Genomic DNA, 57,671 nt, shown 5'->3' with positions numbered 1-57,671 from the left:
GGATGTGTATCTGGAACCGGAGATAGAAGAAAATTCCGATGAGAGAGTGACAGTTTACAATATAGAACCGGATCAGAGGAGTGATACATCAGATAAAAAAGAACTGCCGCGGAGAATGCGCTTTTATCATGCAAAGATTGCTGTAAAGAGTCTGGGTGCTGGGGCAGATTATGAGAAACTGAAAAATGTTGTCATTATCATGATTATGCCCTATGATCCATTTGGTCTGAACCGAATGGCATATACCATAAAAAGCAGGTGTGTGGAAGTACCGGAAATGCCTTACGAAGACGGCGCCGGCACATTGTTTTTATATACGAGAGGGACTGAGGGCGTACCAAATGAAACTTTGAAGCAGCTTCTGCATTATATGGAGCACACCACGGACGAGAATGCGATAAACGCGGAGCTGCGGGAGATTCAGGAAATGGTCAGGACGGTAAAGAAAGATCCGGAGGTGACGGCAGGATATATGCTTAGATATTTGAGGATGATGGAGGAACTGAACAGAATCCGGAAGGAAGGCTGGGCCGAGGGAAAAGCGGCGGGAATGGCCGAGGGAATAGCTGAGGGAAAAGCGGCGGGAAAAGCTGAGGGAATGGTTGTGGGAATGGCTGCAGGAAAGGCAGAAGGCAGAACGGAAGGTGAACTTTATAATAAGATATCTTTGATATGCAAAAAGCTGAGAAAAGGCAAAGCGTTGGACGAAATTGCCGAAGAGCTGGAGGAAGAGTGTTCTATTATCGAGCCAATATATAATAAAGCAAAAGAGTGTGCACCGAATTATGATCCCGAGGCGGTTTTTGAAAAGATGAACAGAGATGCCTGACATGACTTAAATATAACTGAAAACTGCGGGATGGGAAGGGTGCCTGAACGGTTACCCTTTCCTCAAAGCTGACAGATATTCGCAGACAAAAATGGATTGACATACATCATGGCTTTTCGTACAATAAAAGCAGCTTCTTATGGTTGAAGGAGGGACATTTATATGAAAAGGCTGATGAAGTATCTTAAAGACTATAAAAAAGAGTCTGTTCTGGCGCCGCTTTTTAAGTTGCTGGAGGCTTTTTTTGAGCTGATGGTGCCGCTGGTCATGGCCAATATCATTGACAGGGGAATTGCGGAAGCGGATATGGGGTATATTGCCCGAATGGGACTGTGGCTGCTGACGCTGGCGGTGGTGGGACTGGTTTCTTCCATCACGGCCCAGTATTTTGCGGCCAAGGCGGCGGTGGGATTTTCCACTGGGCTGCGGCAGGCGCTTTTTGACCACATTCAGGGTCTGAATTTTACCAATATAGACAAAGCGGGCACATCCACCATGATTACCCGTATGACCAGCGATATCAATCAGGTGCAGTCCGGTGTGAATATGGTGCTGCGTCTGTTCCTGCGTTCTCCCATCATTGTATTCGGCGCCATGATTATGGCGTTCACCATCGACGTGAAAAGTGCGCTGGTGTTTGTGGTGGCAATTCCCCTTCTGGCGGTGGTGGTGTTCGGTATTATGATGTGGACCATGCCTCTGTATAAGAAGGTGCAGGCCAATCTGGATAAGGTGCTGGGTGTGACCAGAGAGAACCTGACAGGTGTCCGCGTTATCCGTGCATTCCACCAGGAGGAAGAGGAGGAGACCAGGTTCCGCGGATTTACGAAGGCTCTGGCGGACAGTCAGATTTTTGTGGGGAAAATCAGCGCGGTGATGAACCCGGTGACTTATGTGGTGGTAAACGGCGCCATCATTTTCCTGATTTATATCGGTGCTATCCAGGTAAACGTGGGGAATCTGACTCAGGGCGAAGTGGTGGCCATTATCAATTACATGTCTCAGATTCTGGTAGAGCTGGTGAAGCTGGCGAATCTGATTATAACCATCACAAAAGCGCTGGCCTGTGCGGACCGTGTGGCAGGGGTGTTCGAGATACAGAATGAGAACTGGCAGACAGCGGCGGAGAGGTACATTTCCGGCAGTGATTGCGGGGAAATTACCGAGACCCCGTTTCTGGCGTTTGAGCAGGTATCCTTTGCCTATGCGGGAGCAGGGGCGGAAACGCTTCATGGTATTGACTTTACTGTGAAAAAGGGAGAGACTGTGGGTGCTATCGGCGGTACGGGTTCCGGCAAATCTTCGCTGGTGAATCTGATTCCCGGGTTCTACCCGGTAACGGAAGGGTGTATCCGCCTGGAAGGTCGTGATATCCGACAGATGCCGGAGGAGGAGCTGCGCAGACTTGTGGGGGTGGTGCCCCAGAAAGCGGTGCTGTTCAAGGGAACCATCCGCAGTAATCTGCAGTGGGGTAAGCCGGATGCCACAGAGGAAGAAATGTGGCAGGCTGTGGATACGGCCCAGGCCAGAGAAGTGGTGGAAGGAAAAGCGGGCGGACTGGACGCGGAGATCGCCCAGAACGGCAAGAATCTCTCCGGCGGCCAGAGACAGCGCCTGACCATTGCCAGAGCACTGGTGCGCAGGCCCCGGATACTGATTCTGGATGACAGTGCCTCCGCGCTGGATTATGCTACTGACGCGAAACTTCGTACGGCGTTGCGGGGACTTTCCGGCGACATCACCACATTTATTGTCTCCCAGCGGGCTTCTTCCATCCGCCATGCGGATAAAATTATTGTGCTGGACGACGGGGAAATGGCGGGCATCGGAACTCATGACGAACTGCTGGAGAACTGTGAGGTATACAGAGAGATCTACTTCTCTCAGTATCCGGAAGAACGGCCGAAGGCGGCAGGGGTATCATAAGTAAGGCAGCAGGAAACTGGAAACAGCAGTGGCGGTACATCTGGAGAAAGGTGTACCTGTAAGGCCACAGCGGAACTGGAAACAGCAGTGGCGATACAGGTGCACAGATGCAGTTACGGACGCATGAATATGCGGCCGAAAGTGCATCTGGAGAAAGGTGCACCTGTAAGGCCACAGCGGAACTGGAATAGGAAACAAAAATGGCAGATAAGAAACAAAATAAAAGCGGAAGCCAGATGGCAACGCTGAGACAGGTTTTGAATTATATACGCAGATATTGGCTGATGGTGGGATTTTCACTTTTTCTGGCGGCAGTGACGGTAGTTCTGACTTTGTATGTGCCCATACTCACCGGAGACGCGGTGGATTTACTGCTGGGGAAAGATGCGGTGGATTTTGCCGGCGTTTTCTCCATCATGAAGAAAATCGGGATAGCCATGGCAGTCACTGCTGTAGCTCAGTGGGTGATGAATACCTGCAACAATCATATCACCTACCATGTGGTGAGAGATATCAGAGAGGATGCATTTCACAGGCTGGAACAGCTTCCCCTGAAGTATCTGGACGCCCGGTCTTACGGGGATATCGTAAGCCGGGTGGTGGCGGATGTGGATACCTTTGCAGATGGTTTGCTCATGGGCTTTACGCAGCTTTTTACCGGTGTGCTGACGATTCTGGGTACCCTTGTGTTCATGCTTGTCACCAATGTGCCCATTGCACTGGTGGTAATCTGTATCACGCCGGTCTCTTTCCTGGTAGCCCGGTTTATTGCCACCAGAACCTTTTCTATGTTCAAGCTGCAGTCGGAGACCAGGGGAGAACAGACTTCCCTGATTGAGGAAATGATCGGCAACCAGAAGATCGTGAAGACCTTTTCCAGAGAGGAGGCAGTAAAGGAACAGTTTGGGGAGATCAACGACAGACTGCAGGCCTGTTCTCTGAAGGCGATTTTCTTTTCTTCCATCACCAATCCGGCCACCCGTTTCGTGAACAGTCTGGTCTATGCCGGGGTGGGCATTTTCGGCGCATTTGTTGCGATTCGAGGCGGCATCAGCGTGGGGCGGCTTTCCTGCTTTTTAAGCTATGCCAACCAATATACGAAACCTTTTAACGAGATCTCCGGTGTGGTGACGGAACTGCAGAACGCGCTGGCCTGCGCCGCCAGAATATTCGAGCTGATTGACGAGGAACCGCAGATTCCGGACGCTGAGAATGCGAAGGTTCTGACAGATGCGGAAGGGAATGTGGCATTGGAGAAGGTGCATTTCAGCTATGTGCCGGACAGGAAGCTGATTGAGAACTTTAATCTGAGTGTGAAGCCCGGTCAGCGTGTGGCGATTGTAGGACCTACCGGCTGCGGGAAGACCACGGTGATCAATCTGCTGATGCGTTTCTATGATGTGGACAGCGGGCGGATAAAAGTGGATGGCACAGACATCCGGGAGATTACCAGGGGAAGCCTCAGAACCAGTTACGGCATGGTGCTTCAGGAGACCTGGCTGCGGACGGGAACCATCAGGGATAATATCCGCATGGGGAAACCGGACGCCACGGAGGAGGAAGTGCTGGAAGCAGCGAAAGCGGCTCATGCCCACAGCTTTATCAAGCGCCTGCCTCAGGGGTATGACACAATGATTAACGAGGACGGAGGCAGCCTGTCTCAGGGGCAGAAACAGCTCCTGTGCATCGCCAGAGTCATGTTGTGTCTGCCACCCATGCTGATATTGGATGAAGCTACTTCTTCCATTGACACCCGCACGGAAATTCGGATCCAGAAAGCATTTGCCAGGATGATGGAGGGCAGGACCAGCTTTATTGTGGCCCACAGACTTTCCACCATTCAGGAGGCGGATATCATTCTGGTCATGAAGGATGGCAATATTATCGAGCAGGGAAATCACGAGACACTGCTGGCCGGAAAGGGTTTTTACTCCACATTGTATCATTCGCAGTTTGAAGGGTGAAAGATTCATTTTGCTTTCTTCATTTTGAAAATAACAGGCGCATGGCTATGCAGAATTTCTGTTCCATGCGCCTGTTGTGTTGTCGATAATGTCTGTTTTCCGATGGTATGATGGTTAAGAAAACGGCGGATTTGACCGATATAATGTAAAATATAAGAAACTTCAGGAATCACTGCCGTATGAACTGCAGGTTCGAGAAGCGGTTCCTGCAAGATAAATTATCGCACGGATGCGAAGTATGAGGAGGGAGCCCGAATGAAATTACAGAATAGCATTACTGTTTTCGCAGGAGATACCCAGAGCAGGGTACAGACCGGGCAGGCGGAAAGAGCAGAAAATCCGACACAGAAAGAAGGGAAGAATAAAACATTCTATGCCGGAAATTTTCTGGTGGAATTTCCTTTGAAGGACAGAATTGAGCAGCGGAAAGCGCAGGCCCAGGAGCGGGCAATGAAGATTGTAAATGACGCCTGGGAGGGAGACCGGAAGCTGGATAAAGAGATAGAAGAGAGAAGAGCGCATATAGAGGAACTGCGGGAGGAAAACAGAGAGGCAATAGAGCTCTTCGGCCCGGGCGGAGGCGGGACTGTGGCTCAGAATGCGAAGATGATCAGTGAGGAGAACAGGATTATCAAAGGCATCCGCAGCGAGAGACTGAAGCACCACAATATGACAGACGCGCAGGAACAGGCGGAGGATGTGGTGGAAGCGTCCCGGGACGACGTCATCGGCATGGTGATGGAAGAGGCGAAGGAGCATGTGGACGAAGAGCAGGAGAAGCGGGAAGAACAGGCCGAAGCCATTCAGGAGAAAAAGGAAGAGCAGGAAGAAATCCTGGAGAAGAGAGAGGAAAAGGAAGAGGAACTGGAACAGCTGATAGAGGAAATGCCCACGGAAGGGACTATGGATATCAGTCAGACCATGGCAGAGGTAAAACGGCAGGTTCAGAAGGTTCTGGATGAAGTGAATCTGATGGAGGAAGATATTAAGGGTTCCAAAGTGGATATAGAGGTATAGAGGTATATCAGATAAGGAAATTGAATTGTTGTGCAGCGGAAAGGAAGTTCACAGGCCAGGAGGAGCAGAAGATGACCATTCAGAACAATATAACGATTTTTACAGGAGATACACAGAATAACGTTCAGACAGAGAGCGCCAGGGCGAATAAGGCGGATAATGGATCCGGAGATCAGAAGAGCAGGACATTTTACGCAGGAAATCTGCTGAAGGAATTCCCTCTGCGGGACAGGATTCAGCAGAGGAGAGCGCAGGCTCAGGAGCGGGCCATGAAGATTGTGGGTGAAGCCTGGAACGGAGACAGACAGATTGACGAGGAGATCGCCAGAAGTAAAGAGCGCTTGAAAAAGCTGCAGGAAGAGATTGGGGAGACGCAGGGCAATGTAAAGTATCTGACGGAAAAGCAGGATGAGCTGACGGCAGGTTATGATATAGATGCGGACAGCCAGGAGAAACAGGATCTGGACCTGCTTGCGAAGGCGCAGGCATCAAAGCACATTTCGTCCGGTGTAGGGGAACTGTCAGCCGAGGAGCAGGAACGCCTGGAAGAGATATCGAAGGGAGAGCGCACAGAATATCAGAAACGCTGGCTGGAGCTGAATGAGCAGATCTGGACTTTGCGGGACAGCAGCTTCAGGGACAGACAGAAGGTGGAGGTGGAAAACGCTGTTATTCGGGGAATCCGGGAGGAGAAGCGCAAGACTCACGAAATGGTGAATGCTCAGGGGCAGGCGGAGGATGTTATGGAGGCCGCACGTGACGAAATCATCGGTATGGTGACGGATGCAGCCAAGGATCATATCGACGAGGAACAGGAGAAAAAAGAGGAAGAAGCCGAGGCCATCAGGGAGAAGAAGGAAGAGCAGGAAGAAATCCTGGAGGAGCGGAAGGAGAAGACAGAAGAGCTGGAAGAGCTGATGGAGGATATGCCTGTGGATGAGGCAATAAATCTGGACAGTATCCAGGAGGAAATCCAAAAGGAAATCCAGGATGTGGTAAATAAAATGAATCTGGTGGCGGAAGATATCAAGGGTGCCAGGGTGGACCTGGGGGTGTAGTAGAGCAGATCGGAGGAATATGGATTTTTGGCCGGCCCAAAGGGGAGAGAGCGGGCGGAGTCCGGGAGGAGCAGGAAGAGATTCTGGAAGAACGGAAGGAAATCCAGGATATTGTAAACAGGATGAACCTGGTTGTGGAAGATATCAAGGGCACACAGGTGGATGAGATGCTGTAATAATGCCGGGCTGTCCTGTAAACTGTATGGAAGATTAAATTAGTATGGCAGGACTGTGACAGGTCCTGCTTTTTTGACTGACCATTTTGGGAAGTATCAATTGTCCGCCTGTATTCTTCGAACTGAAAGAGCCGCCCTTGCACCTGTCCTGAAAGTATGGTATACTTTCTTCGATTTCACAGGAAATCTCCATGTTCCGGCCGTGCTGGCATGCAGGGAAAATAAAGCGGCAGGAGTAATTGTTGCGGGATTCCTGTGGAGGATGTACTTACAGGAGCGACAGGTTTTAAAAATTTTTATAAAATAAAAAGAGACAGATACAAAAGGGAGAGCGTATGGGAGTATTATATCACAGCACAAGAAGCAAAAGTGAGCCTGTGACGGCGTCACAGGCGATTTTAAAGGGACTTTCGGAGGACGGGGGTCTGTTTGTGCCGGATCATATTCCGGCTCTGGACAGGAGTCTGAGAGAACTGTCTGAGATGGACTACCGGCAGACGGCATATGAGGTGATGAAGCTTTTTCTCACGGATTTTACAGAAGAGGAGCTGAAAAGCTGTATTGAGCGGGCCTATGATTCCAAATTTGACACAGATGTGATTGCACCTCTTGCGGAAGCCGGCGGAGCATACTATCTGGAGTTGTTTCACGGTGCCACCATTGCTTTCAAGGATATGGCTTTATCCATCCTGCCGCATCTCATGATTACCGCGGCGAAGAAGAATCAGGCAGACAATGAGATTGTCATTCTCACGGCTACCTCCGGCGACACGGGAAAGGCAGCGCTGGCGGGATTTGCCGATGTGGAGGGGACCAAAATCATTGTTTTCTACCCGAAGGACGGGGTGAGTCCCGTGCAGGAGAAGCAGATGGTGACCCAGAAGGGGGCCAATACGCTGGTGGTGGGAATTCATGGCAATTTTGACGATGCCCAGACAGGGGTGAAGAAGCTTTTCGCGGACAGAGAGCTGGCGGCGGAGCTGGCGGAGAAAGGATATCAGTTCTCCTCGGCCAACTCCATCAATATAGGCCGTCTGGTGCCCCAGATCTGCTATTATGTATATGCTTATGCCGCACTTTTGCGGGAGGGCAGAATCCAGGATGGTGAGCAGATAAATGTGGTGGTGCCCACCGGCAATTTCGGCAACATTCTGGCGGCATTCTATGCGAAGAACATGGGACTGCCTGTCGGAAAGCTGATATGTGCCTCCAATGAGAATAAGGTGCTTTATGACTTTTTCCGCACAGGGACCTATGACAGGAACAGGGAATTTGTTCTGACGGCCTCTCCGTCCATGGACATATTGATTTCCAGCAATCTGGAACGGCTGATTTACCGGATTGCCGGAAATGATGCGGACAGAAACGGGGAGCTGATGGCGGCTCTCACCGGGAATGGAAAATATGAGATTTCGGCGCAGATGCGGTCTGAACTGGAAGATTTTTACGGTAATTATGCTTCGGAGGAGGAGACTGCTGCGGAAATTGAACGTCTGTACCGGGAATGCGGCTATGTGATTGACACGCATACTGCCGTGGCCTCCGTCGTCTATGGAAAGTACAGGCAGGAGACGGAGGACGATGCGAAAACGGTGATTGCGTCTACCGCCAGTCCTTTTAAGTTCGCCAGAAGTGTCATGAAGGCCATTGACGAAAAATATGACGCCAAAACGGACTTTGAGCTGATTGATGAGCTTTCTTCGCTGGCAGGCGTGAAAGTGCCGAAGGCGGTGGAGGAAATCCGCACCGCTCCTGTACTGCATAACAGACAGTGCCAGGTGGGAGAGATGAAGGATACGGTCAGAGAATTCTTGAATCTCTGATTCGGATTCCAGGGAGAGGAGGCCGGAATGGGGAAAAAGGTTTTCTGTTTCCGGTGTTGTCTGAGTCTGACCGCATTGCTGCTTTTTCAGCCGGTGTCCGCGAAGTCGCCGCTTACCAAAAGTACCAGGCCCAGGGAGAAGAGAGAGGTGGAAAACCTGATCAGGGATTATTATGAAGCCTGTTCCCGGGAAGACCGGGAGCGGATACACGAACTGCTGGAGATGGGAGATCAGGCGCTGGCAGAACTGCGGGGGCAGTGGGCGCGGGAGTGCGGGCTGGAGGGATACGAAGTGATCAGGACGGAGGCACAGCCGATGAAAGAGGACGGCATGTGGTTCGTCTATGCGGAATATGAAGTGTCGGCAAAAGGCTTTGAGGTGACCATTCCGGGAGCAAGCTGTCATGTGCTGCAGAAGACGGAGGATAGATGGAGAGATGTATCCGATTCCGCCTCCCGGGAGCTTTCTGAGGAAGTGCAGGAGATTGTTCACGATTACGTGGACGAAATGGGGGAGGTGAACCGGCGGTATAACGATGTGGTCGCTGAGAATCCGGAGGTTTGGGAATGGCTGAATACTGTTGCTCAGGTCATGCAGGAGAAAACGTATGCGGAGCTGGGGAAGGAAGAGGAGAACCGGCAGGAAAATCAGCAGCAGGAAAACAGGCAGGGAGATTCGGAGCAGGGGACACAGGAGGACATTTATATCGTGCTTCCGGGCGACTGCCTGTGGCATATCGCGGAGCTCAGGCTGGGAGACGGAAGAAAATGGACGGAGCTTTATGAATGGAACAGAGAGGCTATCGGAGAGAATCCTGACCTGATTCTGACCGGGACAGAACTTCGATTATCTGATTTGGATAAAAAATAAACGCAAAACAGATCGGAAGACGCACGCTGCAGGATCAATATAAAACGGACGACGGAAGAAAATAACATATAACAGTGTAAAAAGCAGATACAGGAGAAAGAATCATATGACAGTAAAAGAAATGCTTCAGAAAGTAGATCACACTCTGCTGAAACCCTTTGCCACCTGGGAAGATATCAAAAAGCTCTGCGACGAAGCCATAGAGTACCAGACCGCCAGTGTCTGTGTGCCGGCTTCCTATGTGCGGCGGATTTACGATACATATGGGGAAAAGCTGAATATCTGCACCGTTGTGGGATTTCCGCTGGGATACAGCACCACTGTGGCAAAAGTGGTGGAGGCCAGAGAGGCCATTGAGTACGGATGCAGTGAAATCGACATGGTGGTGAACATCGGCGATGTGAAGAACGGGGATTTCGGGAAGGTGGAAAAGGAAATCCGAATGTTGAAGGATACCTGCGGAGAGCATATTCTGAAGGTAATTGTGGAGACCTGCTATCTGACGGAGGCAGAGAAAATCGCCCTGTGTCAGGCAGTGACAAATGCGGGGGCGGACTATATCAAGACTTCCACAGGCTTCGGCACCGGAGGCGCAACAAAAGAGGATGTGGAGTTGTTCAAAAAGCACATCGGTCCCGGGGTAAAAATCAAGGCTGCGGGAGGTATCTCCACTCTGGAGGAGCTGGAGCAGTTTATCAGCCTGGGATGCGACCGTGTGGGAACCTCAAAAGCGGTGGGACTGTACAGGGACAGCGTGAAATAAGAGAGAAAGAAGGCATGAAATCAAAATGGAAAACAAAGTAATCCAGGAAAGACTTGCGGACTTAAGGACGCGAATGAAAGAGGAGGGAATTGATTATTACATGATTCCCACGGCGGATTTTCACAGCTCGGAGTATGTGAACGACTATTTTAAGGTGCGGGAGTACTTCTGTAATTTCAGCGGTTCCAACGGTACTCTGGTGGTGTGGCAGGAGGGAGCCGGACTGTGGACGGACGGACGTTATTTTATCCAGGCCCAGAAGGAGCTGGAGGGGACCACCGTCACGCTGTTCCGCATGCAGGATGAAGGGGTTCCCACAATTACGGAATTCCTGCAGAAGAATATGGAACAGGGACAGACGCTGGGCTTCGACGGCAGAGTGATTCCGGCCGGCGAGGGAAAAGGCTTTGAGAAAAAGCTGGCCGAAAAGGAGATTCGGTTTGCGTATCTGAAGGATCTGTCCGCGGAAATCTGGACGGACAGACCGGCTTTTCCGGCAGGAGCGGTGAAGGTGCTGGACGAGGAAATTGCGGGGAAAAGCTTTGAAGAAAAACGCAGTCAGGTTATGGAGAAAGTGGAAAAGGAGGGCGCGGATCGTTTTCTTCTGACAAAGCTGGATGACCTGATGTGGCTGTTCAATCTTCGGGGCTGTGACGTGGAGTGCAATCCCGTGGCCATGTCCTACGGGTACTTTACGAAGGAAGAGTCTGTGCTGTTTATCCAGAAGAAGGTTTTGGACGATACTGTGACCGCTTACCTGGAGAGGAAGGGGATCCGGGTGGAGGAGTACGACAGAATCATGGATTTCCTGGGAAAGCTCCCCGGGGAAGGGAAGATTCTGGTGGACGACCGTTATTGCAGCTACTGTCTGTACAAGATTCTCGGGGAGAAGCAGACTCTGGTGGAGAAGAAGAGTCCCACCGAGCTTTTAAAGGCAATCAAGAATCCCGTGGAGCTTGCCAATATGGAGAAGCTGTATCTGCAGGACAGCGTGGCTCTGACCAGATTTATCTACTGGCTGAAGACTAACATCGGGAAGATGGAGATTACGGAGATCACCGCTGCGGACCGTCTGGAGCAATTCCGCCGGGAGATTCCGGAGTGCATCGGCCTGTCCTTCCCCACCATCGGGGGGTATAAAGCCAATGCGGCCATGATGCACTATGAGGCCACACCGGAAAACCATGCGGTGTTGGAGCCGGAAGGGCTGTTCCTGGTGGATTCCGGGGGACAGTACATGGGAGCTACCACCGATGTGACCAGAACCATTGTGCTGGGGCCGATTTCCGATGAGGTGAAAATGCACTATACCGCCGTGGCTGCGGGAATGCTGCAGATGACCAATGCCAGATGGCTTTACGGCTGCACCGGCAGGAACCTTGACATTCTGGCCCGTCAGCCGGTGTGGAACATGGGGCTGGATTATAAATGCGGCACCGGACACGGAGTGGGATACATTCTGAATGTGCACGAGGGACCTCAGAACCTGTCATGGCGCTATATTGACGGCAGGCAGGAGGTCGTCATTGAGGCGGGAATGGACATTACCAACGAGCCGGGTATCTATATAGAGGGAAGTCACGGCATCCGCATCGAGAATGTGATGGTGGCAGAGAACGACGTGAAGAACGAGTACGGCCAGTTCATGCATTTTAAGACCCTGACCTGGGTGCCCATCGATATGGAAGCCATAGATGAAAACTATCTGACAGAGACGCAGAAAATGTTCCTGTATGGCTATCAGAGGGAAGTATATGAGAAAGTATCGCCCTTCCTGAACGAAGAGGAGAGAGAATGGCTGCGCAGGGAGACTGGGGCGGACAGTACCATTGTTCTGAAAAATGGCAGGGCTTAGCTTTGGCATCAGCCGGAACCGGAAATATGAAATCGTTATAAAATCTACAATTGATTTCTTGACTTTTGAATGTAGTTTTGAGATAATAAAGGGCAATAGGGTTCGGACTGTTTTGATGCGGGATGAACCGTAGAGATACCGACGCTCATCCGTTTTTGCCCGGAGAGCAGGAAAGACAATATTTAAGGAGGACGTTACCAATGTCAACAAAAGCGTATTACCCGATTTCGGAAATCGGCGCAGGAAAGCCCGGTTTCAGCAAGACACGTTCTATCATTGAGGGCGCTTTCTACGGCAACAATGTAGTAAAGGTGAATACCCTGAAAGAGGCATATGAGCTCGCAAAGAATTCTCCCGGAACCATTGTTACCGACATGCCGGTTCACCGTGCGGAGGAGATCGGTCTGGAGAAGGATGCAAAAGTACTGCTGTTCAATGACGGTGCTGTTACCGGCCGTTATGCACAGGCACGTCGTATTAAGGGAGAGCCCGGTGTAGATGCCGCCAAGCTTGACAAGGTAGTTATGGATGCCATTTACAAGACCCGCTGGCAGACTCTGTATCATGTAGAGTGCTACATCGGCCTGGATCCTGAATTCATGGCAAAAGCACATCTGCTGATTCCCGAAGGGGAAGAGAATATCATGTACAACTGGATGCTGAACTTCCAGTATATGTCTGATACTTATATAAAGATGTATAAAGAGTCTCAGCCTATCGGCGGAGGCAAGGAGCCGGATATCTATATCTTCTCCAATCCGCAGTGGGCGCCTACTCCCAGCCCTGACGTTGACTACAGCTGCCTGAGTGACGATCTGACTCTGTGCTATTTTGACACGGATCAGAACTGTGCCGCTATTCTGGGCATGAAATATTTCGGTGAGCACAAGAAGGGTACTCTTACCATGGCATGGGCTATGGCCAACAGAAACGGCTATGCTTCCTGCCACGGCGGACAGAAGGAATATCTGCTTGCAGACGGCAGCAAGTTTGTTGCCTCCGTTTACGGCCTGTCCGGCTCCGGAAAGTCCACACTGACTCATGCAAAGCACAACGGCAAGTATGAGATCAAGGTGCTTCATGATGATGCTTTCATCATCAATACTGATACCTGTGCATCTGTGGCTCTGGAACCCACTTATTTTGACAAGACAGCTGACTATCCCACAGGCTGCCCTGACAACACATTCCTGCTTACCGCACAGAACTGTTCTGCCACCCTGGATGAGGACGGAAAGGTTCAGCTGGTTACCGAGGATATCAGGAACGGCAACGGCCGTGCCATCAAGTCCAAACTGTGGAGCCCTAACCGCGTGGACAAGATTGACGCTCCCGTAAATGCCATCTTCTGGATCATGAAGGATCCCACCATTCCGCCTGTAGTGAAGCTGAAAGGTGCTGCCCTGGCATCTGTTATGGGCGCTACTCTGGCTACCAAGACTTCCACCGCAGAGCGTGTGGCAGCAGGCACCGATATGAACGCGCTTCGTATCGTTCCTTACGCTAACCCGTTCAGAACCTATCCTCTGGTAAATGACTATGAGAAGTTCAAGAAACTGGTGGATGAGAAGAACGTTGACTGCTACATTATCAACACAGGTGATTTCATGGGCAAGAAGGTGAAACCTGCAGATACTCTGGGCATCCTGGAGACCATTGTGGAGAAGAGAGCAAGCTTCAAGCAGTGGGGACCTTTTGAGGATATCGAGATCATGGATTGGGAAGGCTTTACACCGAACCTGGGCGACGCAGAGTATGTAAAGGCTCTTCAGGGCGCCATGCAGAACCGTGTGGATGCAGTGGAAGGCTTCGCTACCAAGAAGGAAGGCTATGACAAGCTGCCCGACGAGGCTCTTGCAGCGTTGAAGAAGATCGTGGATGAAGCTGCCAGCCTGTAAGAAGATTCATAAGACAAAATAAATCACGGCCCGCTTTGCAGAAAATGTGAAGCGGGTCGTGTTTTTTTGCTTCAATTATGATGCCGATGCCATTCGCCTCGATATTCACAGGGGAATTCGGATTCTAAAAAAGTGTAGTTTTTGAGAATGTAGAAATGGTATTAAAACTTTGACTATTGTAATATAAAGCAGGTAAAAAATCAAGGGATATTCGTTTATTTTTCCCAATAATTTTACCCCCTTTTTACTGTCTCAAAAACTACGCTTTTTGGTAAAAATTTGAGAAACGAAAGAGAAGGAGGAGAAGACATGGGCCTGTTTGATACAAAACCGATGCAGACAGACAATATTTCACCGGAGGTGGCAGACTGTGACAGACAGCTGGCGGCTTTGAACCAGAGAAGGGAGGAGGTCATCCGCCGGATAGGGCTGCTCTATGTGGAAAGCAATGATGCGAAAGCGGCGGCCGGCACTCCTTATGAGGAGTTTCTGAAGGAGATAGAGAAACTGGCACTGGAGACCGTGACACTGGAGAAGAGAAAGCTGGCGGTACAGGGACTTCGCAAGTGTGAAAAATGCGGGAATGTACTGGTGCTTGACAGCGCTTTCTGTAATAAATGCGGTCAGAAGCTGGAACCGCTGTTTACACCGACTGCGGACAATCCCCGGATCTGTGCAAAATGCGGGACCGCTTATGCGGAGGGAGCCGTATTCTGCATCGGCTGCGGAAATAAGCTGGAGCAGGAGCCTGTTTAAAGTATTTCCGGAAAACAAATGGATATGAGGAGGAACGAAAAGTGAGTGCATTGGGTAATATAATATGGTTTATATTTGGAGGCTGGTGGAATTTTCTGCTGTATGGATTTCTGGGGCTTCTGTTCAGTATAACAATTATCGGTATACCAATAGGAAAGGCTCTGTTTCAGTATGCGAAGCTGATGGTATTTCCCTTCGGAAAAGTCATCATTAAGGAGACGGAGCTTAAGGGAAAGGAAAACGTGGCGGGAATACGCCGTGTGGGCGGCGTGATTGCCAATCTGCTCTGGCTTCCTGTGGGTATCGCTCTGTTCATCGGGAATATTCTCCTGGCAGTGGGTACGGCTCTTACAATTATCGGGATACCGGTGGCCATAGTGCTTGTCAGAAGCGCTACGTTTCTGATCTGGCCTGTGGGGGCAAAGGTGATTACCAAGGAACAGGCAGAGATACTTCGAATGGAAAAGTCCATGATGAAGGTAGCGGGTACAGCCATGGCAGTGAATCAGATGATGTCGCAGCAGACAGTTCAGGCGCAGCCGGGATACAGCGTCCATTCTGCAGGGCAGATTCCGCAGTATGCAGGAAATCCTGAGTCGTTTGGCTCACAGACGGCAGATATTCCCGGGAGCGCCGCACAGTCCGGGGCCGCTTCCGGAACGGGATACACACTGGAGAGCATTGTGGAGAAGAGCGAACGGGCTGTAAATGGTCTGAGAGAAAAGGTTCTGCAGAATGATACCATGGCAAATCTGATGCCCTATCTGGATTATGCGGCTCTGGGGCTTCTTGCTCTGAATGTGATAGGCGGACTCTTTTTTGGAGCGATGAGGTGGGGGATTGTCGCATTTGTTCTGGGGTTGCTGCTGCTTGCTGTAACGGGTCTGGAAATCATTAAGGGGAACCGGCTGATGGTGTTGATTCTTCTGGGGGTCATGATTGTGCCCAGGCTGCTCCGGCTGATTGGAGTCGGAGGGATGGTCCAGAGGGTGGTGTATTCCGGCGGTACCTTTTTCATGTTGGCTCTCAGCTTTATCTTCACCTTGTTTTTGATTGCAGTTCTTGTCTGGTACATAATTGTCTTCGTAAGAGGGAAGGAACCAGTGGTTGTATTTACGACGAATTCCAACGCGCAGCAGCCCTCTGCCGGAGGAAGTTCAGTCAATTCTTCTGCTGCCCGGGGAACCGGGACTATGAAGGCTGCGGCCGGAGCCGGAAGCTCTGCTGCAGATGCCGGGATAGCTGCCGGAATGCAGACAAATGCAGTGAGCATACGTTTCTGCAGTCAATGCGGCACAGAATATTCTGTGGGAGCGCGGTTCTGTCCCAAGTGCGGTGCAAGGATACCGGAATAGAAGGAGGCCGTATATGTACTGTAAAAAATGCGGCACAAATCTCCCGGAGGGCGCGGCTTTCTGCATGAAATGCGGGGAGGCCGTGACCGGCATTCCTCATAGTGAAAGCGGTAAGACCCACAAAACGGCAGCGCGCGGCAAAGGGATTCTGATGATTGGTACAGGTGTGGCCGCGCTGGGAGTTCTCGCCGTGTCGGTGCTTTTTCTGATAAAAGGAAAAGACAGCGACAGCGGAAAGATTCCCGGGGAGGAAACAGGAATACAGAGTGTGGCATCTTCTCAGGAAGATGCCTCTTTGCGGTCAGATTTAGGTGGGTCAAATGGGGAGCCTTCGGAAGGATATGCTTCGGAGGAAGAAGTCCCGGAGGTACATGTCAGGGATATTGCCGCCGATTTGGCTGAGGAGCGGGAACGGCAGATAGAGTCTCTGTATGAGCAGAAGATTCTGCTGAGAGAGGCAGTGCGCTCTGCGGTGGCGGATTTCATGGAGGGTACCTCCTTCGTGGCTGTGGCGCCCAGGGAGCAGTTCTCCGTCCAGGAGGTTCTGATCGATGAGGTTACGGGGAATCCCATTCTGTCAGAAGGCGTCAAAACCATGATTCAATCTGCTTCCCAGGGGAAATCTGTGGAAGATATCTGCCGGGATACTCTCGAAAGTGCCGGGGAGCAGATTCCGGATTACCTTTCCGGGATGGCGGAAGGGACCCTGCAGGATATGGTGACGGATGTCATCGGGGTGAATCTGTTCTCTGCGGTGGACTTTGTAAATCAATGGAAGAATGCGGACGATACGCCCACAGTGCTTCTGCAGAGCATTGTGGACAGGCAGAGGCGGGATGTGTACAGGCTGGGCCTCTTTCTCCAGCAGGAGGAAATGAATACGGCGGAAATCTATAAAATAGCACAGATTGTCTATTCTGTATCCATGCGGGAGATGGAGATCGGAGATATCGCTGGTCAGGGAAGCCGGGGGGCGGGTACCACCCATACGACACTGCGCTCGCTGGCAGGGCAGTATGCGGCTGTGGAAGCCCAGCTTCTCTTCTATACCCAGGTCCGGCTGCCGGAGCAGATACAGGAGCGGGAGGCCGACGGGGCAGATTCGGGTGCCGGAGGCCGGAAAATGCAGGGAATTCTGCAGGAATATGAGCCCCTGGCGCAGACGGAAGGGGGAAATATCTCTACCTGTTATGATGTGGAAGGATTTCAGGTGGCCCAGAAGAATACTTCTCAATCCGGTATGCTCAGCGAGGCCGTGTTCGGGAAATGGCTGGGGGGGAGTTTCAAGGAAAGCGGGCAGTTGGTAGAGGACCAGGTACAGGAGGAACGCAGCGCGCTCTGCAATCTGCTGACGGATTATCTGGAGGAAGCCTGGGCAGCTGTCTCCGTGGCCCGGGGACAGTTTATGGAGAAATATATGCTTTTGAGCAGCATGGCAGATCAGTCGGGCGACGGACTTTACTTTGTGGATTTATATCTGGAGGATGTTTCCCGGGAGGAAGAGCTGCGGGAAGCGGCGGAAGCGTATCTGGATGCCTACACAAAATATGCCTTTGATCTGGAATGTGCATATACATTATATGATTGCTTTCTCTCGAATGCCCAGGCCGGCTTTCTGGCGGAACTGGCGACGGAGCGGGAGCAGACGGCCTCTGTTCTGGGAGCCTTTGAGGAAAGAGAGGGCTATAGCCAGGAGGAGAGGGCACAGCGGTGGAATCTGTATGTAAGCAGCTATGCAAAGGCTGTGGATTACATTGAAGAAAGAGGGGCGTCTCTGGGGACGACTCCGGCCTTCCACAGCAACGGCAGTATGACGGTGTACGGGGAGGGGACTCTTCTGAACTATACGAAAGAATATACCGCGGAATCAGAGACCATTCTGATTGTGGAGAGAGGAATCGGATACCCGCATAATGGTCTGTCGGATCAGAGATATTATTATGATACCCGGGGAAACCTGATGTTTATCAGGATAGGAGAGAATACCGTGACCTGCCTGGATGGGGAGATCGTGACTTACAATTATGAGGGGGGCCTGAACAATGCCCAGGTGTGGGTGAACTGGGCAGAAAAGGCGTATAAGCGATTTCATACGGCTGCTCAGCCATAATTGTTATCATATAGGAAAGTTTGCCCTATATGATAAAACCCGCCGGGAGGATGCGCACGCAAACGCAGGGGTAGTTTGTTGCTTACGCGACGCGTTTGCGGCGCAGAATCCCGTGAACGGGATTCTTATTTAAAGTATGCGTGGCTGAATATATGGAGGAGGAGAGAGGATGTATTGTGAAAAATGCGGAACGGAAATAAAAGAGGGATCGGCCTTCTGTCCCAAATGCGGCACAAGGCAGAGAATGCCCCAGGGGACGGCGCCGGGTGTACAGGCCGGTCCTCCGGTGAAAAAATCCGGGCCCTCCGGAGGGATGATAGCAGGGATTGTGGCCGCAGTGGTGGCGGTGATTGCCGTCATAGTGGCTGTGGTACTGTTTTTCGTCCTGGGAAGGGAAGAGCTTCCCGCACAGCAGAGCGGGGATTCGACACAGGAAGCATCCCGGGGTACTGATGACACGGAAGCGCAGGATACGGAAGAGCAGACGGAAGAAGCAGTGGAAGTCCCTTTATATGCAATAGAAGATGTGCCCTCTGTTGATCTCAGTGTGACAAATTATACGCCGGGGACGAAACAGGCCGGCATGGAATGGGATAACTCTCTCTTCTATTGGCTGGAGGACGCGGATACCCTCTCTCCGGAGGATGGGAATATCGCGCGCTGCAGGCTGACCAAAACGTTGCTTCGGGATGCCCGGACCGGAGAGCTGATTCAATATGAGATTTACAGCGATCCGGACAGTGGGGCTGTGTATAAGATCGTTTCAGTGGAAGGAACAGAAGGAGGGTTAAAGCTGACCGACTGGTATTATCTGGATGGGCAGCCCAACTTTGTGTTCCAGAGGGAGGATTCCGTCTATACGCCTACATATGCTACCATCGACAAGGTGGGGGAACGGTACTATTTCAACAATGATGTGATGGTGAAATGGCGTATGATCCGGGTGCCGAAGGAAGTAGGAGAGTATACGCTGGCTCCCAGTGACACCTGGTATTCTCAGGGGGATTATTATGCGGAAAGCGACGAGCTCAGACAGGTATACGATGAGACGGAGATGCGGATGCTCAACGAGGCTCGCAATACCTATGATGCCGTCCTGAGCGGAGGAAATATCGGCAGGGTGCAGGGATATGTCAGGGATACCACGGGCAGCGGGCTTGCCGGCAGGAAGATAAAAATATATCGTTCTGAGGATAACGTTCTGCTGTACGAGACGATTACGGATGACAGCGGATTATTTTCTGTGTTCGTGTATCTGGATGACACCGACTGCTATCTGAAAACAGAGGCGGACGGGCAGTATAAGGAAATGGTGATACAGGGAGTCAGACTGATTCCTGCCTCACTTACCTATGCATGCGATATGACCTTACATAAGGAAGGCGGGGACGAATATCCTGTGACCCTTCGGGTATATCCAGCGGCGGATATCCGGGACGACGGAGAAGGAAATGCGACAGGGGACCTGTTGCAGACAGCCAGCGCCGTGATAAGGGAAGGTGCCGGGAACTACAAAGGAGACATTCTCCGCACCGTGGAGACACAGAACGGAGAGCTGACCACAAATCTGCCCTCGGGAGTCTATACCATACAGGTACAGACAGATGGATATCCGGATGCCTATAGGGAAATTGAGGTATGGGAGGAAGCGGCAGCCTGTGATGTCTATGTGATGCCCGGTCTGGCGGAAGGACAGACAGGAATTCTCCTGACCTGGGAGGGCGAGGCGGATCTGGACCTGACTCTGTTCACCCCCTGGCAGGCGGCGGAAGGCGATATGGCCCATATCGGCGGCAACGTCAGTGGGGACGACCATGGAAATCTTCTGGTGGCTGACAATAAGCGCAGATGCGAGGTAATGTATGTCAATACCGCAGAAGTCGGAAGCTACAAGCTGTATGTGAACAACTATACCGACAGCCTGGCGGGGAATTATGCCTCCGACCTGCTGTCCGGGCTCCATGTCCGCATTTATCTCTACGACAGCGACGGCTTTGTGGCGGAATACACCATTCCCCTGGGACAGAAGGGCGTTGTCTGGGAGGTGGCGGAAATCAACGGGAAGAATGTCACTCCGGCCCAGAGAGTCTATGCGGAGATCACAGGGAAGAAGTGGTGGACGGAGGACAAGGAGAAAGCGGTGGTGCGGACGAAGATGACTGTGCACGAAGATGGAGGCGGCTCCTGCGAATATTCGGAGTATGACGAGAAAGGGAAGATTGTCCTCAGTGAATATTATCAGGGGACGACGGAGCGAAGCGGAGAGCCGGAGCGGGCATATACCTACGTATACGAGTATGATGAGTATGGAAATGTAAAGAGCAGGATAACGTATAAGGAGGATGGAACGCCTTTTGACAAAAGAGAATATGAGTATAACTATGTAAATGGCAGAATATCTGAATGTGATGAATTCTATTATCCTTGGTGGGAAGAAGGAAGCCAGTGGGGTGTTTCGACATCCGGTGTTTTTAAGGAATATGATGAAACAGGGAGAATTATTTTAGAAAGTGCTCATATGAGTATGTCTGGGACATTGTATTTCTACGGTGAGACAGAGGAGTATATCAGCAGGAAAATTTCAGAGGAGATGAATGTATTCTCTGATGTGAAGATTTGTGACAAAAGTGGCAGACTGCTTCGTGTGGAGGCCGTTGATGAAAACAGAAACAGAACACTTTCAGAACGATATACTTACGATGATGCCGGCAGAGTAATCAAGTATGAGAGTTATCGGGGTGATACCTATATTTGGGAATATGTTTATAACGCAGACGGACAGCTGGAGAGAACTTACCAGAGACTAGGAGAAGGGGAAGAATTGTATTCCCAAAGGGCCTACTATTATGATGAACATGGTTACCTTGTCAGGGAAGCGTATGCAGATCAGCATGGATCATATGATGTTATTGAGTACCACTATGATGAGAGAGGACGGTGTATCAGAGAAGAGACCCTTGCTCTTGACTGGCTGCACGAAAATCCTTCAGAATGGCAGGACAGGTTCTGGAATAAACCTGACATATTTGACATACTTGCCCAGGATACGGGAGGATTTCTTGAGTATCTGCCAGACACAAAGAGGGTCGAATATACCTATTATTGAGCACAGTTTTGTAAAAAGGCAACGCAGCTTCATCACAGCATAATATCTTTCAGTACAAAGGAGGAACAGGAGAATGTTTTGTCCGAAATGCGGAAATAAGATAGGAGAAGGCGCACGATTCTGTGGCAAATGTGGGAATCCGGTACCGGAGAGTCCAGGAGGGCAGACGGGTGCCGGAGAGACGATACGGCAGGAGAAAAAGTCAGGCGGAAAGACGCTGCAGCCGGGAAAGAAGCAGCCGGTGACAGCGGGGATTGCCGTGGCGGTCATTGTGACCGCTGTGGTTCTCCTGCTGGTGTTCACCGGCGTCCTGGGCGGTCCTTCCATAAGGGAGCAGTGGGGCGCGGATTATCCTGAACTGGTGAAGCTGCTGGAGGACCAGGGAATCACCAGGATGAATGAAGTCAAAAACGTAAAGGAATTGAATCTGGAAAACGATATTTTGGGTAATGATTTGAGCATTCTGGCAGAGTTTCAGAATCTGGAGAAGGTGAATCTGAGCAGCAGTTCTGCGGGAGACTTCAGTGTCCTTCTGACACTGCCCAAACTGCGGGATCTGGACATTCGTTATTGCGGGGGAATAAGTGATGAAGTTCTGTATGAGATGACACAGCTGGAAGGGCTTGGAATTTCGACAGAGTGCGAAGACTTAAATGACCTGGCACTGGTATTTGAACTGCCGAATCTGAAGAAACTTCGCCTGGGTGGGTATCGAATGACGGATATCAGCGCACTCGTCCGGCTGCCGGAATTGGAAGAATTTGCACTTGAAGGCGGTTCGGTCAGGGATATCAGTGTTCTCAGTAGCCTGAAGAATCTGAAAGATCTTCAGTTAAGGCGATGCGGGGAGATAGAGAATCTGAGGATAGTATCCGAAATCGAAAGTCTGGAGAAGCTTGATATCAGTTATACACAGATAACAGATATACGGTTTCTTGCATCACTTGAGAATCTGGAGTCTCTCTGTCTGGAAGGATGTTGGAATATCGAAAATATTGATGTGTTATCGGAATTGGAGAATCTGAAGGAACTGTCATTTCAAGCTGGGGAGGTGAGAAGCCTGCAGCCCCTGGAGGATTTGAAAAAGATGGAGATTCTGACCATCGAAGATATTGCCGACCTGAGCAATCTGCGTATATTGGCTCAAATGAAGAACCTGAGCAGTCTCACTTTGGGAACCAGCGATGAGCTTAACAATGGAGAAAAAATAGAGATTGATTGGGCAGTGCTGTCTGAATTGAAAAATATAACGAAATTGCATCTCGACTTTAACGGCGGAACAGTTGAAACTTTTGAAGGATTATCCGGGCTGTCCGGGCTGGAACATCTTGCGCTGGGGCATGGTTATTTAGGGGATATGGGCTGTATTGCAGGATTGAAGAATCTGAAGTCTTTTAGAGTGCAGGATGCTATTGTGAAGTCTTTCAGTGACTGTTCCGGCCTGCCGGATCTGAGAGAAATATATCTGAACACATATGAGCTGAATGACTTTAGTGAACTGACCAGACTGAATAATCTGGAGGTTCTTACAATAAAGGATGACGATATGACGGATCTGAGTTTTCTGTTCGGATTACGGAAGCTGCGTGAACTCAACCTGGAGAGTGACGGTGTAAAGGACCTGACGCCGTTGTCAAAGCTGCAGGAGCTGGAAGTGCTGAGGCTGTCCGGAGAAGAACTCGATGATCTGAATCCATTGTCCGGGCTGTCGAATCTGCGGAAACTTACTCTGACAGGAAACGGGATAGTAAATCTGGAGCCTCTGGCAGAAATAAAAAGCCTGAAAGAACTTACGCTGTATTTTTGTGCGGAAGTCGAGGAACTGGGATCACTGTCGGAACTTGAAAATTTAAGGGAACTTGAATTGCGTTACTGCGATAACATCAGTGACCTGGAGCCGCTGGCGGGACTGACGGATTTAAAAGTACTTATACTGTATCAGTCCAGGGGAGTTCATGATCTGAATCCTCTGTCCGGACTCAAGAATCTGGAGATACTGGATTTGGGAGGATGTTCTGTTGAGGATCTGCGTCCGTTATCCGGGCTGAAAAATCTGAAGTGGATTGCTGTGCCGAATGACAATATGGATACCGGTGTTCTTCCTAAAGGAGTAGACATTCAATGGTATTGATGGTATTTTGCTGAAAAAGCAGTGAATTTGCTTGACATTCGCTTTAAAGTATACTATAGTTATCTGAAAAAGAGGCCTTTTGTGAGTGAGAATGACGATGGGTTGGGTTCTGTTATATTCAGTCAAGGATGAGCTTTTCTTTCCCGCTGACCTCCACCAGATCTTATGAGGGCAGGTTGCCTGAGACTGCGGTGGTCTGTAGTGTTTTAAGGAGGTGCGGGAAAAAGCTTAAATTTTTTATTATCATCATTAACGTTAATGGGTCATGAAACGGTGCACAAACGCACGGAAAAGATGCTTATACAAAAAGGAGGATGTGCGATGAGGAAAATAACATTTATCGGAGCAGGAAGTTTTGGCTTCACAAGAAGCCTGGTCAGGGATGTCCTGACCTTTGACGCGTTTCGCGATGTGGAGATCCGGCTGATGGACATTGACAGTACCCGTCTGGCCTACAGCGAGCGGGCTGTCAGAAAGATCATCGAAAAGGGGAACTATCCTGCGACGGTGAAGGCAACTTTAAACCGCGCGGAAGCGCTGGAGGGCGCGGACGGCGTCGTGATCACCATTCTGTCGGGCGGTCCGGATATTTTCCGAAATGACATTGAGATACCGAAAAAGTATGGAGTCGATATCTGTGTGGGGGACACCCGCGGGCCGTCCGGAATCTTTCGGTTTCTGCGTACTGCGCCGGCTATGCTGGAGATCTGCCGGGATATTGAGAAGTACTGTCCGGATGCGGTAGTTCTCAATTATACCAATCCTATGGCCATGCTCTGCAGGTATATCCAGTCAGAGACAAAGGTTCATATGACCGGTCTCTGCCACAGTGTGCAGGGCACGGCGCAGATGCTGGCGCAGTGGATCGGCGCGCCGATGGAGGAAGTTACCTATACCTGCGCGGGCATCAATCATCAGGCGTTTTATCTGGAGTATAAATGGAACGGCAGGGATGCTTATCCGCTTATTCGGGAAGCGGTGAAGCAGCCCGAGATATACAATAAGGAGCAGGTGCGCAATGAGATGTTTCTGGGACTTGACTATTATGTGACCGAGTCCTCAGGCCATAATTCCGAATACAACGCCTGGTTCCGGAAACGTCCGGATCTGCTTGAGAAGTACTGTACCCATGGCACCAACTGGAATCCCGGGAAACATGCGTTTATTCTGAACGAATATTTTGAGCGGGAAGCGGATGGCAAATGGATGAAGGATATCGAAGAATGGCTGGAAAAGGACGATTTCGATCTTGCCCGGGGCGGAGAATATGCGGCATGTATTTTCAACGCGGTGTTCGGGGATCATACACCTTATGAGTTTAACGCGAATCTGCGTAACTTCGGCCTGATTGACAATCTGCCGCAGGGATGCTGTGTGGAGGTGCCTGCGCTTGCTTCCAGGGCAGGAGTCCGTCCGTTCCGCGTCGGCAGTCTGCCCGACCAGCTGGCGGTATTGATCAATACCAGCGCGCGCTGCGAGGAGCTGGCTGTGGAGGGCTGTATGGAAGGGGACAGGAGGAAGATTTTCCACGCCGTTCTGTTCGACCCGCTGACGTCCGCGGTACTTTCCATTGCAGAGACGAAGCAGATGGTGGATGAAATGTTTGAAGCGGGAAAGGACTATCTGGCATATTTTAAATAAGTGGAAAGATGTTCCGCACAGGCGGGGCATCCGGCGTTTCGGCCTGAAGGCTGAGGAAGAGTAAAGATGGTGGATGAGATGGAGAAAGACTGTTTATTCCCGCAGGCGGGAGGTTTCCTGCACGGCGGAGATTATAATCCGGACCAGTGGCTGGACCGGCCGGATATTCTGAAAGAAGATATCCGGCTGATGAAGCTGGCCGGCGTTAACTGTGTGACCCTGGGAGTCTTTTCCTGGGTGATGTATGAACCGGTGGAAGGAGAGTTCTCCTTCCGCTGGCTGGAAGAGATTATGGACCGGCTGTATGCGGAGGGAATCTATGTGATCCTGTCTACACCTTCGGCGGCACATCCCGCATGGCTGGACGCAGCCTATCCGACGGTGAGGATGGTAAGGGCTGACGGCGAACGCAACCGCCACGGAGGACGGGGCAACAGTTGCTGGTCCTCTCCCATATACCGGGAAAAAGTCGGGATCATTGACCGAAAGCTGGCGAGCCGCTTCGGTTCCCATCCCGGTCTGCTGCTCTGGCATATTTCCAACGAGGTAGGAGGCGAATGCTTCTGTCCTCTGTGCGGGAAAAGGTTCCGGGAATATCTGTCGAGACGGTTCGACCATGACATTAAGAAGCTGAATCAGGCGTGGTGGACTCCCTTCTGGGGGCACTGTTACAGTGATTTTACGCAGGTTGAGCCGCCCTTTTCCAACGGGGAGACCAGCATTCCCGGCCTGCTTGTGGAATGGAAACGTTTCACCACGTGGAATATCATGGATTTCCTCAAAACGGAGATCCGGATTTTTAAGGAGCTGACACCGCAGATTCCGGTTACCATGAACTTTATGTCCTTCTCCCAGAAGCTGGATTACAGGCAGGCGGCGAAAGAACTGTCCATGGTTTCCTGGGACAGCTATCCTGCCTTTCATAATGACTGGGAGACGCTGTATGACACCATGGGGAAGAATGCCTTCTATCATGCGCTGATCCGTTCTCTGAAGCCGGAGAAGCCTTATCTGCTGATGGAATGTACGCCCAGTGTGGTGCATGGGATGCCGTATAACAAGCAGAAGCGTCCGGGGGTCCACCGTCTGGCCTGCCTGCAGGCCATTGCCTGCGGCTCTGACTCGGTTCTGTATTTCCAGTGGAGGAAGAACCGGGGAGGCTGTGAGCAGCATCACGGCGCGGTGGTGGATCATCTGGGGACAGACGACACGCGGACATTCCGGGAAGTGAGCGAAGTGGGCTCGATGCTGCACCGCATTTCGGCAGCCACCGGAAGCATGACGGGCGCCGAAGTCGCGCTGCTTTTGGACTGGGATAACCGCTGGGCGCTGAATGAAGGGCAGCTGGCGAGCCGGCAGACGAAGAATTATGAGAAGACCTGTATGACAATCTGGAAGGAGTTCTTCCGGCACGGCGTAGAGATGAACGTGGTGTCCACGGAAGCCGACCTGTCCGGATACCGGGTGGTGGTGGCGCCGATGATGTACATGCTGCGGCCGGGGACGGCTGCCAATCTGAAAGAGTTTGTGGAGAATGGCGGTCTGCTGCTTGCCACTTATCTGACCGGTTACGTGGATGAACATCAGCTTTGCTATATGGGCGGATTCCCGGGAGACGGTCTGTCTGAGCTTTTTGGTGTGATCAGCGAGGAACTGGACACGCTGTATCCGTCAGACCACAACCGCATCCGTTTTGCGGACGGAACCGAATGGGCGGTTTCCGATTACGCGGAGGTCCTGCGTGTGGGAAGTGCGGAGGTGTTGGGCGTATACGCGGAGGATTACTATCAGGACGGCGCTGCCGTCACCTGCAATCCGTACGGTAAAGGAAAGGCCTGGTATGTGGCGGCCAGGGTGGCGCCCGCGCAGATGTGGACATTGTTTGAGAAGATGCTGGAAGAGGCGGGATTGCCGGTGAAGAGCCTGCCGGAGGGCGTGGAATACCATCAGAGGCGCGGGGAAAAGGAGACTTACGACTTCTATCTGAACTGGACCACGCAGACCCGGGATGTGCCGGCGGCGGAAGGCGAGGATCTCCTGACGGGACGGCCGGTGCCGGAGAATACGCTCAGGCTGGAACCCTATGGTGCGGCTGTGATACGCAGGGCCGTGCCGGAAGGATAAATCCGGCGGGAGACTCTGCCGATGACCACCCGGAGGACGATTTCAGAAAATTACATTTTATGGCAATCGGCGGCAGCAGAAAACTGCCGCCGATTGCTGTGTGAATGATATAACCGGGACGTTACAGTCTGGACGGAGGCTGTCCCATGGGAGAAAAGTGCATTTATCACGGGAAAATGCCACAGGAAAATCCGCGGAAATGATTGACAAAAGCTTCGCTATCCCGTATATTTATTTCATTATGTCAGTGCTCGAAAAGTGTCGTATTCTGGCAGCTGTGCGGCACCTTGCAAAGGAGATTCCACTTTTGAAAAATACCATCATTTCCTTACAAAATATTACAGTATCTTATGACGGAGAACAGGTTCTGGGAGGATTTAACCTGGAGATACATGACGGGGAATTTGTCACGCTGTTGGGGCCCTCCGGGTGCGGCAAAACTACCGTGCTCCGCACCATTGCCGGCTTTATTAAGCCGGATGCCGGCGATGTGTTTTTTAATGACAGGAACATTACCGGCCTTCCTCCTCACAGGAGGGAGGTCAATACAATTTTCCAGAAGTACGCGCTGTTTCCGCATCTGAATGTATATGAGAATATTGCTTTCGGCATGCGCTTAAAAGGCCGCAGTGAGAAGGAGATCAAACAGACCGTTCACGAGATGCTGGCCATGGTCAATCTGACCGGTTACGCCCACAGAGGCATCGGTCAGCTTTCCGGCGGGCAGCAGCAGAGGGTAGCCATTGCCAGAGCTCTGGCCAACGAGCCGAAGGTTCTGCTGCTGGACGAGCCTCTGGGGGCGCTGGATTTGAAGCTGCGCAAGGACATGCAGGCTGAGCTGAAGAAAATACAGCAGCAGACGGGCATCACTTTTGTATTTGTCACCCATGACCAGGAGGAGGCGCTGTCCATGTCAGATACCGTGGTGGTCATGGACGGCGGTGTGATTCAGCAGATCGGCTCACCCACGGACATTTACAATGAACCGAAGAACGCCTTTGTGGCGGATTTCATCGGGGAGTCCAATATATTGGACGGCGTGATGCTGGAGGATTACGCAGTGCGGTTTGCCGGGCATACTTTCAGCTGCCTGGATGGCGGTTTCGGCAGAAATACTCCTGTGGACGTGGTAATTCGCCCGGAGGATATCAAAGTGGTCAAGCCGGATGCCACGCTGATCATCGGGGATGTCACTGCCGTCACCTTCAAGGGAGTACATTATGAAATTATTGTGGATGTGGCGGGCTTTAAGTGGATGATACAGTCCACGGAATGCCGGCAGGTAGGGGACCATATCGGACTGGCTCTGACTCCCGATGATATTCATGTCATGGAGAAATCCGAATACTCCGGCGTGTTTGGAGATTACAGTACTTTCAGCGATGAGATGGAAGAAGATATGAATGCTTCGGAGGAAGCAAAGGCTTCAGACGAAGAGGATGAGTTGACAGAAGCACAGGCGGAAAGGGAGGAGAAGGACGATGAAATCTAATTCCAGGCTTCTCTCCGCGCCTTACACTGTCTGGATGACAGTTTTTATTGTAGTGCCCATGCTGCTGGTGGGATATTTTGCCTTTACGGATAAGGCAGGCAGTTTTACCCTGGAAAACATTCTGAGTGTGGGGCAGTACTCCAATGTGTTTCTGCGCTCTATCTGGCTGGGGGCTGTGGCCACGGTGATTTCGCTGGGGCTGGGATATCCCTTTGCCCTGATTATCGCCAGAATGAATGCAAAGCGGCAGAATGTCATGGTGATGCTGGTGATGCTGCCCATGTGGATGAACTTCCTGCTGCGCACCTATGCCTGGATGACGCTTCTGGAGGACAATGGTCTCATCAATTCCGCGCTGGCTGCCGTAGGCCTGCCGCGGGTCCATATGATCAACACAGCGGGAGCGGTGGTTCTGGGGATGGTCTACAACTATATTCCTTATATGATTCTGCCCCTGTATTCGGTTCTGACCAAGATGGATCAGAGCGTGATTGAGGCCGCTCAGGACCTGGGCGCAAACGACAGGCAGGTTTTTCTGAAAGTGGTGGTTCCTCTGAGCATGCCCGGGGTTATCTCCGGTGTGACCATGGTGTTCGTGCCGGCGGTGAGTACCTTCATTATCTCGAAAATGTTGGGCGGAGGCGGCAATCTGCTGATCGGCGACCTGATTGACATGCAGTTTCTGGGCAGTGCCTACAATCCGAATCTGGGCTCTGCAGTCTCTCTGGTGCTGATGGTGATCATTCTCATCTGTATGGGGATTATGAATCAGTTTGATGACGGTGAAGCCAACGAAAAAGGGGGTATGCTGCTGTGAAAAAGATAAGCGGGCGCATTTACACCTTTCTCATATTCCTCTTTTTATATGCGCCGATACTGGTGCTCATTGTGTTTTCTTTCAATGACACAGATACCGGAAGCCGTGTGGTCTGGGGCGGGTTTTCCCTGCGCTGGTATCAGAAGCTGTTTGAAGATCGGCTGATATTGGAGGCTCTGCGCAATACACTGCTGATTGCGGTGGTGTCTGCAGTGATTTCCACAGTGCTGGGTACTGCGGCTGCCATCGGTATCAACAGTATGAAGCGGCTGCCCAGACGTATTATGATGAATATTACGAATTTTCCCATGGTGAATCCTGAGATTGTCACAGGCGTGTCGCTGATGCTTCTGTTCGTGTCCGCGGTGCGGCTGTTCGGAGGGCGCAGTCTGGGAATGGGGTCATTATTTGCCGCCCATATTACTTTCTGCCTGCCCTATGTGATTCTGTCTGTTCTGCCGAAGCTGCGTCAGATGGACCCTAACCTTTACGAGGCGGCTCAGGACCTGGGCTGTCCGCCGCTGAAAGCCTTTTTCAAGGTGGTGCTGCCGGAGATTATGCCTGGAATTGTGACAGGACTGATCATGGCGTTCACCCTCTCCATTGACGATTTTGTCATCAGCTATTTCACCAGCGGCACCACACAGACTCTGCCGATTTATATCTATTCCATGACCCGCAAGCGCATCAGCCCGGAGATCAATGCTCTGTCTACCGTGATGTTCGGGGCGGTGATGGTGCTGCTGATTATTATCAATGTCCGCAACGGGAAGGACCGGGACACGCCGGAGAGACAGGATGTCTGAGAGATATCCACGGCAGGTTCAGAACAGTCTTGAAATGGAATTATATCCGCAGGAGGTGTGAAGGGGATGAAGGGAAGAGAGAATTTCCATGGAAAGGTGTCGATTCATGGGAAGAGGAAGTTTCGCGGAAAAAGGCGAAGGGGCAGGTTCGGCGGCATTTTCTCCGGTCTGATGCTTCTTCTGGCATTGATGCCGGTGCAGAGAATTCAGGCACAGGAAGCTGCGGCTCCCGATCGGGGCGTAACCATAAATGTGTATAACTGGGGAGAATATATAGCCAACGGCACCGATGATTCTCTGGATGTAAATGCCGAATTTACCAGGCGCACAGGTATTCGGGTCAACTATACCACCTTCGACAGCAATGAATCGCTTTATTCCAAGCTGGTGGGCGGCGGTGCGGATTATGATGTGATTATTCCTTCCGATTACATGGTATCGAAGCTCATCCATGAGAATATGCTTGCCGAGCTGGACTTTTCCAATATACCGAATTACCAGTATATTGACGGGAGCTTTCGAAATCCGGATTATGATCCGGAAAATCGTTATTCCGTACCCTATACATGGGGAGTGGTGGGGCTGTTTTACAATACGGATTATATCGAGGAAGAGATTACCAGCTGGTCTGCCCTGTGGGATGACCGTTATGCGGGGAAGATTCTGATGTTCGACAATCCCAGGGACTCATTTGCCATTGCTCAGATTCTGCTGGGACAATCGCTGAATACCACGGACGAAAACGACTGGCTGGAAGCTGTCGCCCTTTTAAAGCAGCAGAAGCCTCTGGTACAGGCTTATGTGATGGACCGCATTTTTGATAAGATGGAAAGCGAAGAAGCGTGGATTGCGCCTTATTATTCCGGGGACGCCGCTATTCTGGTAGACAACAGTGAGAACATTCGGTTTGTGGTGCCGGAGGAGGGGACCAACTATTTTGTGGATGCCATGTGCATCCCGGCCACTTCCGTGCATAAGGCGGAGGCGGAGGCCTATATCAATTTCCTGTGTGATCCGGAGATTGCCGGCGAAAATATGAATTATGTGGGCTATTCTACTCCTGAGACAGCCGCCAAGGCGTATATGGACCAGGAAATGGTGGCGAGTCCGGTCCACTATCCGGACGAGGAAATTCTGGCCCGCACACAGGTATTTGTGAATCTGCCGGAAGATACCGGCAAACTGATAGACAGGCTCTGGGCCGAGGCGAAAATGGGAGGGCCGGGAGAGTCTGCGGTGCTGGTGGCTATCATACTGGGATTCCTGGCTGTGTACATTGCCATTATTGTAGGCAAACGGCGCAGACGAAAAAGGGAGCTGGCATAAACGTATGCCAGCTCCTTTTTCTATGCGCAGAAAAGCTGATTGCTCTGTTACAAAAAAATGCACCTGGACTGCAGAATACAACAGAAAAAATGTTTTAAATACAGGAAAAAACAGGGGGAGCTTCTACTTTTACTGTTGGTTTCGGCTACAGAGAGAAAAAATTACGAGAAAGTGAACTGTCAAAAGTGAATACAAATATAGACAAGATAAAAGCAGAATGCAACGTAATTTGTAGACAAGATGTATAGAGAAGTATAAGACAAGGCGAAATAAATAAAAAGTGCACAGAAAAGATACTTGTAATTTGTAGAATGCATACAGACAAAAAATATGTTTTAAATGTTGACGAGGTATCTCTGAAGTGCTATAATTTAGAACAGAAATTATGTTATAAATAAATGAAAAGACAATTGAATAAGGAAAAATGAGCTGTACTGAGTACGAACAAAGAGAGAATGGGGGTTGAGGATGAAGGACAGGCGAAATAATCTGCAAAAAAACAAACTGGCAAAGAACGATAAAAATATGCGTCCCCGGAAGGGTGTATTATCTTATATGCGTAGGCACTGGATATTTTATGCGATGCTGGCGCTGCCGATACTGTATTACTATCTGTTTTCCTACAGAGCCATGCCCGGAGTTGTAATCGCTTTTAAGAACTTTAACATGTTTAAGGGAATATGGGAGAGCCCCTGGGTGGGACTGGAATATTTTGAACGTGTGGCGCAGTCAAAAACCTTCTGGCTGTCCGTGCGCAATATGATGACGCTGAATATCCTGGGGTTGGTGCTGGGATTTCCGCTGCCCATTATCCTGGCACTGTTCCTGAATGAAATCAGCCGTGCCACATTTAAGAAGACAATACAGACAGTTATCTATCTGCCGCACTTTATTTCCTGGTCTGTGGTAGGCGGTATGATGTACCAGATTTTTGCTTCCTCCGGTCTGGTCAATACGATTATCAAAGGTATGGGAGGGCAGGCGGTTCCTTTTCTCTCCAGTAATGGATGGTGGATTTTTACTTATTTCATTGTAGGTGTCTGGAAGAGTATCGGATGGAACACCATCATCTATCTCTCGGCCATGACGGGAATCGATCAGGAAATCTACGAGGCGGCCCGGGTGGATGGATGTTCCCGGTTTCGGATGATGACGGCCATCACTGTTCCCTGTATCAAGGATACAGTTGCAATTATGCTGATTCTGGCGGTGGGCGGTCTGGCCAGCATCGGATTTGAACAGCCGTTTGTCATGCAGAACAGCACAGTAATGGAAGTGGCGGATGTGGTGAGTACCTTTGTATACCGTGTGGGCCTGGAACAGGGGAAATTCAGCATTGGTACGGCGGTAGGTCTTGCACAGTCAGTTATCAACTTTGCCCTGGTACTCAGCGCCAATGCAATCAGCAAGCGTGTATCCGGCAATGGTATCTGGTAGAGGAGGGAAAGCATGAAGGATAAGGTGTTTAAAGTATTTACAGTGCTTATAGTGGTTTTCGTCGGATTGTGCTGTCTGATTCCCTTTCTGCACATTGTGGCAATGTCCTTTTCCAATAAGACGGCTGTCATGCGGGGGGATGTGTTCCTCTGGCCGATAGGCTGGGATTTGTCTGCCTACAAGGCGGTGTTTAACAATAAGGGACTGATGGATTCCATGTGGTTCACCCTGTTTCTGACTCTGGTGCACACTTTAATCTGTCTGGTGATGACGATTCTGTGTGCGTATCCCCTGTCGCGGCCGGGGCTGAAATTCAAGTCAGTTCTGCTGATTTACATCCTTTTTACCATGTATTTCAGCGGCGGCATGATTCCGGGATACCTGAATATCAAGTCGCTGGGACTGCTCAACAATTTCTGGGTATTGATTCTGCCGGGTATGTTGTCTACCTACAACATGATTCTGATGAAAAGCTTTTTCCAGTCCATGCCCAGAGAACTGGAAGAGTCGGCCTATGTGGACGGCGCCAATGATCTGGTGGTATTGATAAGGATTGTGCTTCCTCTGGCAAAAGCCATGCTGGCTACCATCGCTCTGTTCTATGCGGTGGGACGATGGAACGGCTTTATGGATGCAATTCTGTACATCAATGATGAGAGTCTGTATACCATTCAGGTGCGGCTGCGCCAGCTGATACAGGCCAGCCAGGTGAGTACGATGCTGGAGGATATTCCGGAGATGAAGGCGGACCTCATTGCGGAGACGGTGAAGGCTTCCTGTCTGGTGTTCAGTATGATTCCGGTCATGGTGATCTATCCCTGGCTTCAGAAATATTTTGTCAAGGGCGTCATGATTGGCTCTGTGAAAGGGTAGAAGGGTTATTCTGCCGATAATCGGCAAATACATAAAAATAAAATTCAATTTAAGGAGGTACTGTTTTATGAGGAAGTTTTTATCTATGACGCTGGCGGCGGCACTGGTACTTGGTCTCACGGCCTGCGGAGATTCCGGCGAAGCATCGGGAAGCGCCAGCGGTTCCGGTGCCGGAAATCAGACCGGGGGGGGTAGAAGCAGGTGAGGGAAATCAGGAGACACCTGCGGAGGCCACAACGCTTTCCGTTATGATGTATGACCGCGGCAATACCACGGAAACCTATGGTTCCGCCACAGATAACTACTGGACGCACTGGGTACAGAAAGAGTTCGGAGATCCCAACAATATCACCGTGACTTTTGTCCCTGTGCCCCGCTCTCAGGATGCGGAGAAAGTGAATACCCTGATGGCAGGCGACGAAGCCCCTGACATTATCTTCAGCTATGACAGCAATATGATCATGCAGTTCGGTAAGGATGGCGGTCTGGTGGAGCTGAGTGATCTGATTCAGCAGTATGGACCCAATCTCCAGGAGAATCTGGAGGAGACAATGTCCTATGGACAGTCAGAGGGAAATCAGTGGGCAATCGTAGCGAGACGGCCTAATGTGGGCTGGCACAGTATGTATATCCGCAAGGACTGGCTGGATGGAATAGGCTATACCCTGCAGACGGATGCAGATGGAATTTATCATATGAGTATAGAGGATTTCACAGATCTGCTTCATCAGTTTAAGGATCTGGATCCCTCAGGCCAGGGAAGCGAGATGTTCCCTCTGGGTCTGATCGGCGCATGGAGCGCAGGTCTGGCTGACACTATCATCAAGGCCTTCATAGACACGCCGAATCTGACGGATGAAATGCATGCCTGCTACAATGATATGTTCTGGCCCGGATATAAGGAAGGGGTACGCTACCTGAACCAGCTGTATAATGAGGGGCTGGCAGACCCGGATTTCATGGTAGATACCGATACTTCTTACACATCCTTTAATGGTCTGCTCAGCAACGGCCGTATCCTGGCTTTCGGTCATGACGCGGCGGAGGTTACCGGTGTGAAGGCTCTGTATGAGACGGATTCCGACGCAGAAGTAGTTCCTTTCTATCTGGACAATGTAAACGGCGAACAGTTCAACAGAGTATATGCCCCCACCGGTATGTACATCGCAGTTCCCGCTACCTGCAAGAATCCTGAAAATGCCATCAAATATCTGGATTGGCTTTCTGTGTGGGACGTTGCGAAAGTGTTCCACTATGGATTTGAAGGAGTGCATTACAATCTGGAGGGAGATACCATCGTAACCATTCCCTATACAGATGAGGAAAAGGCTGCATCCGAATATGACTTTGAACGCATTACCGTAGGTGATTTCATGCTTGTCTATAACGGCAAACCTTATGGATATAAAGAATCTACAGAAGGAATGGACGAAGTGACGGCCAAGATGAAGAAGCTGGCTTATGACGCCTTCATTGCCGCGGAGGTCGGCGGGCAGGCAGACTATTACTTCCAGGGAATCAAGACAGAAGCCGACGAGAAGTATGCAGGCCTTCTGCCCGGTCTGACAAGCGAGCTGCCCACCCTGATTACCTGTAAACCGGAAGAATTCGATTCCACCTATGACAAGATACTGAATGATTATCTGCAAGCCGGTGGACAGGAAGTCATCGATCAGAAGATTGACCTTTACAAAGAGCTGGAAGCAGCAAAATAATTCCCATACATTACAGAGAAACGCAGGTATGCATTCGGTGCGGCTTGCGTTTTCTGTGCCCTGGAGAGAATAAAACAGTCACTGCCCGCGTTCTGGGTACAATACGGGCAGTGACGGAACTGGAATGGAGGCAAATACATATGCTGAATACATATTTTAATCAAAAGCTGGTTCCGGGCAAGCCCATCCGTCCCTTTATGGTGGCGGGAGTCCTGGAAAAGGACTATCGTGGAGAGCGCACGGGTCAGGCCATGCGGGCCTGTGTGGAGGAGGCGCTGGTACAGGCTCAGGAGGATTTCGCGCAGAAAGCATTCCGGGAATTTGATTCCTTTACGCTCTGTGGGATGGAGGGAAAATGGACCGTATGCGACGCCCAGTCCCCCAGATATGCGGACGGACACTATTATATCATGGAGAAACTGGCGCTGATGCCCATTTACCTGGAGCTGGAGAGCGAATGCGACCAGGAGATCACAGTGAGGATACAGGAGTGCAGACTTATCATGCTTCTGAACGGCAGCACTGTATACAATAATACGGATATTCATGCAAGGAAACGTCCCCGCCGCTATGTGTTTGAACATGTGGTGAATCCCAACTGCGAGATGGTGACATTGAAACTGCGGGCAGGCAGGAATACCCTGATTGCCGTCACGGGAAAGGTGGACCGTGGAACCGGGATCAGCTTCAGTATGGAGCTGGTTTTCTGCAGTGCTGCCGTGAGCGCCGGGGTACCGCTCAATATGGCGGAGGAAGTGCGGGGAGAGATCTTCCGCAGTCAGCTGGAAACCCATCTGGAAGACGACAGCTATGTGCTGGGGGAAACGCCGAAGGTACATGTGGGCGGATATCCTCTCTCTCACTGTCTGGTGGAACTGCAGGTTTCGTCTGCGCAGGAGAAGGATTTGTTCTCGGCTGTCATCGGAATCGGAGATAATGAGGAGAACGGGGCGGACAGAGAGGGAAATGTCGCCCTGGAGGGAGTTGGTGAGACGGGTGAGTATTCGGTGCATATGGCCTGGAAGCTGCCTGACGGCACCTTGTTGACAGAGAAGACGCTGAGCTTTTCCCTGATGCAGACTATGGAGCCCTTCCCCGGCTGGGAGCATTTTGAAGAGAGAAGACAACAGACCCTGGAGCGTCTGGCAGAGCGGGGGAATGCCCTGGGACTGTATCGTCTGGGCCGTGCCGGAGAGATCGATCAGGATAAAATCAAAGCCATGTGCCATAAGATCGAGACCAGAGCGGACTGTGCCGATTTTGATCTTCTGCCCTTACTGTGGCTGATGTGGGAGGACAGAGGCGCAGGGCTGCTGGACAGAGAGATTGTACAGATGGTGAAGGAGGCGGCTCTGGGATTCCGGTACTGGGTGGATGAGCCGGGAACTTCTTCCATGTTCTATTGCTCGGAGAATCACCGTATCGGCTTTCATGTGTGTGAGTATCTGGCGGGACTTCTGTATCCGGAAGATATCTTCACCAACTGCGGCCAGAATGGCATGTATCACTCCCTGAAGGGACGCATGCATCTGGTGGAATGGCTGAATCAGCGCTGCCGCGCAGGTTTTGATGAACCGCATTCGGACTCTTATCTGCCGGTGACACTGTCTGCGCTTCTGGTGCTGCGGGAAGTGCTTCCCATGGAAGAATATCCCCTGCGCAATATGGTGAATGTGCTTCTGGACTTTATGACCTTTATCTTTGCGGTAAGCAATTTTGACGGTGTGATGGCCACGCCCAGAGGACGCAGCTACAATAAACCGCTGAGGAGCAGACTTTCCAGCGGGATCAACGGACTGTTCTGGCTCTATTTCGGCAATGCGCCTGCAAATGTGGATTTTGCCCACCAGGAGATGGCATTCAGCTATTATGTGCCGCCCAGGGCGCTTTGCGAACTGGCGGATAACTTTACGCCGGCCACTTTTACCTTTAAAGAAGGTATCATGCACTTTGACAAGCATAACGCGGACTTCACCATCCGCCGCACACCGGAGTACATGATCGGCGGTGTACGGGACCACAATGTGGGAATGTGCGATATGCACTTTATTTCCGCTATGATTGTCCTTCCCGGAGACATTTCTCTGTTCTTCTCGTCGCCCAACAATGTGGCGGAGGGCAGCGGACTGCGTCCGGATTACTGGGCCGGTCAGGCGTTTCTGCCCCGGGTGCTGATGCATGGACGTACGCTGGCGGTGATATGGCACAATGTGAACAATCCGGATATCTGGATGACCCACTGTCATTTCAACGCAAGGAAGTTTGATGAAGTGGTGTCCGAAGCGGGATGGACTTTCGGCCGCAAGGGGGAAAGCTATGTGGGGATTTACTCCAGTGCGCCTCATTCTTTCCGCAGGGAAGGAAGTTACGCCGGAAGAGAGCTGGTCTGCGACGGCAATGAGACCGTGTGGCTGGCAGAGTGCGGCAGCAGACGGGAAGACGGCAGCTTTGAAGACTTCAGGAAGAAGATGCTCGGGGCCAGGATCGCTCAGGAGGGAGAGCAGTTCCTGTTCGTTTCTCCGGGCAGCGGCAGGCTGGAATTCGGGCTGACAGAAGGCTTCCTGGCGGACGGACAGCCTGTGGAGATACCGGATGATCTGGTATCCTGTCCCTATCTGCATTCCCGCTATGGCAGCGGCCGTTTTAACTATACATGTCCCGGATTTACAGTTACGCAGTGGACGTATCCGGCAAGTGAGTAAAATGTTACCGGTCAGGTGTATCATGGAACTGAAAAGCATGGAATACACCTGACCGAATATGTAATGACTTCCCTGTTGAAAAGCAGGAAGCCTGATTTTAACTGGTATATGTGCAATACACGGGAGAGGTAAACATATGAATGAAATTCTTCAGAGAGAAGATTCGGCCTATGAAAAAGGATTTCGGGAGCCGGAGGAGGTCATTCGTCTGATCAGTGAGAGGATGCTGGTGCATCGGGCGCGGGTGGAATTGACGTTGCGTCCTTATATAAAACAGGAGCATATGGCGCTGACACCGATTTCTCAGATGGCAGAGCTGGATCTGGATCGGACTTATCCCCAGGGACGTCCGGGGGATATAGCCTATATCAGGACCTGGGCCATGGCGGACAGAGACTCGGAGGCAGCGCTGACAATTGCAGGAAATGCAAAAATCTGGCTGAACGGCCAGGAGGTTTACAACAGAGAAGCACTGGATAAACCTTTGTCTGCGGTGAAGGGAGAAGCCGAGTACACCATAGTGAATGTCCGGCTTAGGCAGGGGAAAAACGATTTGCTGATGAAATGTATAAAGGGAGAGAACAACTGGGGGCTTCTGCTCTATATTGCCTATCCCCGCTACCCCTTCCGATGGACCAGGGACTACCTTCTGTCAGTGCGTCCCACCCTGCCCTTTGAACAGATGGATGGGTCGGAAGGATTTGCGCACATTGGACCGCTGCCCGGGGATGCCGATACCCGTCATCTGCAGGAAGCCATTGAGCGGGGGGAGATCGGGTATGATGACAGACTGCAGCTGTCTTCCGGCGGGAGAGTCCGGTGGGAGCCCAGGTGGAGAGAGGAGTGTCTGGAGAACCATGTGGATTTCGCGGAAGTGTACGGTGACAGGGAAGGCTGTGCGTACGCGCTGAGCCATGTGCAGAGCAGAGACGGGGAAACATATGTGCTGCGGCTGGCCGCTTCCGGCAGCGCCCGTGTGTTTATACGGGGAAAAGTCCATGAAATTCCCGGTGGAAGAGAGACGGAGATTTCCATTGCGGGAAGCGGTAAAGAGACAGAAATTCTGGTAAAACTGCCCCGCACAGGCAAGGACTGGTGGATGGACTGCGCTGTGTGGTCGGAGACGGGGAAAGCGGTAAACGGTGTCCCTTTTGTACAGATCGGGAACAGGGGAGCCGCACGCTGGATTGTGACGGGACCTTATGTGACGGAGGTTGGGGATCCCCTGAGGGTTCCTTTTGCGCCGGAGCGGAAGATACAGTTCCAGCGCCCTTATCCGCTGGGGAACTATGAGCATGGCTTCTGGCGTCTGCCCCAGAGAGAGGTCTATATCAGACCTTATCGGGATGGCATCTTTTTCGGACAGTGGTTCTATGCGGTGCAGGTGGGGCTGCACGGTCTGATGCATGCGGCGAAGACCACCGGAAACATGGAGCATCTTCAGTATTATCTGGACAGCATCCAGACCATGGCGGATTATTTTGACTACAAGGACTGGGATAAGGAACAGTTTGGGGATCCCACGCTGACGCCCAGAGCCTGGGGGCTTCCGGACCTGGATGCCTGCGGTACCATCGGCGTCTCCCTGATTGAGACTTACGAGATGACGGGAAATCCGGCGCTGCTTCCGGTGATTCGCGCTGTGGGGGATGCGGTGATGAACCATATACCCAGATTCCCGGACAGGACTTATTTCCGCGTCAGGACCATGTGGGCGGATGATTTGTATATGAGCTGTCCTTTTCTTGCACGGCTGTATCGTCTCACAGGAGAGCAGAGATATGAGGAAGAGGTTCACCTGCAGGTGGAAGGTTTTCGGAAACGGCTCTGGATAGAGGAGGAACAGATTTTTTCCCATATCTATTTCCCGGAGGAAGAGCAGATGAGCGGGATCCCCTGGGGACGGGGAAACGGCTGGATTGCGGTGACGCTCACTGAAATTTTGTCTCTTCTGCCCCGGGAGAATCCGCGCTGGGAGGAAGAACTGCAGCTGTATCGGAGATTTATGCAGGGAATTCTGGCCTGCCAGGATCCTTCCGGAATGTGGCATCAGGTGCTCAATCGGCCGGATTCCTACCAGGAGACATCCTGTACGGCCATGTTTCTGCTGAGCATGGCCCGGGGGGTTAACCGGGGATGGCTGGAGGCGGAAGCCTGTCTGCCATGTATCAAAAAGGCCTGGACTGCGCTGCTGCAGTATTCTGTGGACGCCGTGGGGGATGTGTATGGCGTGTGCCTGGGATCAGGCTGCGCGAAGGATGCAGAATATTATAAACAGCTGCCCGCGAAGAAAAACGACGACCACGGCACCGGCATTGTGATGATGGCGGCGGCTGAGATGATGAAATTAGGCGATTGCTGACCTTGCGGAAAACAAGATATCCTGAGAAAGGGAAGAAAATGGACAGTTTCAGCTATCAGAGAGAGATACCTGTAAAATATGAAGTGGATGTGTTTGTGGGAGGAGGCGGCCCGGCGGGTGTGACTGCGGCGGTTGCGGCGGCCAGAGCGGGCAGCAGCGTGATGCTGGCGGAAAATACCGGCAGCTTCGGAGGAATGGGCACCGTTGGGCTGGTGCCTGCCTATATGCAGATAACGGATGGGATTCATCTGTTATGTGCTGGTCTGGGCAAGGAGATTCTGGACCGGCTCTACGGTGATAAGACCGGAAAATACTGCAGAAAAATGGGAATCCATAAGGAGACTTTAAAGCGGGTATATGACGGGCTGATCACAGATGCCGGGGTCGAATATCAGCTGATGACCAGAATCGTGGATGTAAAAGCGGAGAACGGTCGGGTGGAATATGTGATTCTTGCAGCGAAAGAAGGTCTGTATGCCGTGAAGGCAAAGGTATACATTGACTGTACCGGTGACGGGGATTTATGTGTGATGGCAGGTGCCGGTTATCGGGAAGGTGACGAAAACGGAAGGACTATGCCGTCCACATTATGCTCTTACTGGACCAATATTGACTGGAAGCAGGCAGAGGGAATTGACCAGAGCTCCTGTCTGGAACAGGCCTTTGAGGAGCAGCTGTTTGAACAGGAGGACAGGCACCTGCCCGGAGTCTGGCAGGTGGGAGAGCATGAGGGAGGCGGGAACTGCGGACACGCTTATGATGTGGACGCACTGAACACCACCCAGGTTTCCCGGGCGATGGTACACCAGCGCAGAATCCTGCCACAGTATGAAATGTATTATCAGAAATACGTGCCGGGATTTCGAAACGCCGTGCTGGTGGGCACGGCGGATGTGCTGGGGATACGTGCATCCAGAAGGATTGAGGGAGACTATGTGCTGTCTGTGGAGGACTATGAGAAGAGAGCGGTTTTCGAGGATGAAATAGGGAGGTATGCATATCCGATCGACATTCATCCGCCTATGGGAGCCGATAATTTCAGACGGTTTTCCGAGGAGTATAATAAAAAGTACCGGTATGGCAAAGGGGAAAGTTACGGCATTCCCTACAGGAGTCTGGTGGTCAGGAACTTCGACAATCTGCTTGTGGCGGGAAGGTGTGTCAGTTGTGATCATTATGTACAGGCGTCCATACGCGTGATGCCGGGCTGCTATATCATGGGCCAGGCGGCGGGGACGGCGGCTCACCTTGCGGCTGCCGGAGACTGTGCGGCCAGGGAGATTCCGGTGCGGAAGCTTCAGAAGATGTTGGCGGATAACGGATGTTACCTGCCCAATTACGCAGATGCCGTGCAGTGACAGAACAATGAAGGAAGAAGAGGAACGAGGAAAAGTATGGATATCAGAGAGATGAGAGAGAATTTTGACCGGCAGGGACCGGTTTACGAGAGCCATCTGCTGACCTTTGAAGGGGTAGACGGATACGATGTCTACAATACATCGGTTCCTTTCAGGTATGAAGGAAAAAGATATCTGTTCGGGAGAGTGGAGCGCAGGGAAGAATGGGCGAACTCCACGGTGCGCCTCTTTTCAGAGAAGGGGAAGGACATCTGGGAGATAGTGCCGGAATCCATGATTTACCAGCTGGAGGACCCCTTTGTGGTGAAACTGCAGGGCGACTTTGTGCTGGGAGGGACGAGAGTGGACTATTCCAGAGGAAAGCTTGCCGGATTCTGCGGTGTGTTTTATACGGGAAAGGATCCTTTTAACCTGCGCTACTACACCACGGGACCAAAAGGCATGAAGGACATCCGGATGGTGGAATTGGAAGACGGACGGATCGGGGTATTCTCCAGACCCAGGGGAGAGCATATCCGGCAGGTTTACGGAAGCGAATCCGTGGTGGGGTTTACAGTTATCAATGATATCAGTGAGCTGGATGAGAAGGTGCCGGAACGGGCGAGAGTTGTGGAGGGCCTTTTTGAGAAGAATGAGTGGGGAGGCTGCAATCAGTGCTTTGGGCTGGAAGGGGGGAAGACAGGCGTGATCGGACACAGATGCTACCATGAGAAGCGCAGCGGCATCGATCAGCAGGTTTATCTGAACATTGCTTTTGTGTTCGATCCGGAGACTTATCAGGCATCTGATATTAAGGTCATCGGTACAAGGAAAAGCTATCCGGCCCAGCCTGAAAAGAGAGCGGATCTTGCAGATTGTGTATTTTCTTCCGGCATCCGGCTTCGGGAGGACGGAAGGGCGGACCTCTACAGCGGTGTCGCGGATACCGCGGAAGGAAGGATTGTGATCGCAGATCCTTTTGAGGGGAAATATCGTTCCCCGGAACAAATGAAATGAGAGGTACTGAAATGAGAGGTACTTGCGGAACCAGAACAGGAGGGCAAAGATGAACAATGAGAAAAAACAAACAGGGGCCGGCCGGCTTCCGGCACATCCCCTGATTACCTGTGATCCATACTTTAATATATGGTCGGGAAGCGACAGACTGTATGAGGCGGATACCATGCATTGGACAGGCAGAAGAAAGCGAATCAGAGGTCTGGTCAGGATTGACGGTACAGAGTATCGTTTTATGGGACGGGGCGAAGCCCGGCCCATGGAACAGACGGATGTGGAGGTGACGACATTTTCCACAAAGTACCGTTTTGAAGCCGCGGGAGCGGCGCTGACAGTCAGCTTCTGGACACCGCTGCTTCTGGACGATTTGGATGTGCTTTCCAGACCATGCTCCTATCTGGATATGGAAGTCTGTTCTCTGGACGGGAAAGCGCACCGGGCGGAGGTGAGATGGGAATTTGCAGGGGAGTTGTGCTGTGACAGAAATCAGACAGAGAAAATCGGCGGCGGCAGTTTCAGCCTGGAGCAGGCACAGGCCGCATGGCTTGGTCTGAGGGAACAAAGCCCTCTGGGACACAGCGGGGACAGCATTACCATTGACTGGGGATATCTGTATCTGGCGGCGGAGAGAGCGGCTGGCGGGAAGGTGGATTATGTTCCGGAGAGGCACTGTCTGAGCGCGGAGTTTACTTTTTCCGTGAAGGGCGGAGCAGGCGAGAGTGCTTCTCTGGTGGCAGCCTATGATGATATTGCGTCTGTCAACTATTTCGGCAGGATACTTCCCGGTTATTGGGCCAGACAGGGGAAAACAATACTCCAGGCAATCGGGGAAGCCGTTGCTGAGAGGGCGGCTCTGCGGGAGAGATGCGGAGTGTTTGAAGAGCGGCTGACCCGGGAGACAGAGGCGTTTGGAGAGGCTTATACGAAGATCTGTATGGCAGCTTACAGGCAGTCTGTTGCAGCACACAAGCTGATTGCCGATGAGAACGGCAGGGTGGTGTTCATCTCCAAAGAATGTCATTCCAATGGCTGTGCAGCTACAGTGGACGTAACTTATCCCTCCACACCGCTGTTCTTTCTGTATAATCCGGAGCTGGTGCGTGCCATGCTGAGACCGGTGCTGCGGTTTGCCGGCATGCCTGTGTGGAATTACGATTTTGCACCTCACGACGTGGGCCGTTATCCCTATGTGACCGGGCAGGTATACGGCCTGGCATCTTACCGGCAGGCAGCCCGGGAACTGGGCGGCGGAGAAGAAGAGGGCCATGTCTATCCCATGTTCTATCAGATGCCGGGAAATGTGGATGTATACTGCTATGAGAATCAGATGCCGGTAGAGGAATGCGGCAATATCCTGATTCTGGCAGCGCAGCTGGTGAGACAGGAGCCGGAGGAAGGAAGAGAGATCTGGCAGGATCATCTCCCCCTGTATGAAAAGTGGGTGAAGTATCTCCTGCAATACGGAAGCGACCCGGAGGAACAGCTGTGTACAGACGATTTTGCGGGACATCTGGGGCATAATGTGAACCTTGCCGTCAAGGCGGTTATGGGTGTGGAGGCTTATTCGATTCTGATGCGGGCTGCGGGAAGAGAAGAGGAAGCCGCACAGTATCATGACAGGGCGGCTGAAATGGCAGCAGATGTGGTGAGCAGAGCTTTTTCTGTGGATCATACGAAACTGACCTTTGACGGTGACGCAGAAAGCTGGAGTCTGAAGTACAACGCAGTATGGGATCTGATCTTCGGCTCCGGTCTCTGGGAGCCGGAATTTTATGAGAAGGAATCCCGCTACTATCGCGAAAAGTGTAATATTTACGGTGTGCCTCTGGATTTCAGGGCGGAATACGGCAAGAGTGACTGGATGATGTGGGCGGCGGCCATGGATGCCGGAGGAGAGAACACAGAAGTCTTTGCCCGGTGTATTCTGAAGTTCCTGGAGGAGAGCTCCGGCAGAGTTCCCTTTGCGGACTGGTACGAGACCGTCAGCGGAAAACCTCACGGCTTCCAGAACCGCACGGTACAGGGAGGAATCTTCATGCCGCTGCTTCTGCGCAGAAAAGAACAGGGAGGGAAGGCTGTTTTTTACAAGTCGTCAAAAAAGTGTTGACATTTCCTGAATTTGGGTTTATACTTTATTTCGGTAATGATGATTGATAGAGTAAGAGTGGCTTACAGGCCACTCTTACTTGCATGTTAGAAGCTTTTATCAGGCAGGCGGCGGATAGAAGCGAGGCAACAGGAGGCCGAAAATGTCCCGCAGAGAAGATTATGAGACAAGGACAGAGAAACTGTTGACACCCATCGCGGAGGCAAACGGTGTGACGATATATGACATTGAGTATGTGAAGGAGGGCAGCGACTATTATCTGCGCGCTTACATAGATAAGCCGGAGGGTGTGAACATTCAGGACTGCGAGAATGTCAGCCGTGCCTTATCGGAAGAACTGGACAGGGAGGACTTTATTGCGGATGCCTATATCCTGGAAGTCAGCAGTCCGGGCCTGGGGCGCATCCTGAAAAAGGACAGACATCTTACGTCGGCTGTGGGGCGGGAAGTGGAGGTTAAACTGTTCAGAGCTGTGGACAAATGCAGGGAGTTTTCAGGTGTGCTGGAGCAGTTTGACGGAGAGAGTGTCACTATTCTGGACGGCGATGAAAAGAGGACTTTTAAGCGCGGAGATATTGCAGTGATCCGCCTGGCGCTGGATTTTTGAGACAGGCGGATCCGGGGAATCCCGCTTTTGGATGGATAATATTTGAATACTGGAGATACAGAATTGGCAGACAGCCGGAATGGAGGAAATGATGAACAAGGAATTAATGGAGGCTCTTGATATTTTGGAAAGGGAGAAGGAAATCAGCAAGGAAACCTTATTTGAGGCGATTGAGAATTCACTGTTGACTGCCTGTAAGAATCATTTTGGCAAGGCGGATAACGTACATGTGGAAATCGACCGGGAGACCTGCGATTTTCTGGTTTATGCAGAGAAAGAAGTAATGCCCTCTGCAGACGAGGTGGAGGACAGTGTCCTTCAGATTTCCCTGGAAGATGCAAGGGAGATTTCCTCCGCGGCACAGGTTGGCGATATGCTCCATGTGGAGATTAAGTCAAAGGAATTCGGCCGTATCGCAACTCAGAATGCCAAAAATGTTATCTTACAGAAAATCCGCGAGGAAGAGCGAAGCGTTATCTATAATCAGTATTATGAGAAAGAAAAAGATGTGGTTACAGGCGTGGTACAGCGTTACCTGGGGAAAAATATCAGTATTAATCTGGGGAAAGCCGATGCCATGCTGAATGAGAGCGAACAGGTGAAAGGGGAAGTGTTCCGGCCTACAGAGCGTATCAAAGTATATATTCTGGAAGTGAAAAACACGCCGAAGGGGCCCCGCATTAACGTGAGCCGAACCCATCCGGAGCTGGTAAAGCGGCTGTTTGAATCGGAGGTTACGGAGATTAAGGACGGCACGGTGGAAATCAGAAGCATCGCCCGGGAGGCGGGCAACCGGACGAAGATTGCCGTGTGGAGCAATAATCCCAATGTGGATGCGGTGGGCGCCTGTGTGGGTATGAACGGTGCAAGAGTAAATGCCATTGTGGATGAGCTGCGGGGGGAGAAGATAGACATTGTGAACTGGGATGACAACCCGGGCAATCTGATTCAGAACGCGTTGTCTCCGGCAAAGATTGTGGCTGTATTTGCAGATCCGGATGAGAAGACGGCGAAGGTGGTAGTGCCGGATTATCAGCTGTCTCTGGCCATCGGCAAGGAGGGGCAGAATGCCAGACTGGCCGCCAGACTGACCGGTTACAAGATTGACATCAAGTCGGAGACCCAGGCGAAGGATGCCCCCGGATTCCGATATGAGGATTACATCGAGGAAGATTACGACGAATACGGGGATTATGAAGAGGAAGAATACGAAGCATACGATTCTTCGGAGGATCTGACGGCAGCGGAGATATTTGAAGAGACGGAAGAGCCGGTGTACGCGGAAGAATATGAAGAGCCTGCAGATGCGGAAGCGTATGGAGATATGGAAGATCTGACAGACGGGGAGTAAAGAATTATATGGCAAAAAAGATTCCTTTGAGGCAGTGTGTGGGCTGCGGGGAGATGAAAGGGAAGCGGGACATGATGCGTGTTCTGAAAACCTCCGAAAATGACATATGTCTGGATATAACAGGCAAAAAGAACGGAAGAGGCGCATATGTTTGTAAAAGCAGGGAATGTCTGCTGAAGGCCAGAAAAAATCACGGCCTGGAGCGTTCCTTCAAAATGGGTATTCCGGATGAAGTGTATGACACTTTGGAAAGGGAGTTTGAGAATCTTGAGACAGAATAAGATTTTATCGCTTTTGGGAATTGCCATGAGAGGACGCAGGCTGGTCAGCGGTGAATTTCAGACACTGGAAGCAATTAGAAAAGGCTCCGCCATGCTGGTAATCATTGCGGAGGATGCGTCGAACAATACCAAAAAGCTGTTTGCTGATAAGTGCTCCTATTACCATGTTCCGCTGGAATGTTACGGAACAGGAGATGAACTGGGAAGGGCTGTCGGGAAAGATTTGCGGTCGTCGTTGGGCGTGTGTGATGCGGGATTAGCGGATGCGATTATCAAACAACTGAAAGAGAAGCAAAGCGCCGTTTAGGCAGAAATGGAGGAAGGCATGGCGAAAATAAAAGTACATGAACTGGCAAAAGAATTGGAAGTGCAGAGTAAAGATATATTGGGCTTTCTGCAGGGAAAGGGAATCGAAGCGAAAGCGGCGCAGAGCTCCATTGATGAATCGGCATCCGAGCTGGTACGTGCGGCATTTGGAAAGAACGTGAAAAGCGGCACGGAGAAAGCAGCCTCACGGGCGCCGGCAGAGGAACTGACGAAGAAGAAAGAACCGACGAAAGAAGAGGTGGTTAAAATGCCCGGAAAAGAGGAAGCGGCAAAAGCTGCCGGAAAGGGAACGGGAAAGCCTGCCAGGCCGGCGGAGGCCGGGGCGGGAGACGCTCCCAAAAAGAAGAAAACGATTATTTTTGTGAGTAATCCGCAGAATTCAAAGATGTCGGGGCAGCAGCGCCCCGCCCAGGGAAAATCAGGACAGGGCGGAGGGGGAACCCAGCAGCGCGGCGGACAGAGCAGACCGCAGAATAACCGCAATGACCGCGGAGACCGCAAGCCCCAGGCACAGGCGCCCGTGCGTCCCATTAAGCCCCTGACACCGCCGTCTCCCACACCGGCGGTACAGATGGTGCCTCCGAAGCCGCAGCAGCCGAAGCCCAGAGCAGAGCAGCCCCAGCGCAGGACGCCGGCAGCAGTCCAGCCGGAAGAACAGCAGGCCATACTCAGAAAGGGGCAGGAGGAGCAGCTTCAGGTCGAGAAGGCACAGATCGAGAGAACCCAGAACCCGGTGGAACAGACGGAGCAGCTTCAGAATAACAGGCCGCAGACTGAGAGTGTGCAGAGCGACAGACCTCAGGCCGATAGAATACAGGGCGACGGACCGCAGACTGAGAGAAGTCAGAACGACAGATCCCAGACCGGGAAAATACAGAACGAAAGACCTCAGACAGAGAGAAGTCAGACAGACAGACACCAGGGAGACAGGAGTCAGACAGACAGGGGCAGAACTGACAGACCCCGCGCAGACAGATTTCAGAGCGACAGGCCTCAGGGCGAGCGCTATCAGGGCAACAGGTCCCAGAATGCAGGCGGCAGGCAGGACAGACCTGCAAGGGACGGATATACCCAGGGGAATCGCGGGCAGGAAGGGCGCTTCCAGGATAACCGCAGTCGTGATAATCGGGGCGGCTATGGCAGCAGCCAGGGCGGTCAGGGCAACAGAACGGAGCGCGGACAATTCCAGCCAAGAGGAGGCAATGGGCAGAATGCCAGAACGCAGGGAGACAGACAGAGTGGATTTCAGAGACCTGGCAGGCCGGGCTTTGGCGGCGGCCAGACTGATCGGCGCGGTCCGGGGGCTGGTCCGGGCGCTAACCGTAACTTTAACGGCAGCCCGCGTGATAATCGTCCAAATGGAGGACAGGGAGCCGGATTCAGAGATAATAAGCCGGGTAAAAGCTTCGCTGGAGAGGCTCCGGCAAAAGATATGGAGAAGAAGCGTGAGGAAGATAAGAGGCGCGCGAACAGCCAGGAGAAAGGCAAACGTTCCCGGAAGGATCATATCTATGAGGAAGACGAGGCTTTAAGGAATAAGCCGGGCAGATTTATCAGACCGGAAAAGAAAAAAGAAGATGCGGCAGAAGAAGTGATTAAGGTGATTGTTCTGCCGGAAATGATTACCATCAAGGAATTTGCGGAGAAAATGAAGCAGCAGCCGTCTGCCATCGTGAAGAAGCTGTTCCTGGAAGGCAAGATAGTGACGGTAAACCAGGAGATTTCTTACGAAGAGGCAGAAAATATTGCCATGGAATACGATATTCTCTGCGAGAGAGAAGTGAAGGTAGACGTCATTGAAGAGCTGCTGAAGGAAGAGGAAGAGGAGGAAGCTTCTCTGAAGGACAGACCTCCGGTGATCTGTGTGATGGGGCATGTAGACCACGGTAAAACTTCCCTGTTGGATACCATCAGGAAGACACATGTCACAGACAGAGAGGCGGGCGGTATTACACAGCACATTGGTGCGTATACTGTAGACGTGGACGGAAGAAAGATAACCTTCCTGGATACGCCGGGACACGAGGCTTTTACGGCCATGCGTATGCGGGGAGCGAATTCTACAGATATTGCCATACTGGTGGTGGCGGCGGACGACGGCGTCATGCCCCAGACCGTGGAAGCCATCAGCCATGCGAAGGCTGCCGGTATTGAGATAGTGGTGGCGGTGAACAAAATTGATAAGCCGTCGGCGAATATCGAAAGGGTGAAGCAGGAGCTGACAGAACACGAACTGATTGCCACCGACTGGGGCGGCAATACGGAGTTTGTTCCCGTTTCCGCGAAGACAGGCGACGGCATAGACGACCTGCTGGAGACCATTCTGCTGACAGCGGATATACTGGAGCTGAAGGCGAATCCCGACAGACGGGCGAGAGGTCTGGTGATTGAGGCCGAGCTGGACAAAGGCCGGGGACCTGTGGCAACCGTTCTGGTACAGAAGGGTACACTGCATGTAGGAGATTTTGTGTCCGCAGGTGCGTGCCATGGTAAGGTCAGGGCCATGATTGACGACAAGGGTAGAAGAGTGAAGGAAGCGGCTCCTTCCACACCGGTGGAGATTCTCGGCCTGTCTGATGTTCCCAGCGCCGGCGAGGTGTTTCTGGCCCACGAGAACGATAAGACGGCAAAATCCTATGCGGAGACTTATCTTGCGCAGAATAAAGAGAAGATGCTGGAAGAAACCAGAAGCAAAATGTCGCTGGATGATCTGTTCTCTCAGATTAAAGAAGGCAATCTGAAAGAACTGAATCTGATCGTGAAAGCGGATGTACAGGGCAGCGTGGAGGCTGTAAAACAGTCTCTGGTGAAATTGTCCAACGAAGAGGTTGTGGTGAAATGTATCCACGGCGGTGTGGGCGCCATCAATGAATCCGATGTGACCCTGGCCAGTGCGTCCAATGCCATTATTATCGGCTTCAATGTGCGGCCGGATGCCACGGCGAAGACCACAGCCGAACGCGAAGGCGTGGATGTGAGACTTTACAGAGTCATCTATCAGGCGATTGAGGATGTGGAAGCTGCCATGAAGGGAATGCTGGATCCTGTGTTCGAGGAGAAAGTTATCGGCCATGCGGAGATCAGACAGATATTCAAGGCTTCCCAGATCGGCAACATTGCAGGGTCCTATATCACGGACGGAATCTTCCAGAGAGGGTGCAAAATCCGCATCACCCGGGAGGGAGAGCAGATTTACGAGGGCGCTCTGGCTTCCCTGAAGAGATTCAAGGACGATGTGAAGGAAGTGAAGGAAGGCTTCGAATGCGGTCTTGTATTTGAAGGATTTGACAGGATACAGGAATTTGATGCGGTGGAGGCTTATGTTATGGTAGAAGTGCCGAGGTAAAATCTGCCCTGGCATGTGACAGTTGATTTTTGCAGGAATGAGAGATGAGAAAAAACAGTGTAAAAAATACCCGTATTAACGGGGAGGTACAGCGTGTGCTGGCAGAGACAATCCGGGGAGAAATCAAGGATCCCCGGATCAGTCCCTGGACCAGTGTGGTGTCTGTGGAGGTGGCTCCGGACTTAAAGAGCTGCAAGGCATGGATTAGTGTACTGGGGGACGAAGAGGCGCAGCGTGCTACTTTGGAAGGGCTTAAGAGCGCCGAAGGATTTATTAAGAACAGAATTGCAAAAGTGATCAATCTGCGGAATACACCGGAGATCAGTTTTGTGATGGACCAGTCGATTGCGTATGGTGTCAGTATGTCCAGGCGAATCGACGAGGTGATTGCCAGGGATGATGAAAGTGCGCGGAAACGGGAGGATACCGGGCCCCGGGAAGAGACACATTCCTGAATCAAAAATGGAGGATAAGGATATCGATGAAATTAGATCTGTTGGAAGAATGTAAAGCAGCCGGGAGTATCGGAATCAGCGGCCATGTGCGGCCTGACGGCGACTGTGTGGGCGCCTGTCTGGGGTTATGGCAGTATCTGAAAAAATGCTGTCCCCAGGCCCGGGTGCAGGTATATCTGGAAAAGCCGGCGGACATTTTTAAAGGAATTAAGGGATTTGATGAAATCATTACTGATTTTCCCAGGGAGTCTTCTTTTGATGTGTTCTTTGTGCTGGACTGTGCTGCCGACAGACTGGGAGGGGCGCTGCCTTATTTTCAGACAGCGACGAAGACGATTAATATAGATCATCACATCAGCAATCCGGGCGGCGGGCAGTTAAATTATATCAGGCCGGAAGCAGGTTCCACCTGTGAGCTCATCTATGATCTGATAAATCCGGACATGCTGGATAAGGATCTGGCCATGGCCATCTATGTGGGAATGATTCATGATACAGGAGTTTTCCAGTATTCGAATACCACCCCGGCAGCGATGGAGAAGGGGGCAAAACTGATTGGCTATGGCTTTGATTTTGCCGGACTGATACAGGAGACCTTTTACCGGAAAACCTATGTACAGGCCCAGATTATGGGCAGGACCCTGATGGAGAGCATCCGTTTCCTGGACGGCGCCTGTATTGTCAGCGCCATTGACCGCAAGACCATGGAATTTTATCATGCGGAGCCAAAGGACCTGGACGGCATTGTGAATCAGCTGCGCAATATCGAAGGGATTGCGTGTGCCATTTTCATGTATCAGACAGGGGTGCTGGAGTATAAGGTAAGCCTGCGCACCAGTGAGAAGGTCAACGCCGCGGAAGTGGCGTCATATTTCGGAGGCGGAGGACATGTGCGGGCGGCAGGCTGTACCATGGCAGGTACGTTCCATGACTGCGTGAACAATCTTTCCTTACATATTGAGAAGCAATTGAAGAAATGGGAAGCGGAGCATGATAAACGGAATAGTGATAATTCATAAGGAGCCTGATTATACTTCCCATGATGTGGTGGCCAAAATGCGCGGAATCTGCGGCCAGAAAAAAGTGGGACACACCGGGACGCTTGACCCCATGGCAACAGGGGTGCTGCCTGTCTGCCTGGGAAGCGCCACCAAAGTGTGCGATATGCTGGCGGACAGGGAGAAAGAATATGTGGCGGAGCTTCTGCTGGGGGTAGAGACGGACACGCAGGATATCACCGGGAAAAGGCTGGCGGAACGCAATCCGGAGGTCTCGGCGGAAATGGTCCGGGAGGCAATCTTGTCATTTCAGGGAGAATACAGTCAGATTCCGCCCATGTATTCTGCGCTGAAGGTGAACGGGAAAAAGCTGTACGAGCTGGCCAGGGCGGGGAAGGAAGTGGAGCGCAGACCCCGTGCTGTCTATATACGGGAGCTGGAAATATTGGAGTGCAGTCTGCCGGTGGTTCGCTTCCGGGTGATTTGCTCCAAGGGAACTTATATTCGGACGCTCTGTGCGGATATCGGCGAAAAGCTGGGGTGCGGCGGCACCATGCAGAGCCTGCGGCGAACGGCTGTGGGAGCATTTCGGCTGGAAGATGCGTATACGCTGGAGGAACTGCAGCAGCTGAAGGATGGAGGCCGGCTGCGGGAAGCAATCCTTCCCGTGGACAGTGTCTTCGGCAGCTGCCCGGTACTGCATGTGCGGAGGGAGTATCTCAGACTGCTGGATAACGGCAATGCCATTTTGCCGGAACAGACAGCGGAGAAAGAATTATATGCCCCGGACAGATGGGTACGGATGTATGGGGCTGACGAAAGCTTCTGCGGAATTTATGCTTATGAGGCTGACCGGAAACGGTACAGGCCGGTAAAAATGTTTTTGGAGAAAGAGTGAGCCTTTTTGGAAATCATTACAGGTACGACACAATTTAAGCTGGAAAGGGATACGGCAGTTGCCCTTGGAAAATTTGACGGGATACACATCGGTCACAGGAGACTGCTGGAGGAAATTCTGTCCCGCAGGGAAAAAGGGCTGACTGCCTGTGTTTTTACTTTTGACCCTTCCCCTGCCGTATTTTTCGGGGGGAATGACGGGAAGGAACTGACCACCGGGGAGGAGAAACGCCTTTTATTTGAAAGGCTTGGCGTGGAGATTCTGATTGAATTTCCGCTGAACAGAGAGACTGCGGCCACACCCCCTGAGCGGTTTGCCAGGCAGATTCTGGCCGAACAGATGAAAGTGCGGTTTCTGGCGGCGGGAAGTGATCTTTCCTTCGGGGCGAAGGGCGCGGGCAATGCGGCACTTCTGCGCAGACTGGGGCCGGAACTGGGATTTGAAGTTACCACCGTGGACAAGGTGTGCCTGGAAGGACGGGAGGTAAGTTCTACCCTGGTGCGGGAACAGGTGGAAAAAGGAAATATGGAGACGGCAAAACGGCTGCTGGGGATACCCTATATGGTCACGGGGAAAGTGGTCAGGGGAAAGCAGATCGGCCATACACTGGGATTTCCCACGGTAAATCTTCTGCCGCCCGACAATAAGCTTCTGCCGCCGAACGGCGTATATTTTTCCCGGGTCCGCGTGGGGGAGAGGACATACCGGGCGGTGAGCAATGTGGGATACAAGCCCACAGTCAACGCAGACAAAGTGATGGGAGTGGAATCTTTTCTGTACGACTTTGAAGAGGACATATACGGAGCGTACATTGAAGTCAGCCTGGAGGCATTTCACAGGCCGGAACGGCGATTTGAGAGCATGGAGGCTCTGAAGATACAGATTCAGAAGGATATCGCTGCCGGGAGAAGCTTCCGTGAGAGGTAACAAAAGAAAACAGGATAGGGAGAACGAATGAACGCAAGTATAATTTTGTCAATGGCAGGCGGCCTGGGGCTTTTTCTGTTTGGCATGCGTGTGATGAGTGATTCCATAGAAAAGGTTGCCGGCGCAAGGCTGCGCCGGATTCTGGAATTTTTCACCACTAACCGCTTCAGCGGTATGATCGTCGGTATCGTCTTTACCGGCATAATACAATCCTCGTCGGCCTGTACGGCGATGGTAGTCAGTTTCGTCAATGCCGGTCTGATGAATCTGTATCAGGCTGCAGGTGTTATATTCGGTGCCAATATCGGTACCACAGTCACTTCACAGCTGGTATCCTTTAATCTTTCCGCTTATGCACCCGTGATTCTTCTGGCAGGGGTGCTGGTCGCCATGTTCTGCAGGAAGGAAAAAATCAGGAAATTTGCCGATATTATTATCGGCTTCGGCGTGCTGTTTCTGGGGCTCAGCACCATGTCCGCCTCCATGGCGGGAATGAGGGAAGTGCCGGAAATTGTGAATCTGCTGGGGTCTCTGAAGACGCCCATCGTGGCTACGCTGGTGGGCCTGGCACTGACCACAATTATTCAGAGCTCTTCCGTCACGGTGAGTATTGTGCTTCTGCTGGCCAACCAGGAGCTGCTGTCGCTCTCCATGTCACTTTATATCATTCTGGGCTGTAATATCGGCGCCTGTACCACCGCACTGCTGGCCTCCATGGCAGGAAAAAAGGATGCGAAGAGAGCTGCTCTGATCCATTTCTGGTTTAATGTGATTGGAACGGCCATCCTTTATCTGATTCTCTTTGCGGCGGAAGAGCCGGTGTCGAATCTGATCTGGTCGGTGTCCGCGGACAGGGGACGCTTTGTGGCCAATGCCCACACCATGATCAAAATCTTCCAGGTAGTGGTTCTGTTCCCTTTCTCCGGGTGGATTGTAAAGCTTTCCTGCCTCTGTGTGCCGGGAGAGGACAGAAAGGTGAACTACCGCGAAAGTCACCAGCTGAAGTATATCGGTGACAAGGTGGTGTTCAATCCCGCTACCGCCGTGGTGGAGGTCATCAAAGAGCTGGACCGTATGGCTTCTCTGGCCAGCGAGAATCTGAACAGGGCGTTTAACGCGCTGATTACTTTGGACGAGGAAGACATTGCGGAGGTCTACGAGGTGGAGGAGAATATTGATTTCCTCAGCCATGCCATTACGGATTATCTGGTGAAAATCAACCAGACCACCCTTCCCATAGAGGACCTGAAAAGTCTCGGCGCGCTGTTCCATGTGGCCAGTGATATTGAGAGAATCGGAGACCACGCGGAGAATGTGGCGGATGCCGCGAAAATGCGCAGAGACCAGAACATTTCTCTGAGCGGGGAGGCGCAGAAGGAGCTGGGAGAAATCCTGGATATGGTGAATACCCTGATGCGCTATTCTATTGATATGTTTGCCAGAAGTGATGAAAGCCATATGCAGGAGGTCATTGATCTGGAGAACAAAGTGGACGCAAAGGAAAAGGAGATGCAGAGAGCGCATGTACGTCGCCTGGCGCAGGGAGAATGTACGCCGGAGGCCGGCATGATGTTCTCCGATCTCACTTCGGGACTGGAACGTGTGGCAGACCATGCCACCAACATAGCTTTTGCTATTATTGAGGCCGAGACGGCAGAAGATTAAAGGTTTGACAGGAATATTTCATAAGTTATTAACTTTTTGTTGACAGATGGACAGTGTCTGTGTATAATTTGTAATAGATGTAACAAATTCGTAACAATTTGGCAGATGTTTATTACAGAGGGAAGATACATGAGATATTCAAAAAACAGAAAGATTGCAATGGCTTCGGCAGGTTTGATGCTCTGTCTGGCTCTGGAACCGTTAACAGTGTCCGCGGAAGAGAATGTACTGCAGTTTGCAGGTGTGACTACACTTCTGGAGTCCAGTCTGACCACAGAGGAGTACATTGAAGCAGCGCAGCAGGCTCAGGGCGCTGCCTGGGGATATACCAACATTGGGGTGGCCAATGTGGAAAGCGGGAATCTGAATGTGCGCCAGGAGCCCTCCACCGACAGCAAAATGGTGGGTAAGATGCCGAAGAACTCTGTGTGTGAAGTGCTGGAGACCGTAGATGGCTGGGCTCATATTACTTCAGGGGAAGTGGAAGGGTATGTGAATCTGGATTATCTGCTGATCGGACCGGACGCGAAGCTGAAGGCGAACGAACTGGTACACACCGTGGTGGTGGTGAATACAGACGGTCTGAACGTGCGGGATGAAGCCAATACGGAAAGCGCCGTGCTCACCCAGGTGCCTCAGGGAGAGGAACTGGAATATATAGAGACGCTGGAGGGATGGATAAAAGTCGGCATTGACGACGAGGAGGCCTATGTTGCGGCAGAGTATGTGACTGTGACGGAGAAGCTTGACACTGCCATTACCATGACCGAACTTCTGTACGGTGCCGGTGTGTCCGATGTGCGTGTGGAACTGGTGGAATATGCGAAGCAGTTTCTGGGCAACCGCTATGTGTGGGGCGGAACCAGCCTGACAAAGGGGGCCGACTGCTCGGGCTTTGTGCTGAGTGTGTTCAAGAAATTCGGGGTATCGCTGCCTCATCATTCCGGTTCTCAGGCGAATTCGGGAACGAAGATTTCCGCCGGAGATCTGCAGCCGGGTGATCTTGTCTTCTATGGCAACAGCCGGGGAACCATTAACCATGTGGCGATTTATATCGGCGGAGGACAGGTGATTCACGCGAGCAGTGTGAAGACCGGTATCAAGATCAGCAACTATAAATACCGTACACCTGTGAAGTATGTGAGGATATTGCAGGATTAAAAATTCCGGTTTACAATTTCCGGGAAATATGCTAAGATAATCAAGTGTGAGGCAGGTGCCTCGCATATGATTCAGCCGATGCTCGGATACGGGATACTCCGACCCGGTCTTAGTGTCAGGCGGTTATAAATACAGGAGGAAAGAGAAATGATTTCTAAGGAAAAGAAAACAGCAGTTATGAACGAGTACGCCAGGACACCCGGCGATACCGGCTCACCCGAGGTACAGGTAGCCGTTTTGACGGCAAGGATTCAGGAACTCA

The 57,671-nt window shown here is 51.6% G+C and carries 42 protein-coding genes (2 of these 42 running past the window's edge); all 42 read left to right on the top strand.

The window, feature by feature from the left end:
• Positions 1-829: the 3' portion of a hypothetical protein gene (locus NSB25_RS04265; RefSeq protein WP_146039964.1), read on the top strand. 254 nt of this gene lie to the left of the window's left edge; only the last 829 of its 1,083 coding nucleotides appear in the window; its start codon lies off the left edge, out of view; the stop codon is at positions 827-829.
• A 162-nt stretch (positions 830-991) separates the two neighbouring features.
• Complete coding sequence (locus NSB25_RS04260) at positions 992-2,755, top strand: ABC transporter ATP-binding protein (protein ID WP_103238063.1); 1,764 nt, start codon at positions 992-994, stop codon at positions 2,753-2,755.
• 200 nt (positions 2,756-2,955) lie between these two features.
• Positions 2,956-4,719 (top strand): ABC transporter ATP-binding protein, encoded by a 1,764-nt coding sequence (locus NSB25_RS04255; RefSeq protein WP_103238064.1) that lies wholly within the window; start codon positions 2,956-2,958, stop codon positions 4,717-4,719.
• Positions 4,720-4,974: 255 nt separating this feature from the next.
• Positions 4,975-5,736: a hypothetical protein gene (locus NSB25_RS04250; RefSeq protein WP_103238065.1), complete on the top strand. Its 762-nt coding sequence runs from the start codon at positions 4,975-4,977 to the stop codon at positions 5,734-5,736.
• Between the two features lie 71 nt (positions 5,737-5,807).
• The gene (locus NSB25_RS04245) at positions 5,808-6,794 is read left to right on the top strand and encodes a hypothetical protein (RefSeq protein ID WP_103238066.1); all 987 of its coding nucleotides are present in this window, start codon (positions 5,808-5,810) and stop codon (positions 6,792-6,794) included.
• A gap of 511 nt (positions 6,795-7,305) precedes the next feature.
• On the top strand, positions 7,306-8,793 hold the full coding sequence (gene thrC / locus NSB25_RS04240; RefSeq protein ID WP_103238068.1) for a threonine synthase: 1,488 nt from the start codon (positions 7,306-7,308) through the stop codon (positions 8,791-8,793).
• Between the two features lie 27 nt (positions 8,794-8,820).
• The gene (locus NSB25_RS04235; RefSeq protein WP_103238069.1) at positions 8,821-9,663 is read left to right on the top strand and encodes a LysM peptidoglycan-binding domain-containing protein; all 843 of its coding nucleotides are present in this window, start codon (positions 8,821-8,823) and stop codon (positions 9,661-9,663) included.
• Positions 9,664-9,769: 106 nt separating this feature from the next.
• Complete coding sequence (gene deoC, locus NSB25_RS04230; protein WP_103238070.1) at positions 9,770-10,426, top strand: deoxyribose-phosphate aldolase; 657 nt, start codon at positions 9,770-9,772, stop codon at positions 10,424-10,426.
• A gap of 25 nt (positions 10,427-10,451) precedes the next feature.
• Positions 10,452-12,281: an aminopeptidase P family protein gene (locus NSB25_RS04225; protein WP_103238071.1), complete on the top strand. Its 1,830-nt coding sequence runs from the start codon at positions 10,452-10,454 to the stop codon at positions 12,279-12,281.
• Positions 12,282-12,481: 200 nt separating this feature from the next.
• Positions 12,482-14,179, top strand: coding sequence for a phosphoenolpyruvate carboxykinase (ATP) (locus NSB25_RS04220; protein ID WP_103238072.1), 1,698 nt, complete (start codon positions 12,482-12,484; stop codon positions 14,177-14,179).
• A 309-nt stretch (positions 14,180-14,488) separates the two neighbouring features.
• Positions 14,489-14,935 carry a zinc ribbon domain-containing protein gene (locus tag NSB25_RS04215; RefSeq protein WP_103238073.1) on the top strand — a complete coding sequence of 149 codons (447 nt, stop codon included), beginning with the start codon at positions 14,489-14,491 and terminating at the stop codon, positions 14,933-14,935.
• Positions 14,936-14,976: 41 nt separating this feature from the next.
• Complete coding sequence (locus NSB25_RS04210) at positions 14,977-16,290, top strand: YccF domain-containing protein (protein ID WP_103238074.1); 1,314 nt, start codon at positions 14,977-14,979, stop codon at positions 16,288-16,290.
• Positions 16,291-16,303: 13 nt separating this feature from the next.
• Complete coding sequence (locus NSB25_RS04205; protein ID WP_103238075.1) at positions 16,304-18,400, top strand: zinc ribbon domain-containing protein; 2,097 nt, start codon at positions 16,304-16,306, stop codon at positions 18,398-18,400.
• Between the two features lie 169 nt (positions 18,401-18,569).
• Positions 18,570-21,506 carry a zinc-ribbon domain-containing protein gene (locus tag NSB25_RS04200; protein ID WP_103238076.1) on the top strand — a complete coding sequence of 979 codons (2,937 nt, stop codon included), beginning with the start codon at positions 18,570-18,572 and terminating at the stop codon, positions 21,504-21,506.
• 73 nt (positions 21,507-21,579) lie between these two features.
• The gene (locus tag NSB25_RS04195) at positions 21,580-23,637 is read left to right on the top strand and encodes a leucine-rich repeat domain-containing protein (RefSeq protein WP_103238232.1); all 2,058 of its coding nucleotides are present in this window, start codon (positions 21,580-21,582) and stop codon (positions 23,635-23,637) included.
• 321 nt (positions 23,638-23,958) lie between these two features.
• A complete protein-coding gene (gene melA, locus NSB25_RS04190; protein WP_103238077.1) occupies positions 23,959-25,278 on the top strand; it encodes an alpha-galactosidase in 1,320 nt (439 codons plus the stop codon).
• Between the two features lie 66 nt (positions 25,279-25,344).
• On the top strand, positions 25,345-27,402 hold the full coding sequence (locus tag NSB25_RS04185; RefSeq protein WP_242982283.1) for a beta-galactosidase: 2,058 nt from the start codon (positions 25,345-25,347) through the stop codon (positions 27,400-27,402).
• A 307-nt stretch (positions 27,403-27,709) separates the two neighbouring features.
• Positions 27,710-28,894: an ABC transporter ATP-binding protein gene (locus NSB25_RS04180; protein ID WP_242982291.1), complete on the top strand. Its 1,185-nt coding sequence runs from the start codon at positions 27,710-27,712 to the stop codon at positions 28,892-28,894.
• A complete protein-coding gene (locus tag NSB25_RS04175) occupies positions 28,884-29,711 on the top strand; it encodes an ABC transporter permease (RefSeq protein WP_103238078.1) in 828 nt (275 codons plus the stop codon). Before NSB25_RS04180 ends, NSB25_RS04175 begins: the two co-directional genes overlap by 11 nt.
• Entirely contained in the window at positions 29,708-30,517 is an 810-nt protein-coding gene (locus NSB25_RS04170; RefSeq protein ID WP_103238079.1) for an ABC transporter permease, read from the top strand. Before NSB25_RS04175 ends, NSB25_RS04170 begins: the two co-directional genes overlap by 4 nt.
• A gap of 66 nt (positions 30,518-30,583) precedes the next feature.
• Positions 30,584-31,843, top strand: coding sequence for an ABC transporter substrate-binding protein (locus NSB25_RS04165; protein WP_242982284.1), 1,260 nt, complete (start codon positions 30,584-30,586; stop codon positions 31,841-31,843).
• Positions 31,844-32,311: 468 nt separating this feature from the next.
• A complete protein-coding gene (locus tag NSB25_RS04160; RefSeq protein WP_103238080.1) occupies positions 32,312-33,280 on the top strand; it encodes an ABC transporter permease in 969 nt (322 codons plus the stop codon).
• 12 nt (positions 33,281-33,292) lie between these two features.
• A complete protein-coding gene (locus tag NSB25_RS04155) occupies positions 33,293-34,153 on the top strand; it encodes a carbohydrate ABC transporter permease (RefSeq protein WP_103238081.1) in 861 nt (286 codons plus the stop codon).
• A 67-nt stretch (positions 34,154-34,220) separates the two neighbouring features.
• Positions 34,221-34,358, top strand: a complete 138-nt coding sequence (locus NSB25_RS04150) for a hypothetical protein (protein ID WP_172454938.1) — start codon at positions 34,221-34,223, stop codon at positions 34,356-34,358.
• Positions 34,321-35,868: an extracellular solute-binding protein gene (locus NSB25_RS04145; protein WP_146039965.1), complete on the top strand. Its 1,548-nt coding sequence runs from the start codon at positions 34,321-34,323 to the stop codon at positions 35,866-35,868. Before NSB25_RS04150 ends, NSB25_RS04145 begins: the two co-directional genes overlap by 38 nt.
• Positions 35,869-36,008: 140 nt before the next feature.
• Positions 36,009-38,570, top strand: a complete 2,562-nt coding sequence (locus tag NSB25_RS04140; RefSeq protein ID WP_103238083.1) for a hypothetical protein — start codon at positions 36,009-36,011, stop codon at positions 38,568-38,570.
• A gap of 136 nt (positions 38,571-38,706) precedes the next feature.
• Positions 38,707-40,932 (top strand): glycoside hydrolase family 88/105 protein, encoded by a 2,226-nt coding sequence (locus NSB25_RS04135; RefSeq protein WP_103238084.1) that lies wholly within the window; start codon positions 38,707-38,709, stop codon positions 40,930-40,932.
• A 2-nt stretch (positions 40,933-40,934) separates the two neighbouring features.
• Positions 40,935-42,290: an FAD-dependent oxidoreductase gene (locus NSB25_RS04130; protein WP_146039966.1), complete on the top strand. Its 1,356-nt coding sequence runs from the start codon at positions 40,935-40,937 to the stop codon at positions 42,288-42,290.
• 36 nt (positions 42,291-42,326) lie between these two features.
• A complete protein-coding gene (locus NSB25_RS04125; RefSeq protein ID WP_103238086.1) occupies positions 42,327-43,286 on the top strand; it encodes a DUF1861 family protein in 960 nt (319 codons plus the stop codon).
• A 49-nt stretch (positions 43,287-43,335) separates the two neighbouring features.
• The gene (locus tag NSB25_RS04120; protein ID WP_103238087.1) at positions 43,336-45,393 is read left to right on the top strand and encodes a glutaminase domain-containing protein; all 2,058 of its coding nucleotides are present in this window, start codon (positions 43,336-43,338) and stop codon (positions 45,391-45,393) included.
• A 142-nt stretch (positions 45,394-45,535) separates the two neighbouring features.
• The gene (locus tag NSB25_RS04115; protein ID WP_103238088.1) at positions 45,536-46,000 is read left to right on the top strand and encodes a ribosome maturation factor RimP; all 465 of its coding nucleotides are present in this window, start codon (positions 45,536-45,538) and stop codon (positions 45,998-46,000) included.
• Positions 46,001-46,091: 91 nt separating this feature from the next.
• A complete protein-coding gene (gene nusA, locus NSB25_RS04110; RefSeq protein WP_103238089.1) occupies positions 46,092-47,351 on the top strand; it encodes a transcription termination factor NusA in 1,260 nt (419 codons plus the stop codon).
• An 8-nt stretch (positions 47,352-47,359) separates the two neighbouring features.
• The gene (gene rnpM, locus NSB25_RS04105; protein ID WP_103238090.1) at positions 47,360-47,632 is read left to right on the top strand and encodes an RNase P modulator RnpM; all 273 of its coding nucleotides are present in this window, start codon (positions 47,360-47,362) and stop codon (positions 47,630-47,632) included.
• Complete coding sequence (locus tag NSB25_RS04100; protein ID WP_103238091.1) at positions 47,619-47,939, top strand: L7Ae/L30e/S12e/Gadd45 family ribosomal protein; 321 nt, start codon at positions 47,619-47,621, stop codon at positions 47,937-47,939. Before rnpM ends, NSB25_RS04100 begins: the two co-directional genes overlap by 14 nt.
• An 18-nt stretch (positions 47,940-47,957) precedes the next feature.
• On the top strand, positions 47,958-51,305 hold the full coding sequence (infB, locus tag NSB25_RS04095; RefSeq protein WP_103238236.1) for a translation initiation factor IF-2: 3,348 nt from the start codon (positions 47,958-47,960) through the stop codon (positions 51,303-51,305).
• Positions 51,306-51,349: 44 nt separating this feature from the next.
• Complete coding sequence (gene rbfA, locus NSB25_RS04090) at positions 51,350-51,760, top strand: 30S ribosome-binding factor RbfA (protein ID WP_103238092.1); 411 nt, start codon at positions 51,350-51,352, stop codon at positions 51,758-51,760.
• Between the two features lie 26 nt (positions 51,761-51,786).
• The gene (locus NSB25_RS04085) at positions 51,787-52,779 is read left to right on the top strand and encodes a DHH family phosphoesterase (protein WP_103238093.1); all 993 of its coding nucleotides are present in this window, start codon (positions 51,787-51,789) and stop codon (positions 52,777-52,779) included.
• Positions 52,751-53,656, top strand: a complete 906-nt coding sequence (gene truB, locus NSB25_RS04080) for a tRNA pseudouridine(55) synthase TruB (RefSeq protein WP_103238094.1) — start codon at positions 52,751-52,753, stop codon at positions 53,654-53,656. Before NSB25_RS04085 ends, truB begins: the two co-directional genes overlap by 29 nt.
• 6 nt (positions 53,657-53,662) lie before the next feature.
• Complete coding sequence (locus NSB25_RS04075; RefSeq protein WP_103238095.1) at positions 53,663-54,583, top strand: bifunctional riboflavin kinase/FAD synthetase; 921 nt, start codon at positions 53,663-53,665, stop codon at positions 54,581-54,583.
• Positions 54,584-54,610: 27 nt separating this feature from the next.
• On the top strand, positions 54,611-56,248 hold the full coding sequence (locus tag NSB25_RS04070) for a Na/Pi cotransporter family protein (RefSeq protein ID WP_103238096.1): 1,638 nt from the start codon (positions 54,611-54,613) through the stop codon (positions 56,246-56,248).
• A gap of 129 nt (positions 56,249-56,377) precedes the next feature.
• Positions 56,378-57,409 (top strand): C40 family peptidase, encoded by a 1,032-nt coding sequence (locus NSB25_RS04065; RefSeq protein ID WP_242982285.1) that lies wholly within the window; start codon positions 56,378-56,380, stop codon positions 57,407-57,409.
• Positions 57,410-57,556: 147 nt separating this feature from the next.
• On the top strand, positions 57,557-57,671 hold the beginning of the coding sequence (gene rpsO / locus NSB25_RS04060) for a 30S ribosomal protein S15 (RefSeq protein WP_103238097.1). It continues 152 nt past the right edge of the window; only the first 115 of its 267 coding nucleotides appear in the window; its start codon is at positions 57,557-57,559; its stop codon lies off the right edge, out of view.

Source organism: Acetatifactor muris (genome assembly GCF_024623325.1).
GTDB lineage: Bacteria > Bacillota > Clostridia > Lachnospirales > Lachnospiraceae > Acetatifactor > Acetatifactor muris.
This window is presented reverse-complemented; position numbering and strand designations above follow the sequence as displayed.

What these genes read in the sequence shown, in the direction of transcription:
- NSB25_RS04260 (WP_103238063.1), top strand. Translation starts at nt 992, where the DNA reads ATGAAAAGGCTGATGAAGTATCTTAAAGACTATAAAAAAGAGTCTGTT.
- NSB25_RS04255 (WP_103238064.1), top strand. Translation starts at nt 2,956, where the DNA reads ATGGCAGATAAGAAACAAAATAAAAGCGGAAGCCAGATGGCAACGCTG.
- NSB25_RS04250 (WP_103238065.1), top strand. Translation starts at nt 4,975, where the DNA reads ATGAAATTACAGAATAGCATTACTGTTTTCGCAGGAGATACCCAGAGC.
- NSB25_RS04245 (WP_103238066.1), top strand. Translation starts at nt 5,808, where the DNA reads ATGACCATTCAGAACAATATAACGATTTTTACAGGAGATACACAGAAT.
- thrC (WP_103238068.1), top strand. Translation starts at nt 7,306, where the DNA reads ATGGGAGTATTATATCACAGCACAAGAAGCAAAAGTGAGCCTGTGACG.
- NSB25_RS04235 (WP_103238069.1), top strand. Translation starts at nt 8,821, where the DNA reads ATGGGGAAAAAGGTTTTCTGTTTCCGGTGTTGTCTGAGTCTGACCGCA.
- deoC (WP_103238070.1), top strand. Translation starts at nt 9,770, where the DNA reads ATGACAGTAAAAGAAATGCTTCAGAAAGTAGATCACACTCTGCTGAAA.
- NSB25_RS04225 (WP_103238071.1), top strand. Translation starts at nt 10,452, where the DNA reads ATGGAAAACAAAGTAATCCAGGAAAGACTTGCGGACTTAAGGACGCGA.
- NSB25_RS04220 (WP_103238072.1), top strand. Translation starts at nt 12,482, where the DNA reads ATGTCAACAAAAGCGTATTACCCGATTTCGGAAATCGGCGCAGGAAAG.
- NSB25_RS04215 (WP_103238073.1), top strand. Translation starts at nt 14,489, where the DNA reads ATGGGCCTGTTTGATACAAAACCGATGCAGACAGACAATATTTCACCG.
- NSB25_RS04205 (WP_103238075.1), top strand. Translation starts at nt 16,304, where the DNA reads ATGTACTGTAAAAAATGCGGCACAAATCTCCCGGAGGGCGCGGCTTTC.
- NSB25_RS04200 (WP_103238076.1), top strand. Translation starts at nt 18,570, where the DNA reads ATGTATTGTGAAAAATGCGGAACGGAAATAAAAGAGGGATCGGCCTTC.
- NSB25_RS04195 (WP_103238232.1), top strand. Translation starts at nt 21,580, where the DNA reads ATGTTTTGTCCGAAATGCGGAAATAAGATAGGAGAAGGCGCACGATTC.
- melA (WP_103238077.1), top strand. Translation starts at nt 23,959, where the DNA reads ATGAGGAAAATAACATTTATCGGAGCAGGAAGTTTTGGCTTCACAAGA.
- NSB25_RS04185 (WP_242982283.1), top strand. Translation starts at nt 25,345, where the DNA reads ATGGTGGATGAGATGGAGAAAGACTGTTTATTCCCGCAGGCGGGAGGT.
- NSB25_RS04175 (WP_103238078.1), top strand. Translation starts at nt 28,884, where the DNA reads ATGAAATCTAATTCCAGGCTTCTCTCCGCGCCTTACACTGTCTGGATG.
- NSB25_RS04165 (WP_242982284.1), top strand. Translation starts at nt 30,584, where the DNA reads ATGAAGGGAAGAGAGAATTTCCATGGAAAGGTGTCGATTCATGGGAAG.
- NSB25_RS04160 (WP_103238080.1), top strand. Translation starts at nt 32,312, where the DNA reads ATGAAGGACAGGCGAAATAATCTGCAAAAAAACAAACTGGCAAAGAAC.
- NSB25_RS04155 (WP_103238081.1), top strand. Translation starts at nt 33,293, where the DNA reads ATGAAGGATAAGGTGTTTAAAGTATTTACAGTGCTTATAGTGGTTTTC.
- NSB25_RS04150 (WP_172454938.1), top strand. Translation starts at nt 34,221, where the DNA reads ATGAGGAAGTTTTTATCTATGACGCTGGCGGCGGCACTGGTACTTGGT.
- NSB25_RS04140 (WP_103238083.1), top strand. Translation starts at nt 36,009, where the DNA reads ATGCTGAATACATATTTTAATCAAAAGCTGGTTCCGGGCAAGCCCATC.
- NSB25_RS04135 (WP_103238084.1), top strand. Translation starts at nt 38,707, where the DNA reads ATGAATGAAATTCTTCAGAGAGAAGATTCGGCCTATGAAAAAGGATTT.
- NSB25_RS04125 (WP_103238086.1), top strand. Translation starts at nt 42,327, where the DNA reads ATGGATATCAGAGAGATGAGAGAGAATTTTGACCGGCAGGGACCGGTT.
- NSB25_RS04120 (WP_103238087.1), top strand. Translation starts at nt 43,336, where the DNA reads ATGAACAATGAGAAAAAACAAACAGGGGCCGGCCGGCTTCCGGCACAT.
- NSB25_RS04115 (WP_103238088.1), top strand. Translation starts at nt 45,536, where the DNA reads ATGTCCCGCAGAGAAGATTATGAGACAAGGACAGAGAAACTGTTGACA.
- nusA (WP_103238089.1), top strand. Translation starts at nt 46,092, where the DNA reads ATGAACAAGGAATTAATGGAGGCTCTTGATATTTTGGAAAGGGAGAAG.
- rnpM (WP_103238090.1), top strand. Translation starts at nt 47,360, where the DNA reads ATGGCAAAAAAGATTCCTTTGAGGCAGTGTGTGGGCTGCGGGGAGATG.
- infB (WP_103238236.1), top strand. Translation starts at nt 47,958, where the DNA reads ATGGCGAAAATAAAAGTACATGAACTGGCAAAAGAATTGGAAGTGCAG.
- rbfA (WP_103238092.1), top strand. Translation starts at nt 51,350, where the DNA reads ATGAGAAAAAACAGTGTAAAAAATACCCGTATTAACGGGGAGGTACAG.
- NSB25_RS04085 (WP_103238093.1), top strand. Translation starts at nt 51,787, where the DNA reads ATGAAATTAGATCTGTTGGAAGAATGTAAAGCAGCCGGGAGTATCGGA.
- truB (WP_103238094.1), top strand. Translation starts at nt 52,751, where the DNA reads ATGATAAACGGAATAGTGATAATTCATAAGGAGCCTGATTATACTTCC.
- NSB25_RS04070 (WP_103238096.1), top strand. Translation starts at nt 54,611, where the DNA reads ATGAACGCAAGTATAATTTTGTCAATGGCAGGCGGCCTGGGGCTTTTT.
- NSB25_RS04065 (WP_242982285.1), top strand. Translation starts at nt 56,378, where the DNA reads ATGAGATATTCAAAAAACAGAAAGATTGCAATGGCTTCGGCAGGTTTG.